The organism is Cohnella yongneupensis (assembly GCF_042655785.1).
GTDB lineage: Bacteria > Bacillota > Bacilli > Paenibacillales > Paenibacillaceae > Cohnella > Cohnella yongneupensis.
The window spans coordinates 1-57,671 of record NZ_JBHSNC010000055.1; the positions used below are offsets into that span (position 1 = coordinate 1).

Genomic DNA, 57,671 nt, shown 5'->3' on the forward strand with positions numbered 1-57,671 from the left:
TATGAGGGAAAACCTCACGTACGGTTTGATGAGGAGGGGCTGATAATCTCAGCCCTTTACTCTAGTCCAAAAAGCTCGTAATCCGTGGATACATTGGCGCTTGACAAAGATACAGATTGTATCTTATTGTGAGAGTATGTTAGATACAATTTGTATCTTTACTTCGGTACGGAATGGAGAGAAACCACTACATGCGAATATCGATTTCTGCTAATCATTCCTTATTTGTACGGGGGCACTTATGATCGATACCCATTGTCATTTGCTGCCGCTATGCGATGACGGGCCCGAGAACTGGGCGCAATCTTTGGAAATAGCTGCGGAGGCCGTAAGGCAAGGCATTAAGACGGTGTTCGCAACCCCGCATCATATGAAAGGACAATACAAGAACGACGCCGATAAGATCGCGTTTCTAGTGCGTAAGATGAACAACGAGCTCGCGAATGCGAATATACCGTTGCAAGTGTTACCGGGACAAGAGTTCCATCTCGGTCCCCAATTCCATAAAAACTTTGGGAATCATGGCGTGCAACTGTTGGGCAATAGCAAATATTTGTTGGTCGAATTGCCTACCCGGGATACGCCTCAAGCCATGATCGCTTTTATCCGCGATTGCAGAGCCGAAGGAATCGTTCCCATTATCGCTCATCCGGAAAGACACGCGCCGTTCATACGCGATCCAGACAAGCTGTACGAGATGATTGCCTCCGGCGCGTTAGCTCAATTAACGGCGCCTTCGCTTGTCGGCCAGCATGGATACGAAGTGCAACAAGCCGCGATCCAAATGGCGAAGAAGCGTTGGGTCCATCTGCTGGCGTCGGATGCGCATGACATGGTCAAACGAGGGATTCGTTTGCGGGAAGCCTATTGGGTATTCGAATCGCTTATAGGTAAACCATCGGCCGAGCAATTAAGAGAAAACGCGGAGTCGTTGCTCGCGGGAAGGGAATTATCGATAGGGGATCCGGTCGTCCCTCGCCATATGAAAAGCTGGTGGGCATTAACGTTCAGGAAATAGAGATGAATAGGAACAGCTCGAAAGGCGGTTAATAATGAATAAACCCGGACTAACGTTCCGACAACGGTCCATTAAACGGTCGCTCGATCTCGTAGTGTCGGTCACGCTTCTGGCGCTGACATTTTGGCTCATTCTATTGGCGTTCGCGATAGCGTCGCTGGAGACGAAGAGCAACGGTTTTTTTACTCAAGCACGCGTAGGACGTAACGGGAAACTTTTCAAGATCATTAAAATTCGCACGATGCATCCGAAAGCAGCGTTCAGCATGAGGGTGACAGCCAGCAACGATCCCCGAATTACGAGATTCGGAAGGCTGTTTCGCAAGTCGAAAATAGACGAGCTGCCCCAACTAATTAACGTTTTGCTAGGGCACATGAGCTTAGTCGGGCCGCGGCCGGATACTCCGGGAATGGTAGATCGACTGGAAGGAAGAGCACGCGATATTTTACTGCTGCGCCCTGGCATTACGGGGCCGTCGACGATCAAGTACCGCAAGGAAGAACTCATCCTGGCCGAAGTAGACGATCCGGTGTCCTATCACAGGGAAGTGCTGTTCCCGGATAAATGCCGCATCAACTTACTCTACTTAGAGCAGTACTCCTTGATTAAGGATTTGAAGTACATGTTGTGGACGGTGTTTCCTTTGTTACAAAAGGAGGAAGCGATCATCGCGGCAGCGAGTAGCCTCCATGATATTAATAGCTACTTTCTGTAACATTTTCTATTGACTAAGTACACACTGTATCATAGAATGAATTCATTGATACAATTTGTATCACAAAGCCGAAATAAACGAGAGGATTGAACTTATGAAGGCAGAGGAAATGGAGTTCAAGGATGTTTTGAAAATCCTTATGAAAAGGTTTTGGATCATCGCTATTGTCACGATCGTAATCACGCTGTCGAGCGCGGCCTATACCCTCTACATGATAACGCCGATCTACGAAGCCCAGACGGATTTGCTGGTTAACCACTCCAGCGCGGACAGCTCGGTTACGACCGTGCGAACGTCCGAGGAAATCGACAGCAGCATTAAAGTAATCGACACCTATCGCATCGTCATCAAGAGTCCGAGAATTCTTGATCTCGTCGTTCAGAAGCTGGATGGCACATATACGACCGACGATTTGATGAACAAGGTCAAGGTCAGTCCAATCGATAAATCCCAAGTCATATCCATAGTCGTGAACGATCCGAAAGAAGCCAATGCCGTCAAGATTTCCAATGCCTTAGCGACCACTTTCCAAGAGGAAATCGTCAAAATCATGAAAGTGGATAACGTGCAAGTTCTCGCTCCGGCTAAGTCGAGCGCCAATCCGGTTCCGGTCTCGCCGAGCTTAACGATGAACGTCGCGATTGCCATGTTGCTGGGCATCGTCGTATCGGCCGGTATCGTTCTCGCATACGAAGCCTTCGATACCCGGTTCAAGACGGTTCAAGATATCGAGAACCTATTGGGAGTAGCCGTGCTCGGCAAAGTGCCCAGAATCGAAAAATCTACGATCAAGAAAGGGGAGAGGTTGTTTGAGAGCCAAACAAGCGTATCCGTATAACCGAATTATCGCCGACCAACCTAGGTCGTCCGTCTCCGAGGCTTATCGTACGATTCGGGCCAACATTCAATATTCGAACATTGACGAGGATATCAAAACGATTTTAGTTACGAGCTCGACCCCCGGCGAGGGGAAAACGGTAACGTCCACCAACCTGGCTTGCGCCATGGCGCAAAACGAGATGAGGACTTTATACATCGACGCGGATTTGCGCAAACCGACGGGCCACCAAGTATTCGGACTCGGTAACCGCCACGGATTAACAAGCTGGTTATTGGGGCGCAGCCAGTTGAACGAAGTGATCCAGAGCACGGCGTATCCCGGATTGTCCGTCATTACGAGCGGGCCGATCCCGCCGAATCCCGCTGAATTGCTCGGGTCCAATCGAATTAGGAGCATGCTTCAACAATTGAAAGAGTTATTCGACATTATCATCATCGACAGTCCGCCGGTCATGGCCGTGGCCGATCCGATCATCCTAGGAGCTCAAGTAGACGGCTGCGTGCTCGTACTCGATACGACGATGACGAAGCGCGACCTTGCCCTGACGGCCAAGTTGAAGCTCGATAAAGTGAACACGCGAATGTTGGGCGTCATTATCAACAACAAGAAAGAAAAGGGAAAATCTTACAATTACTACTATGAAGATTGATAGGTTGGTGTAGATATGAACGTACTCTTTCTTACGATCGGATATCCGGAAGGCAACGAAACGAATTTATATACGGATTTAATTCAAGAGTTCGAAGCGAGGGGGGACAACGTATACGTCGTTTGTCCTCGGGAACGCCGGGTAGGCAAACAGACGGAGCTGCAAGAGAAAGGCCGATCCCGTATTTTACGCGTGAAGACGTACAATCTTACGAAAACGAACGTGATCGAAAAAACGGTAGCGATGTTGATGCTCGAAAGTCAATTCGTGAAGGCGATCAAAAAGTATTTTAGCGACATAACCTTCGATCTCGTAATCTATTCAACCCCTCCGATTACCTTCGCGAAAGTCGTCCAATACGTCAAAACGCGGGACGGAAGCAAATCTTATTTGCTCTTGAAGGACATCTTTCCGCAAAACGCCGTCGACATGGGCATGTTCAAGAAAAACGGACTCGTCTGGCGATATTTCAGGAAAAAAGAAGAGCGTCTCTACGCGGTCTCCGATCATATCGGCTGCATGTCCAAAGGAAACGTGGAATATTTGCTCCGCCACAACCCGGAAATCGATCGCAGCAAGGTCGAAGAATGTCCGAACAGCATCAAAGTCCGGTATTTTTCCGAGACCCGGCTTACTCACAAACAAACGGTTCGCGCCCAATTGCAAATTCCCGAGGATGCCGTCGTTTTCGTCTACGGCGGAAACTTGGGTCGCCCGCAAGGGTTGGATTTCTTCCTGGACGTGCTGGACGAGCTGAGAGATAGACAAGATCTCTTCTTCTTGATCAGCGGCTCCGGAACCGAATACGAGAAAATCCGCAAGCGAATTGATGAGGCCGCCTTTACGAACGTGAAGCTGTTCAAGGCGTTTCCGAAGGAGCAATACAATCAGATTTTGGAATGCTGCGACGTAGGCCTTATTTTTCTCGATGCTAGGTTTACGATCCCGAATATTCCTTCTAGGTTAAACAGCTATTTGGAATACGGCGTGCCGATCGCGGCCGCGACCGACGATTGTACCGATCTCATGACGATCTTGGAAGAAGCGGATTGCGGAGTTTGGGCGAAGAGCGGAGATAAACGCCAGTTCATCAAGCAGCTGGAGGTTCTCGCCCGGGACGAAAATCTTCGCAAACGGCTAGGTCGCAACGGCCGCATTTACCTCGAGAGAAACTACACGGTTGCCAGAAGCTATGAAATCATTAAAGCCCATACGGTATAAAAGGGGACGGTAACCTTGTTTCACGATAAATGCCTTCTCATTACAGGCGGCAGCGGATCGTTCGGGAACGCGGTGCTAAAGAGGTTCCTGGACACGGACATCGGAGAAATCAGGATCCTGTCCAGAGACGAAAAAAAACAAGACGATATGCGCAAGCAATTCAAAAGCGATAAAGTGAAATATTTCATCGGCGACGTGCGCGATTACCATAGCGTAGCGACGGCGATGGGCGGCGTAGATTACGTGTTTCACGCCGCCGCGCTCAAGCAAGTGCCTTCTTGCGAGTTTTTCCCGATGGAAGCGGTCAAAACGAACGTGTTGGGCACGGAAAACGTATTGAACGCCGCGATCAACTTCGGGGTGAAGAAGGTCGTATGCTTGTCGACGGATAAAGCCGTCTATCCGATCAACGCGATGGGCATTTCGAAAGCGATGATGGAAAAGGTAATGATCGCGAAATCGAGAACCGTCAGCCCCGATAAGACGCTCATTTGCGGGACGAGATACGGTAACGTGATGTACTCGCGCGGGTCCGTCATTCCCCTGTTCATCAATCAGATTATGAACGACGAACCGATGACGGTAACGGACCCCGATATGACGCGATATCTCATGTCGCTGGACGACGCCGTCGAGCTGGTGCTGCATGCTTTCGTGCATGCGAATCAAGGAGACATCTTCGTTCAGAAGGCTCCGGCATCTACGATCGGGGACTTGGCCATCGCGCTCGGCGAGTTGTTCGATGCGCGCAAAGGCGTGAAAACGATCGGAACGCGACATGGGGAGAAGCTGTACGAAACGTTATTGACGAGGGAAGAGATGGCTCACGCGGAAGATTTGGAAAACTACTTCCGGATCCCCGCCGACACGAGAGATTTGAACTACGACAAATATTTCGTGGAAGGCGACCGGAGAGTGAGCAAGGAGTGGGAGTACAATTCCCACAATACGGAGCGTTTGGACATTCCGGCAATCAAAAGATTGCTGCTTCGGCTCGAGCCGGTCGCTGAGGAGCTGCTTCAAAGGAGGAGAAATTTTGAAGAGTATTCTTATCACCGGGGCTGAAGGCTTTATTGGCAGAAACCTGATCGCGACGCTCGAAAGGCTGGAGCAGTTCGAGATGTTAAGGATCGGCAGCGCAAGCACCCGCGAGCAGCTGGAGCAGTATGCGCGCCAAGCCGATTTCGTCTTCCATTTGGCCGGGGTCAATCGCTCCGCCGACGAAGGGGATTTCGAGAAAGGCAACGTCGATTTGACCGAGAGACTGCTGCAAGCGCTGCGCCGCGCGAACAAGCAAACGCCCGTCGTGTTCTCGTCCTCTACGCAAGCGGGCAATCGAACGCCATACGGTCAAAGCAAACAACGAGCGGAAGAGGCGCTGTTTACTTACTCGGAGCAAAGCGGCGCGGACGTATTCGTCTTTCGTTTGCCGAACGTGTTCGGCAAATGGTGCAAACCGAACTATAATTCCGTAATCGCGACTTGGTGCCACAATACGGCTAGAGGGATTCCGATTCGAATCGATAATCCGGAGACGGAGCTTACATTGACGTACGTCGACGACGTGATCCGATCGTTCGTCGAAGTCGTACAGGGCAAAGAACAGGCGAAGGAATACGGATTTTGCGAGGTTTCTCCGGTGTATCGCGTAAAGCTCGGGGCGGTAGCCGACAAGCTGACGGCGTTCCGGGATAGCAGGGAGACGTTGGAGTCGTTCCGTACGGACGATCTATTCAGCCGCTACTTGTATTCGACTTATCTTTCTTATATGCCGAACGACGGCTTCGCTTACGAATTGCAGATGAAACATGATCACAGGGGATGGCTGGCGGAGTTCATCAAGTCCCAGCAGTTCGGCCAAATTTTCATTTCCCGCACGAAGCCCGGCATTACGCGCGGCAACCATTGGCATCACACGAAGGTGGAGAAGTTTCTCGTTATCGAAGGGGATGCCACCATCAAATTCCGCCATATCGACAGCGACAATCAGTTGGAATACCGGGTATCCGGTCAGGAGCTGAAGGTGCTCGACATACCGCCGGGGTACACCCATTCGATCACGAATACGGGAGACGGCGACGTGATTACGCTGTTCTGGGCGAACGAAATCTTTAACGCGGAGAGACCCGATACTTATTTCCTTGAGGTGTAAACGTGGACAAGCTAAAAGTAATGACGATCGTCGGCACTCGCCCGGAAATTATCAGACTTTCCGAATGCATTAAAGCGTGCGACAAATACTTCGATCACGTTCTCGTTCACACGGGACAAAACTGGGATTTTACGCTTAACGAAGTATTCTTCCAGGAGCTGGACATCCGAACGCCGGACCATTTCCTGAATGCGGTCGGAAGCCATCTAGGCGAGACGATCGGAAACATTATCTCGAAGTCGTTCGAAGTCATCGAACGGGAGCGTCCGGATGCTCTATTGATCTTGGGGGACACCAACTCCGCCTTGTCGGCTTTGGCTGCCAAACGCCTTAAAGTCCCGATTTTCCACATGGAAGCCGGCAACCGCTGCTTCGATCAGAACGTACCGGAGGAAATTAACCGGAGGCTCGTGGATCATATCAGCGATATTAACCTCCCTTATACGGAACATAGCCGCAAATATTTGCTCTCCGAAGGGATTCGCAAAGATCATATTTTCGTAACGGGATCTCCGATGACGGAAGTGCTCAGCAAACAGTACGCCAATATCGAACGTAGCCGCGTCCTCAAAGAGTTGGGCTTGGAAGCGGACAACTATATGCTCGTATCCGCACATCGGGAAGAGAACATCGACCAGGAATCCAACTTCCTTTCCTTGATGAACTCATTGAACGAAATTGCGGAAAAATATCAGATGCCTATCGTTTATTCCACTCATCCGAGAAGCTGGAAGCGGATCGAAAAGTCGGGCTTTCGTTTTCACCCCTTAATCCGTCAGCTGAAACCGTTCGGCTTCTTCGACTACAACAAGCTGCAGATGAACGCTTATTGCACGCTATCCGATAGCGGTACGTTGTCCGAAGAATCCGCTATTCTGAACTTCCCGGCCGTGCTCATCCGGACGTCGACGGAAAGACCAGAAGTGCTAGACAAAGGGAGTATCGTGATCGGCGGAATCTCTTCACAAGAAATGCTCCAAGCGATCGCCATGTGCCGGAACCTTGGAGAATCGGACACGGGCCATAACCGGGCTCACGATTACGTGGACGATAATATTTCGATTAAAGTCGTTAAAATCATTCAAAGCTATACGAAAATCGTAAACCAATTCATATGGCGAAAAGACGCGTTATGAAAGGGGGAGCGGGTATGAAAGTGCTATATCTTACGAATATCCCTTCGCCCTATCGCGTCGATTTCTTCAACGAGCTGGGGAAATACTGCGAGCTTACCGTTTTGTACGAACGAAGCAACGCATCGGATCGAGATAAAAGCTGGACGTCGAACAAAGCCTCGCATTTTACTCCCGTTTTCATGAAGGGCTTTAAGATTACGCAAGACTCCGCGATTTGCCCCTCCGTCATCCGATGGCTACGCCGGGACAAGTATGACGCCATCGTCGTCGGCGGTTACAGCACGCCTACGGGAATGCTGGCCATCCGAACGCTTCGTGCCCGGAAAATCCCGTTCTTTCTGAATATCGACGGCGGTTTTATTAAGCAAGACGGCTTCCTGAGCTCGAAAATCAAAAAATATTTTATCGGCTCCGCGACTTGGTGGCTCAGCTCCGGGTTGGAAACGAACAAATACCTTCGGCATTACGGAGCCGATCCGGATCATATCCACGTCTATCCGTTCACTTCCCTAATGGAGTCCGACATTTATCCGTCCGGCGCGACGGACGAAGAACGTGCGCGGCTCCGCAGCCAGTTAGGGATCGCCAATGAGAAAGTCGTATTGGCGGTCGGTCAATTCATTCCTCGCAAGGGCTTCGATCTTCTGATCGACGCATGGTCCTCCATGCCTCCCGACTACCGGCTGATTTTGGTCGGCAGCGGGCCGGACGAGAACGAATACAAGAAACGAATCGCCGAACTGGGTCTGAGCAATATTCGAATAGAAGGGTTCAAATCCAAAGAAGAGCTGAGATCATACTATCGATCCGCGGATCTGTTCGTAATGCCGACCCGGGAAGATATATGGGGACTCGTAGTCAACGAAGCTTTGTCTTGCGGACTGCCCGTCGTATCGACCGACAAATGCATTGCCGCATTGGAATTCGCAAGGAAGTCCGAGGGGATTCATATCGTCCCGGCGGACGATCAGGCTGCTTTGGCGCGAACGATCAGGTATGCCTGCGAGGACGACCGGCTAAGGCACGAATTTTCCTCCGCCGCGCTTCGAGTCATGGACGAGCATACAATCGAGGCCATGGCGCAAAAACACGTTAGCATTTTCAAGGAGTGTGTGTCATGAGGGTAGCGCCAGCAATTAGCATCATCGTCCCCGTATACAACATGGAAAAATATTTGGTGCAGGCGCTGGACTCGTTGATTTCCCAATCGATTAGAGAACTCGAGATTATTATCGTAAATGACGGTTCAGTCGATGCTAGCGGGGAAATAATCGATCGATATGCTCGAATGGATAACCGGATCATCGTGGTTAATCAAGATAATGCCGGTTTATCTGCCGCGCGTAATTCCGCGCTAGCGGTAGCTACCGGCAAATACGTCGCTTTTTTCGATTCGGACGATTGGGTCGAACCCGATATGTACGACACGCTCTATCGCGCTGCCGAATTAGAAGATTGCGATTACGTGTTTTGCAATCACTTTAAGGATTTCGAGCAATCAGGCGAAGTTAGGCGATCGGCTTCTCGTTACGAGACCGGGTTATATGCAACGAGAGAAGAGTTTAGAAATCAAATCCTTTTTCATTTGATTATCCGAGGCGAAGGGGAAGCCGTCGTCTGGAACGGTTTATACAAGAGGGAATTGATCGAGTCGCATTCGCTTCGCTTCGGCCAACACTTGATTCTGGAAGATTACGTATTCAACATGCAATATTTGCACTTGGTTCGTTCCGCTAGATTCGTAGACGCTCCGTTGTATCATTATCGGATACGTGCCCATAGCCTAAGCCGCACGCTGCACGACGGTTTATTCGCTAATTTAGTCGAAGTTCACGAGATGAAGGAAAAGTTGATCGATCAGTCGGAGCTTAAAGGCAAATCAGACCACATCGAGGACGCCAAGTGGTTCATTTCACTCGCGCGAAATTACATCTATCTCGAATATATGTTCAATGATCCTAAGAGGCCGAAGCGAAAGCTTCGCAAAATTTCGGAAACGGTCCATCACGAGAAGACGCGGAAGTTACTTCGGCGTGTGTTGCAGGCAAAGCAGAGAAACTTCTTTAACGTGGCAGCTTACATAAAGGCCGTTCCGCTCATTGCGGCTGCTGCCGCCGCAATCGGATTAGCCTATCGAACGAAAAAGAGATTGCGCTTCTAGACGTGGGAGGGAAGCTAAATGTTCCAGGTCTCAGTCATTGTACCGGTGTACAACGTGCAAAAGTTTTTAAACGAATGCGTGGACAGCTTGGTCGCACAGTCGTTGCCTTCTAAAGAAATTATTCTCGTAGACGACGGCTCCATCGATGAAAGTCCCTTAATCGCGCAACAATACGCAGACCAATATCCATTCGTAAAGCTCATTCATCAGCCTAATTCGGGCGTGGCGGCAGCCAGAAATAACGGGCTAAGTTATGCATTAGGGGAATACGTCATCTTCGTCGACAGCGACGATTTCTTGGAGCTTAATGCTCTGGAATTGTTGTATACGACGGCCAAACGACACGATCTCGATATCGTTAGAGGCAGAAGTCGCTATTGTTATGAAGACGGAAAGCCCAAACCGATCGCCGAAAGCGGAATGGTCGAACCGGGGATCGTTATGGACGGGACGACTTACCTTTCAAAAGCGTTGCAAGTAAAAGGGTATGATATTATTTCCGTCATTAATCTTACTAAGCGGGAGTATATAGAAGCCGTGCGGTTGAGGTTTACGGAAGGAGCTAATTATTCGGATCAAGAATTTACGTTAAAGTTGCTGACGTCAGGAGCTTCGCGAGTGATGCAACTGGATTACGGTTTTTATTGGTACCGGCAGTGGACGGGCAACCAAACCTCGCGCCCGGATTACAAGAAGGCTATCGGACTTTCGATCATTATTCAGAAAATGGCCAGCTACGTCGATGCTTCTAACCTGGAAGCAACAACGAAAAAATTCGCGTACATGACGGTTTCGATCGCAGGTTATCATTTGAGCCAGATATACGTCAAGTTGTCGAACGCGGACCAGAAGCAATTGCTAAAGGATATCAATAAGGGATCGTTTAAACGAAATTTTAGGCATCGGACGTTCTGGTGGCGGATAAATCTTCAAAATTTATTATTCGCGTATACTCCGTCGATTCTTAAGTTCATTCACAAAACAAAAGCCTATTCACTTCGCGGTTAGAAGGGACATTATGCATAGAACAAAAAAAAGCGTCTATAACATCGTGTCGATGCTGTCCAGTACTGTAATCAATAGCGTAATGGGACTCATCGTCGTCAATTTGACAATACGAACGTACGGCTCGGATATGAACGGTTTTTCGGCTACGGTAGCGCAGTTCATGGTGTTCTTGACCATTATCGAAGGCGGCTTCGGGATGGCCACCAACGTTGCGCTCTACAAGCCGTTCGTCGAAAGCGATAGGCAAAAAATAAATGCGATCCTATCCGCTTCAAGAATCGTATACCTAATTTTATCCGGCGTATTTACGGTAATCGCCCTTGGCATCGCGATTTTTTACCCGTATTTCGTCAAGAGCGACTTGAATGTCGGGTTGATGACGACCTTTTTCTTAATGGCGATATTTCCAGCAGCCATAAGTTTTCTGACGGAAAAGTATAGGGTGCTGTTCGAGGTTTCCCAGAGGGAATATATTTTGTATTCGGTAAGCGCGGTGGTGACGTTTTTAACCCATTTGTCCAGCATTCTGATCATGCTGTCCGGGGGCGGGATTTTGTGGGTTCGCTTCTCGATCATGTGTTTCGGCTTAAGCATGAGCCTCATTTTGATCCTATTATTCCGAAAGTATTTCTCTCGCGTGTCGTTTCGAGCCAAGCCGGATTTCAGCGGATTGAAGAGCACACCCAACGTAATGGTGCAAAAACTGGCCAACGCGCTCTACATCTCGCTTCCAACCTTGGTCATATCCAGCTTCGTAGGCACGGTTTACGCCAGCGTCTTCATGATCTACAATTCGATCTTCGCGGTCGTTAAGAACGTCATAACCTCTTTCGTCAGCGCTCCTATTAACGGATTCGGGCAGCTGTTGGCGGAAAAGGGACCGGAGGGCGTCCGTTCGATCTTTCGAACTTTCGAGTTCATTACGGTACTGGTGCTCAACACATTGATTACGACCACGATCGTGTTTATCGTTCCTTTTATCCGCATTTATACGCACGGAGTTAACGATATCAATTACGTGGATTGGAATATGGCGGTCTTATTCATGATCGTCGTAATATTCGAGGTCATTTTTCTGCCGAGCAGCATCATCCTCAACGTATCCGGACGCTTCAAAGCGAGCAGGGACATTCATGTCGTATCGTGCGCGATCCTATGCGTCTCGAGCTTGACGTTAGTTCATTTCTACGGTGTGTACGGGGTGCTTATAGGCAATTTATTGTGCAATATCGTACGAGCTCAACTCGCCATTCAATATACGCACCATCGAATTTTGCAAATGGACAGCGGCGCTTATTATCGGGTTCTTTTCTTCAACAGCGCGTTATCGTTCCTCATATCGTTCGCGGGTTACCGGCTCGATTTGAATTTCGGGGGTTACGTTCCGTTGTTACTCGCCGGAGCGGCGGGCTTTGTAGCGATCGGGGCCATAGTGGCCGTAATGAATTATTTATTTTTCAAGCGGGAAATGGTCGAGGCGTTCGATAGATTCGCGGGCATAACGTTCAGAAAATTGAGACGAGCCATATGATCGGGATAGGAGGAATCGTATGATGCATCCGATGGTAACCTTTATTAGCGACGACGGTAAACATGAGGATTGGACGGTGCTCAAACCCGCTTTCGAGAACGCCGGAGCTCCATGTGTGATAGCGGTAACGAGCGGCCTAATCGGATCCCCGGGCTATATGAACGACGAACAAATCGGGTTTCTGCAAAATTCGCTAGGATGGGAAGTGACTTCGCACCTGGATTCCCACGTCGCGTTAACCGAGTTGTCCGAACAGGAAATCGATCGTCAATTCCGAGTGTCGAAGGATAAGCTGCAAGCGCTAGGATATCGAGTGACTAGCGTCGTCTATCCCTACGGTGCGAACAATGCGGTCGTACGCGAGATCGCAAGGAAATATTACCAGTCCGGGTTCCAATCCGTAGGTGGAATCAATGCTAAGAGAGTCAAGCGATATCATATCAATCGGGTAGCGATAGGTTCCTATTTCGATTTTGGGAATGACGTCGATACAGGCAGTTTTACCTATTACAAAGCGAGAGTAGATGAAGCTCTGCATTCCCGCGCGTGGCTCGTATTCATGATTCATCCCGCCGCATCCGAGCATGACGACAAACAACAACAGGCGTTAATCGAGACTCTGGATTATATTAGATCTCGAAAAATTCCGATCGTGACGGTAGAGCAAGGGCTACGATCGTTAGCCGACGGAACCGGTAAAATAACCATAGATCGCGACACGTGGCTCCGAAAAATAGCGGATAAGTTACGACATCGGCTTAAACTCATATACTTTTTCATAGCGAACGATTCTTGAGCCAAGCCGCCTTTTGAGGCGGTTTTTTAAATGCTTTCAGAAACTTAATAATTCGATACAAAATGTAACAAAAACGTTGACGATATGTATCGCGTGACTTAGAATGAAAAGTATACAAAACGTATCATTTTGCCGGAAAAGCTGTAGATATCGCGTCCAAGGGGTTGAATTCAGATTAAAGCGCTGCTTACCAACACCATTGCGTACTCCGAGATCGAAATTCAAAAAATAAGCAAGCTCGGATACGAAGTTTCGACATGCGATAACGAATCCGGCCCTCTCGAAGCGATGCTCTACGATTCCGAAGTCGTCGTGTGCAATTCGCTTTTGCTGCATCACTCCTTAAGTCGGTTTCCGAGACTGAAATTCATCCAATTGACGAGTTCCGGATTGGACAGAATTCCTCTACCGGAAGTTGAAACGCGGAATATAACGATCGCCAACGCAAAAGGCGTATACAGCGTACCCATTGCCGAATGGGTCGTACTTAAAACGCTGGAGATTTATAAAAACACCCGGTTTTTCGAACGCAATCAAAGGCGTTCGGAGTGGACGAAGAACCGCGAATTAATCGAGCTCCATGGCAAAACGGTAGGGATTATCGGAACGGGTAGCATCGGAACCGAGGTCGCCAAAAGAATGAAGGCGTTCGGATGTGCTCTCCTGGGCTTGAATTCGACAGGAACGTCCGTACAATGTTTCGATGAATGCGTCCCGTCCAGCCGGCTAGACGCGTTCTTATGCCGCTGCGATGTCATCGTGATTGCGTTGCCTCTAACGAAGGAAACCCGAGGCTTGCTTAACGGGAGCCGTTTAGATAAGACGAAACCCGGCGTTGTCGTCATTAACGTATCGCGGGGCGGAATCGTTAACGAAGCCGATTTGCTGGAGCGGTTAAATAACGGGCATATACGCGGAGCCGCGCTCGACGTGTTCGAGCAAGAGCCCTTATCCCCCGAGCATCCTTATTGGAAACATCCGAACCTCTTGGTTACTCCCCACAATTCGTTCGTTTCCGATCAGAACCATTCCCGAATGTTCGATCTCGTTATTCGAAACCTCGAAGCTTTTATATCCAACGGGATCTTGAGCAATCAAATCGAATTGCGTGGCGGGGGTGCGGTCAGTTGACCATTCAACTTATGTTTATTACGAACGACGCGGATATTGCGAAGGAGGCGGAAGCTTCCGGCGTTGACAGAATATTCATAGATTTAGAGAAAATCGGGAAATGGGAGCGGCAGGGTCATTTGGATACCGTCTTGTCCTCCCATTCGATGAGCGATATTTCGACCGTTCGCGCGAAAATCGAGAAGTGCGAGCTTCTTGTGAGAATCAACCCTGTTCACGAGCATACGGCTAGCGAAATAGACGAAGCGATCGACAGGGGAGCGGACGTCCTGATGCTGCCGATGTTTACGACGGCGGAGGAGGTCGCCTACTTCGTTGCCCGGGTCGGCGGAAGAGCGAAAACCTGCCTGCTGTTGGAAACCCCGCAGGCGTTAGTGAGAATAAACGAAATTCTCGATATTAAGGGCATCGATGAAGTACACCTAGGCTTGAACGATTTGTATTTAGGCATGAAGCTCGATTTCATGTTCGAGCTCATAAGCTGCGGCGTCGTGGACTTCGCGTGTCGAATGCTGAAAGCCAGAGGCATCAAGTACGGATTCGGAGGCATTGCCAAAATCGGCAAAGGCGTCGTTCCCGCGGAAATGATTTTGGCCGAGCATTACAGACTAGGGTCGGAGATGGTTATTTTATCTAGAAGCTTCCATAATCGGGCGGTCAATTTGGAAGAGCTGAGGCAGCGAGTAGACTTCGGCCAAGAAGTCCGCAAGATCAGAGAACGCGAGAATGCGATACGACAATGGAGCTCTAGCGAGATGAACTCGAATTTCAATAAAATCAAAAGCTTGGTCCAAGAACACTGCCGCTGCTTGCGGCGCGAAAAGTGGGAACTCAATGAATATATTAATTTATAATCCGGCTGCGTTGTACGGCGGGGCGATGAGCATCTTGAACCGTTGCATCGAGGATATCGCGCAAGATACGGTCAACCGGTACTGGATCGTAGTCGCCAAAGAGGCGGAGCAAGCGGTTCGGATCGATGCGCCTCATATCCGCTATATCGAAATCAGCAGATCCTATCGGAAACGGTTCAAATGGCTTTATGCGAATTTGCCGTCTACGATTCGGGACAACGGCATAGATGCCGTCGTGTCTCTGGAAAATACGTGCAACCTGATTTTGAAATCGACGCCGCAATACGTGTACCTGCACCAATCGCTTCAATTCGCGCCTAGAAGCATTCTTACGTTTAAGCTGGTGTTGAAAATCAAATGGCTGAACGGCTTCTTGATCGAACGGTCTTGCAAGAAGGCGGCCGGCGTGTTCGTTCAGACGGGATGGATGCGGGACGCCGTCATCGGCGAGTATCGGGTAAATCCGAACCGGGTATTCGTACTTCCTCCGAAGCAGGCACGATTCGAAGGCGGCAAAGTAGACGACGTCCTACTGGACAGGCTGTCGGAATTGAAGAGGCAGGGAGATTATCTCGGCGTTTGCGTCGCTTCTCCGGATAGCTACAAAAGAATAGAGACGCTCATCCGGTTCGTTGCCGACCATAACCGGACTAACGCGGACAGGCCCGTAAGCATGCTGCTTACCTTTTCCCCCGGTGCGAACGGTTACGCGAAGAAGATCGAAAAGCTCGCGGCCGACTTGTTAATATCGGAATTTATTTTGTTCGCCGGTAGATTGAGCCCCGTTACCATGGATAAAGTGTACGAGCTGGCCGATGGCGCGTTCTGCTCCTCCGGCGTGGAGTCGTTAGGCCTACCGTTGGTGGAGGCGATGTCGCGAGGATTGAAGCTGTTCGCGCCGGATTTGCCTTACGTTCGGGACGTATGCGGGAATTACGCGGTAACTTATCGGTTCGATGACGAGAAATCGCTGCTTGCGCGCTTTAAGGAACATCGTCTCGAGCCGTCCCCGGCGCAGTCAACTTACAGCGGGGAATCGTTCATCAAACTCATGGAGAAGATTCAAAAAAACGAAACGGGAAGTGTTGAATGTGCCGAACTCGTTTAGCCGGAAAATAGTCACTACCGGGTTGATTTTATGCATCGTCTTGTCCGTCTGCTCTCAATTTCCGGGGCTGCAAGGGAACGGTTCGTTCAAAGGCTTGCTGCTATTGTCGTGGTTCGTTCTCTTCGCCGCTTTATTGATCGGCAGCAGGGTGTATTTCAGTCAAACGTTGCTCGTCTATCTCACGCTGACTTTGTTATTCGATTGTTATTGCATGGTGATGGACATTTTCAGCAACGGCGAGTATTTAGCGACGAACCATGTCCGAAATCTCAATATTTCCATGTTCATTATGGTTATCGGGTACATGGTGCCTAGCTACGTCGATGTCGGAAAGATGAAGAAAGTATTGCTCGTCTATATAGCCTTCGTAATCGTGCTCATGATCAGCGTCTATCAAAAGTCGTTCAGCTCTACGGGAATGATGGACATTAACGGTTACGTCTACGGATCGAAAAATTCGCTCGGCCCCATTCTCCTCTCGGCCATGATTATTATCGCCAAGCTCTACGAAACGGCTTTACGACCGCAAGCTCTGATCAAGTATTCGGTTCTTGCGTTGATGGGGGTGTTCATCACGATGATGATGAACAGGGCGTCCATGGTTGCCGGGATTATGGTTCTTTTATTCAATTTGATGTTCATGAACATCTCCTTAAAAAGAAAGTTTTTCGCGATATTGTCGATCGTCGCGGCATCCGTGTACGCGCTGCAAAACAATCAAATCCAGCAATACTTGAAGCAAGTAACGGGAATCGCTTCCTTTCAAAACAGCGGAAATTTGGATGGGTTGTCGGCCGGCAGGGTATCGATCATGGAACAGGGGTGGGCGATCTTTAAAGCGCATCCGATCTTCGGAATCGGCGCGACCTACGTGGAAAATTTCCAACTATCCGCGCTCGTACATTACGGGTTGGCCGGAGGGACGATCTTATTGTTGTTATCCTTGATTCCTTTGTACAAGTTTACGATCAGATACCGATTAAATCCCGACAAATTCGTTCAGACCCTCTCGCTATTAATGTTAAGTCTATGGATTAACTCGTTATTCGAGGAAGAGTCGCCGTTCGGCCCAGGTGTGCGGGCGTTCATAATTTGGTTTCTGGTCGGATACGGCATTCGCATGCTAAGCTCGGTTCCCGCGATGAACAGGCGGATCAGCCTGCCGACCCTGCATTCGGCCGGCGGAGCGAAGTCCAGGGTGTTAGGCCGGTCCAATATTCATCCGGCAGGAGGCTCGAAATGATAACCGAAGTAGGCAGCGAATATTGGCTACAGGAACGGCCTTTGGATAGGCGCGCGGACATTCCTGGTTGGCTTAAAGCTTGGGGGAATGTCGCGCTCACCGCTTCGGGTAGGGGAGCTTTCTCGCTTCTATTAGACCGCGTAGAGAATGAAGTGTTAACCAAAGTCGTGCTCATGCCCGCCTACACGTGCGATTCCGTCATCGATCCATTTAGAAATAAAGGCTATGAATGCCTCTTCTATAATTGCGACGGAAGCCTCGGACCCGATCTAAGCGACATCGAAGCCTACGCAAGTAAGGACATCGGAATATTCGTCCATATGGGGTATTACGGCGAGTTCACCAACGCGAGCTTGCGGGACACGATCAAGCGGTTCAACAGAAGCGGGACGCTCGTCGTCGAGGACGTGACCCATACTTTGTTCTCCCGAAACCGAATGCTAGACGAGAGCGATTATTACGTCTGCAGCCTACGAAAGTGGACGGGAATAGCGAGCGGAGGCTTTCTGGCTTCGTCCGCTAGAGCGATCGAGGAACGCTTGCCGGAATTTCCGCGATTTTACGGCATAAGGCGAGAAGCTCTCTTATTGAAGGGCGAATATATCCGTTCCCGGGATCCGGAAACAAAAGAAGCGTATTTAGCGAAATTTAACGAGAGCGAAGAGCTATTGTTTCGGGACTCGAACGCCTATCGCATGGATGACGAATCCCGAAGTCTCTTGCATCGGCTTGACCCTTCTCGATTGAAGGAAATACGCCGACAAAACTCGGCATACTTGCTGAACGGAATGAAAGACATACCAGGAGTAACCCCGGTTTTCCGCTCCTATGACGAGGATAGTTGCCCGTTCTTTGTGCCTATATTCATCGACGATTATCGCCAAGGCTGGAGGGAGAAGCTGATCGGCGAGAAAATCTACTGTCCCGTCCATTGGCCGATTCCGGCAGCTATTCATAACGAGAGATTCGCTTCGACGATTTCGGTGATGAACCGGATCTTATCCATTCCGAGCGACCAAAGATACGACATATCCGATATGAAGAGAGTAATCGAAGTCCTTAAGAAGATTAGCGAGGAGATGCAGGCATGAAACGAACGATGGATTTACTAGGCGCATGCGTCTTGCTTGTGCTCCTGTCTTGGCTCATTGCGATCGTAGCCCTGCTCATACGGGCGTATCTCGGGCCGCGCGTTATTTTCAAACAACAAAGGGCGGGGCTGCGCGGCAAGCCTTTTAACATTTACAAGTTCAGATCGCTTACGGACGAGAAGGACGGCAATGGTCAAATGTTGACCGATGAACAGAGGCTAACCCGATTCGGCAGCTTCATACGCAAATATAGCTTGGACGAGCTGCCACAGTTGATCAACGTCATTAAAGGAGATATTAGCCTAGTAGGTCCAAGGCCGCTTCCTACGATCTATTTGCCTCTATACAGCCCGGTCCAGGCAAGGCGGCACGAAGTCATGCCCGGCATCACCGGTTGGGCGCAAGTGAACGGGAGAAACGCGATTTCCTGGGAGACGAAATTCGAGTTGGACGTCTGGTACGTCGATCATAGGTCCTTGTGGTTGGATATTAAAATACTAGGCTTAACCGCATGGGGCGTAATCGGAAAAAAGGGGATCAGTGCCGAAGGGTATATTAACGCGCCGGTCTTCAGAGGGAATAAAGCGGTGGAATAGGCCAAAGCTCGCTTTGGGTGAATTAATCACGCCCATAATGATACATTTAGTATCATAATAGCGAATAAACACTAAACATGGCGAATCATTTTGCTACAAATAGAATCATTTTCTCATTGACTAGATACCTAATGTAACATAAAATAGGGATTAATTAGATACAAAATGTATCATTATAGTTTTGGAACCGTCGTTATTCTACGTAGGGGGAAAGTTTATGAATAAAGTCGTTCGTCTTCCTCATTGGATTGCCGTCGATGCTGGAATTACGATTGTCGGATTCGCGATCGCCGCGCTAGTTTTTTTACACGGGTATGTGTCGTCTATGTCTTTGATTTTGTCGGCTCTATGCATTTTCGCGGGAATCGCGGCGGCTAGAGTTGCCTCGGACCTATGGATAAATCGCGCGAACAACGTAACCGTGAAGGCTTCCGCTTCAACCATACAGGCGAAGGACGAAAAACCGGTCTTCAAAATCGGTGAAATTTCGATTAACGACTTACTAGGAAGAGACCCTATCATTACCGATATGAACCGCGTATGCGATTACATCAAGAACCGTGTCGTTTTGATAACCGGAGCGGGAGGATCCATCGGATCGGAGCTGTGCAGGCAAGTTGCCGGCCTTTCTCCCCAAATGCTCTTGTTGCTCGGCCACGGGGAAAACAGCATTTACCTGATTGAACAAGAGCTGAAGGAACGATACGCAAACGTCAAAACTTATCCGATCATCGCGGATATCCAAGATGCTGCGAGGCTGGAAGAAATCTTCTCCGAATATCGTCCGGAAATCGTGTTTCATGCCGCAGCGCACAAGCATGTTCCGCTAATGGAAGTGAATCCGTTAGAAGCCGTTAAGAACAACGTTCTAGGGACTCAGAACGTAGCGGAAGCGAGTCTGCACTTCGGCGTGCGAAAGTTCGTGCTCATCTCGTCGGACAAAGCCGTCAATCCCACGAGCATCATGGGGGCGACGAAGAGAGCGGCGGAAATGATCATTCAGCAGATGAACGGCAAAGGAATAACCGTGTTCACGACGGTTCGTTTCGGCAACGTGCTCGGGAGCAGAGGCAGCGTACTCCCGTTGTTTCAGAGACAAATTTCGCAAGGCGGACCTGTTACGGTCACCCACCGAGACATGGTTCGTTATTTCATGACGATACCGGAAGCCGTCCAATTGGTTTTGCAAGCCGGCGGACTGGCTCAGGGAGGGGAAATTTTCATTTTGGATATGGGACAGCCTGTCAAAATTTTGGACTTGGCGACGGCTCTTATTCGGTTGTCCGGCTTTGAACCGGGCAAAGATATTCAGATCAAGTTCACGGGATTACGGGGCGGAGAGAAGATGTTCGAAGAGCTGCTAACGGCCGAGGAAGGGCTCGAGATGACGGTGCACGAGCGGATTTTCGTCGGTAAAGCGATGAATTTCAAAGAACAAGAGCTCAAACAAATCGTGAGCGAGTTCAAATGGATGTCCAGCGAAGGCGGTACGACGAGCGCGGCCAAAGTCAAAGGCTTGTTGAACGAATTGATTCCTACATACGCCTGCCCTGAATCGAAAGAAGAAAGCCACTTGGCATTGAAAGTGATTAGTTAAACCAACCGTCAATTGACAGTGAAACGAGAGGTGAAGGCGCATTGAACCCATTGACGGACAACGAAAGCGTCCATGTCGTCGATTATGATAGTCGCGAGGAATGGAGCGAATACATACGAATCGTCGGCGATAAAGATATTTTTTACGCTCCGGAGTACGGCCATCTTTACGAGAAACGGGGGGAAGGCAAAGCGTGCCTATTCGTATACCGGAATAACGGTGCTATGGTGTGCTACCCCTTTTTGATTCGTCGCATCGACTTCCCTCAAGGACTCGGAGAACTGGCTCCGGAAGGAGAATGGTTCGACATTACGACTTCGTACGGGTACGGCGGTCCTTTGTGCAATTTGGCTGCCGGCGAGGACAAGGACAGCTTGATCGCTAAGTTTGAACGTAGATTCGGAGAGTTTTGCCGAGAACGGCGGATCCTGACCGAATTCGTGAGGTTTCATCCCCTTCTCGATAACCATCGGAATTATCCAGGCGTTAAGCCGACTAACATACGCAGCACGATATGCGTCGATTTACGGGTTCCGGAAGCCGCGCTTACTTCGCACTATTGCAGCGACCATCGGAGAGCTTTAAGGAAAATCAACGAACACCCGGTCTCTTTCAGACAAGTCGATCCGTTAGACCGAGTCGATGTGTTCCTCCGGTTATATCGGGAAACGATGGGAGGACTTCAAGCCAACGACTACTACTATTTCAACGAGGAATTTTGCCTGGAGTCCTGTCGGTTGCTAGGCGATCAAGTAGCGATGTTCGAAGTGCTTTACGAGGACGAGCCCATTTGCTCCGCTACCGTATGGCTGCATAAACCCTATATGCACGGTTTTCTCTTAGGCTGGGACAAACAATACAAGAAGTTGAATCCGACTAAGTATTTGATCCATAACATTGCGCTCTGGGGACTAAGAAATGGCTACGACTTCTTGCATCTCGGGGGAGGGTATGCAGGAAACGACGACCCGCTCTACCACTTTAAAAAAGGGTTCGGGAGCAATAACGAATACGATTATTACGTCGGGAAAAAGGTTCATTTCCCCGAAATATACGATCGAATGAAGGAACGGCTGGCCAATCAGGCATTCGATGACTTCTTCCCGATCTATAGACATCCGCATTTCGATAACGTCTTATACGATTCACGCAAACGCGATGCCATCTAAAGATAGGATGTGAGGACTATTTGTTGCCTGCCCTGCGAAGAAAAATATATTTGTCGCCGCCGCATCTGGACGTAAATGAATTGAAAATGATACATGAAGCGCTTCAGTCCAATTGGATCGCTCCTCTTGGTCCCCACGTCGATCGGTTCGAACAAGAAATCGCCGCGAGCGTAGGAGCCAAGGGTGCCGTGGCACTGTCATCGGGGACAGCCGCCATTCATTTGGCGTTGCGCCTTGCCGGCGTTCAACCGAATGACAAAGTGCTGTGCTCTACGCTAACGTTCGTCGCCAGCGCGAATCCGATTTTGTACGAACGGGCGGTGCCCGTCTTCATCGACTCCGAGCCGGATTCCTGGAACATGTGCCCGAGCGCGCTTGCGAGAGCTTGCGCCGATCTTGAGCGAAGAGGGGAGCTGCCGAAGGCGGCGGTCGTCGTCGACTTATACGGTCAGAGCGCCAACATGACGGAAATAACCCGAATTTGTTCGCATTACGGGATCGTTGTCATTGAAGACGCCGCCGAAGCGTTAGGCGCGCTTCATTCGGGCAAAGCATGCGGAACGTTGGGCGATTTCGGAATCTACTCGTTCAACGGGAACAAGATCATTACGACGTCCGGCGGCGGAATGCTCGTCTCGGACGATACGGAAGCTTTGGAACGCGCCAGGTTCTGGGCGTTGCAAGCACGCGACCCTGCCCGCCATTACGAGCATTCGCAATTGGGTTTTAATTACCGTCTGAGCAATTTGCTCGCTTCGGTCGGCAGAGGGCAGCTCGTAAACCTCGATCGGAAGGTCATGTTGCGGAGACAAATTTTTCAAAGATACGTCGACCGGTTATCGCACCTTCCCGGCGTAAGCTTCATGCCGGAGACGATCGGAGACAGAAGCACCCGATGGCTGACCGCGCTTACCGTTGACCAAGCAGAGGCGAACGTTTCCAATATCGACTTGCTTAACGCGCTTGAACGAGTCGATATTGAAGCCCGTCCGGTATGGAAGCCGCTTCACCGACAACCGTTATTCGACGGGTATGCATACTATCCATATAGCGAAGAGCAGAGCGTGTCGGATGAATTATTTTCGCAGGGCATCTGTTTACCGTCGGGTTCCGGACTTACGGAAGAGGAGCAGAATGAAGTGATAGATACGATTTTGGAAGTTTTCGAAAAAGGCAATCAGGCATTCAGGCAGAAGGGGGACTGGCGATGAAAAAGGTGAGGAAAGCGATTATTCCCGCTGCCGGCATGGGAACCCGGTTCCTTCCGGCGACGAAAGCCATGCCGAAAGAGATGCTTCCGATCGTCGACAAACCTACGATCCAGTATATCGTCGAAGAAGCCGTCGCGTCGGGAATAGAAGATATCATTATCGTAACCGGTAAAGGTAAGAGAGCCATAGAAGACCATTTTGACAATGCTTACGAGCTTGAACATGCGTTAGAGCAACAAGGCAAGCTAGCATTGCTCGGGGAAGTGCGTAAATCGGCTAACGTGGAAATCCATTATATTCGCCAAAAAGAAGCGAGAGGGCTGGGGCATGCCGTATGGTGCGCCCGCAAATTTATCGGCGACGAGCCGTTCGCGGTATTGCTCGGCGACGATATCGTCCAGGCCGACGTCCCTTGTACCATGCAATTGATCGAGCGTTTCGAACAAATGGGACGGTCCATCGTCGGCGTTCAGCCCGTATCGGCGGATCAGACTCATCGGTACGGAATCGTGGACCCTATGGAGTCGGAAGGCAGATTATTTTCGGTCAACCGGTTCATCGAGAAGCCCGAGCGCGGAACGGCACCTTCCAATCTAGCTATTATGGGCCGATACATACTGACGCCCGAAATTTTCGACTATCTCGAACGGCAAGAGATCGGCGCCGGCGGCGAGATTCAATTGACGGACGCCATCCAGAAGCTGAATCGGGACCAAGGCGTGTATGCTTACGATTTCGAAGGAACCCGTTACGATGTAGGCGAAAAATTAGGTTTTATTCTGACGACGCTCGACTTCGCGATGCGAAACGGCGAGCTCCGCCAGCCTCTCCTGAACGCCATGGAGACGTTGCTGGCCCGCGAGCGGGCAGCGAGCGTGTAAACGCAAGAAGGTTATAGCCACCGATCGAAACTCTCTCATACTTTATGGGAGGGTTATTTATTTTGTTCGTAAGACTAGCGGAATGGTTGCACCCCTCAAATTAGCAAGAATATATTATCGAAGCAATCTACTAAATCAGGGCCTTAATTGGCCTCGCATCGGGGGAATGTGAGTGGCTGAGTTACCTATTGATCGTTCGAATCTAGAGGATGCTCAAAAATACGCGGATGCTAGCATGAAAGCGCTCGAAGAAGTCTACGATACGATAGATTTGTTGTATAGCGAAATGCCCGTGCCTGCAACGACGATGCCTTTGCCGGACGGGAAGGCGACGCCCGGAACTTCCGAGGCTTACGCTCGGGCGGACCATGTGCATCCTGCTTCCGGGGGCGGCAGCGGCGGGGGGGATATGCTAAAGTCCGTATACGATAAAAATAATAACGGCATTGTCGACCAAGCAGAGAAGCTTCAGTTCGCAAAAACGATCTCGCTTACCGGCGACGCTTCGGGTTCGGTTGCTTTCGACGGTTCCGCGAACGTCGCGATTCAAACCACGCTGGCAAGCGCCGGCGTCGTTCCCGGGACTTACAAATCCGTAACCGTCGACACGAAGGGACGCGTGACCGCGGGTACGAATCCGACTACGTTGGCAGGCTTCGGGATCACGGACGCAGCACCTTCTTCTCACGTAGGCGCGGGGGGCTCCGCTCATGCGATCGTCTCGACCAATGCGGCGGGATTCATGAGCGTTGCTGACAAAATCAAGTTGGACAATCTATCGGGCGGCGGAGGCGGAGGAGGCGGCGCAACGAATACGGGCACCGTCAACGTCAAAGATTACGGCGCCAAAGGCGACGGCGTCGCGGACGATACGGTTGCCATCCGAAACGCGATAGCCTACGCGGAATCCAGCGGCAATCTGAACGTTTTGTTTCCCGGAGGCACCTATAAAATAACCGACACGATCAAGCTGGCGGGCACGACCGGTCTTCATTTGTCCGGATACGGCGCGATCGTTAAAGGTTATATTTCGGACGTTAAGTCCGTCTTCGAATTGGCGACGACGAGCGCGAACTGGTGGAAGGGCAGACGCACCGTCATCGAAGGCATAAGAATCAGCAGCAATTCGAACGGCACGGGCATCGGAATATTCGTGAACCAAGCGCAAGAATGGTACTTACACAACGTGCATATCGAGTACTTCAGAGTCGGTCTTCAATTATCGCAAACGTGGTACGGCGGCGTCGGCGGGGTAAGCTCGTTGATGGGCAACATTATAGGCGTTAACGTTATCGGGGAAGAGACGAACACGATCGATTTTCATAATCTGAAAATCAGCTCGGACGGCGTGGCGGCGGGGGTCGTGTCCACCGCGGTATCGATTGAAGCGATCGCGCGCTGCCTCAAGTATCAAGGCTGTACGATCGAAGGTTACGCTTACGGCTTCGTTTACAAAAACCAAACGCCAGGCGATTCCGCGTTATTGCACCTTATGGATTGTTATTTCGAAGCGATTAAAACGTGCGCGATCGACTTCTCCCAGAAGTCGGAACAAACTTACGTCTACGTGGATATCGACAACTGTTACTTCGCGGAAGACAATAAAGACGCATGGATTAAAATTTATTCGGGCAACTACAGGATCTTCGGCAATGGCCTGAAGGACAATAAAATTTACATCCGTAACGATACGATCTACAGGGTCAATCTGAATACGGATGTGAAATATGACAACCTAATGTTCGCGGAAGCGATCGGCAACGGCGACGCGACCGATGGGTTGATGCAACTGAACGGCGACACCAATGTGTTTATTAACGGTAACGTCTATCTTTACAATCCTAAAGGCGATTACAACAACTATCCGACCTCTGCCAACCACTTGCCTTCGGTTATCGATCAACAACCGCTTGTTGCCATCTCCCCGTACAACCCGAACGAACTGGGCAAGGTATATAACGTCTATACGGTTAACTACAAAGATTTAGTATTCGAAAAGAACGGCGTCGTTCTCAAAAGTCCGAACGGCAGGTACTTCCGTCTAACGGTAAGCGATACGGGCGTTATAAGCACGAAGGACGTTACTGACATCAAGGAAACGTTCGCTCCGTCCATCTCGTCCGTTCCTATTCTGGAAGTCGGAAGAAGAGAGGTGCGCAGGGGAGAATATGCCTATCCAGACGGAACGATTATCCTTATTTCGGAGATCAACCGCAAATTTAGAAAAGTTACCGGAAAGTTCGAGGACACGGCTTTCCCAGGGAAAACAGCCCTCGGTACCGGCGTGGTCGCTTCGACTACGACTTTCGCCGCCTCGAATATCGCTTACTTCTACAATACGGATATCGAGTATTTCTACGTGTGGAGCGGCAGCGTCTGGGCTTGGTCCGGAACGGGAGCCAACGAGCGTACGACGATCCGAAGCTTGGGCACGCTGGCTCAAAGACCTTCGACGCCGCAAGTCGGCTTTATGAAATATTACGGAACGGATACGAAAGTTTATTATACGTGGAACGGTTCGGCTTGGTCGTAAGTCGACCGAAACCGTCCATTTACGAGACCGTCCTCATTTCGAGGCGGTCTCTTGTTTGTGTAGCGTCGTCATTAAGGGGATAATTAACCTATCTGTTCTCGAAGACCGACGGAGGTTCTCATGCTTTTACTTATTCTCATCCTGCTCGTTATCTTCATCTTCCAAGCCGCCACCATTTTGCTGCTCGAATTCCGCAGACCGGCGAACGCCCAAGCGTGGTTGTTCATTTTGTTCTTGTTTCCGCTCATCGGATTTACCTTGTATTACTTCCTCGCGACCGAATACCGGCGGAGAAGAACGACGAGGAAGAGAGGAAGTCTCGACGTGCGCCGGCGCGAGCTATTGCTCGATAGGAGCACTTTATTGACGGATCCGACCGCGCTGCCCGATCCCGTGTTTGCGGACCGCCAACGCTTATTCAAAGCGTTGGTCAAAAACGGGCATATGCCCATCACGGGGCGCAACTATACGGAGATTTACAATAACGGCCACGATACGTACGAAGCGATGTTGGCAGCGATCCGGGATGCCAAGCATCATATCCATATGTCGACTTATATTCTGCGCGGCGACGATGTCGGGCGATTGTTCCAGAAGGCGTTGCTTGCCAAAGCTTGCGAAGGCGTGACGGTACGCGTACTGTTCGACGGCATCGGCAGCATTAAGCTTAGCGACAGCTTCGTTCGCGAATTGCGGTACGGCGGCGTGCAATGCGCATGCTTCTTTCCGCTTCGGCCTTCCTTTCTCAAGAAGCGGATGAATTATCGCAACCATCGGAAAATTCTCGTCGTGGACGGTCTAGTCGGGTTCGTCGGCGGGATTAACTTCGGAGACGAATATGTCGGCAAACATCCGCGTTTAGGCTATTGGCGGGATACGCATATGCGGATAGAAGGGGATGCCGTCTATCGGCTGCAGGAAGTTTTCCTTAAAGATTGGGAAGTGGCGACGCGCGAAAAACCCGATCATCCGCACTTCCTTCCCGAGCATGCTTGCGAAGTGGAAGAAGCCGTGCAGATCGTTCATTCGGGCCCTAGCATCATAGGGGAGGCGATACACGATTCCGTATATGCGATTATTACGGCTGCGCGACATCGCATTTGGATTACGACGCCGTATTTCATTCCAAGCACCGCGCTCGCGATGGCGTTAAGAGACGCGGCGATGAACGGATTGGACGTACGCATCATCGTGCCCTACGTACCGGATACATGGCTTGTGTACTGGGCGACGTTGTCCTACGTCGAAACGATGATGCAAAGCGGCGTGCGCGTATGGCAATATCGCAAAGGCTTCGTCCATGCGAAGACGATCGTCGTCGACGAGATGGTCGGTATCGTAGGCTCGGCGAACATGGACTTGCGCAGTTATTTCAGCAATTTCGAGATCAACGCGCACTTATTCGATCCGAAGACGATCCGCAAGCTGGAGAACGATTTTCTTGACGATCTGGAAGGAAGCACGGAGATCGACTTGCGCGTATTTTTGGATCGTCCCCGCGTGCAGAAGATTAAGGAGGCGCTGGCGCGTCTATTGTCGCCTTTGTTGTAAAGGATTACTGCTTAGGCAGCCCCGAGATAATCGGCGCGAGCCGTTGCTTTGGCGCAGTCGCCAACAAGTCCCCCTGAGCGAGCAGCCGGTCGCCGATATTAAGCAGATGATAATCGGTCGGCTTAACGTCGCGTCCGACTTCTTCCCACGAGATTGGCGTAGATACCGTGGCGCCTGGACGGGCGCGCGGGGAATAAGCGGCGGGAAGCGTCCTTCCGGCATAATACTGAATATAGTCCAGATAGATGAGGTTTCCGCGGTCCTTCTTCATCCGCTCGACGGTGAACAGCTTCGGATGCTTCGCGGTCAAGTATTCCGATACGAACTTGCCGAAGCGGCGCAGGTCGTCGAAGCTCGGACCGCGCTCGATCGGCATAACGATCTGAACGCCTGTAGCCCCGGACGTCTTCGGGACGGCGGACAACCCGAGCGAAGAGAGCAGCTCGCCGACAAGGGCGGTTGCTTCCATGAGCCTCGGCTCGACGTCCAGCGAAGGGTCGATGTCGAGCATCCATGCGCTCGGAAGCGGTTTGTCGATTTCGTCGGAAGAGACGTGAAATTCGAGGCTGTATAAGCTACCCAACCACAGCAACGCGGGAATCGAATCGAGAACGACGTAGCGGATGCTGCCGTCCTGCGCCGTACGAATGAAATCCGGCTTCGGCTCAGGGCAGTTTTTCTGATAGAAGGACGTGCCGTGAATGCCTTCGGGGTAACGGATCGTCGTTAAGTAACGTCCCGTCGCGTACGGAAGCAAGAAGGGGCCGATCCTTGCAAGCCGCTCCACGTATCCTAGCTTAGTCAGTCCGACATCGGGCCAAATCAGCTTGTCCGGGTGCGAAATAAACAATTCGAAGTCGCCAAGCTTAATCATCGTTCGCGGTGCCGTTGCTTTGATCGTTCCCACCTCCGTTACGCTTGCCCGAACGTGCAAGCTCCTGGCTCCATCGCTGTCAGTGCTTGAATGACGGGTTGGCGCAACGTTCGATGCGTCGTCCACTCCAAATACGCCACTTTGACCGTCAATTGCGGCTGAATCCACTTTATATCCAAGCTCCGCGAAGGCGCGGCGCTAAACGGACATTTCGGAGTGCCTATCTCATTCGTTCTCTCCGTGAAGTCCCGCCAATCCTGTTGCGTCCATTTTCCCGTTCCCGCATTCCCGATATAATGCAACCGGCCTGCTTCGTCATACAGCCCGAGCAATAGGGAGTTCACGATATTCCCGCGAAAAGTAACGCCTCCCACGACGGCGATGAGATCGCGGTAATGTTTGAATTTCTGCCATCGCTTGTCTTTGCCGCCAACCGCGTAGCCGCTTTCCAAATCTTTAGCGACGATCCCCTCCAAGCGATGCTCCCGCGTAACGGCGAGCAGACCGGGGATATCGGGGAAGTTCGTCACGAGCTGAACCGAATCGTTAGGCTCCAAATGTCGCTCCAGTAATCTTTGCCTCTCCGCGAGCGGTTCGTGCATGACCGATTGCCCGTTCAAGTGCAGTACGTCGAAGACCATATAAGAGATAGCCGGCAGATTTCGTAGCCTTCCGCTGCTCGTACCGTCCCGCCGCATCACTTGCTGAAAGGAAGGCTTGCCGTCCAAGAAGGCGACGATCTCGCCGTCGAGAATAGCGGAGCTCGCGGAGCAATAAGTCCGCGCGTCGGCCAACTCGGGATATCTTGCCGTGCGCTCGTGCAGCCTTCGGTTAACGAGACGCGTCATGGCGCCGTCGTAATAGGAAAGCATGCGGACGCCGTCCCACTTCAGCTGCGCGATCCAGCGATCGCCTTCCGGCAACCGAACTCCGGCGATCGGTTCAAACGGGGCAACCGGCTGTAACAACATGCGTCCGTCGTCCTCCTCGGCGCTTATGCGTTATTAAGGCGTAGTTTCTTTTTTGCGTGTGCGCGGAGCACGCGGCTTCGGGGAGGGTCCCGAGGCTTCGGCGCCCGCGGCTTTCGCGATGCGCGTGCCGCCGCGGGTGCGATTGCTGCCGGACGCCTTCGCTACGGCGTCGCCTGCTTCTTCGACAGCTGCCGGCTGCGCCGCTGCGGCATTCGCGCCAGCCTTCGAAGCCTCCAAGCTGGCTTGCAACGCGGCCATAAGATCGATGACGTTCGTCCGTTCCGCGGCCGGCGCCGTAACGAGATCCGTCCCTTCGCCGGCGATTTTGCGCTGAATCGCATCCATGAGCGCAATCCGATAGTCGTCGGTATACTTATTCGGATCGAACGGGGCGGATAGCTGTTCGATAAGCATTTTCGCCATCGTGAGCTCGCGGTCGTTGACTTTGGACTCCTCGGGCAAGTTAGGCACTTGCGACAGCGCGCGAATTTCGTCCGGATAATGCATCGTTTCCATGCAAATGCAATTATCTACGGCGCGAATGGCCGCCAAGCTGCTTTTCGAGCGAATGGCTACTTTGGCGATGCCGATCTTGCCCGACTGCCGCATCGCTTCCAGCAGCAAGCTGTAAGCGCCGGCTCCGGCTTGATCGGGGGACAAGTAATAAGCTTTCTGGAAATAGATCGGATCGATTTCCGTTAAGTCGACGAAATCCAAAATCTGAATCGTCTTGGACGTCTCCGGCTTGATCGCGTCCAGCTCGTTCTCGTCGAAGAGGACGAAGCTTCCTTTTTCGTATTCGTAGCCCTTCGAGAGATCATCCCAACCGACCTCCTGCTCGCAATGCGGGCAGGTGCGGACGTTCGTGATCGGGGTACCGCACGCTTTGTGGATCATGCGCAGATGAACATCTTTATCTTCGGTCGAGGTGAACATTTTGACGGGGACGTGCACTAAGCCGAAGCTGATCGCGCCTTTCCAGACGGTATGCATGTTGGCATCTCCTCCGACGTGTGAAGTGAATCGTTAGTTAACAGAGTGCCCGAATCGTATGGAAATCAATCGGGCAGGGAATATTGGTATCGATTCCACTATGGATTGAGGAGGAGAATGCGCGATGTCGACGGAAGAACCTCTGAAAGACTCGATTCATGAAGGCAAAGACGTGTACGACATGGATATCGACAGGATGATTAACGAAGGGCTCGGCGGCGGGAACGTAACGCTCCAGAACGGTCTGATTACCGAATCGTCCACCGACTGGATGGAGGCGGACACGCCATGAATGCGCAACGAGCGCAGCAAATTTACGATTCGCAAGATACGATCGCGGTTCAATTGGACGGAGAGCAATCGGTCTGGATCGAGAATGTCGACGTGGCGAACGGGATGGCCACCGTTCAGATCGGAGCCAGTCCGACGAATACGCAGACCGTGTCCGTGGAGCGGCTTCACGAGAAAGTACATTGATCACGCTCACGCATGGTACGGCGGCTTACTTTTTGTAAGTGGATTAGGGATGTGCTAAAATAAGGAAAGACCTTAATTAACTTCATGAGGAGTGAGCAGCAATGCCTGATATCGTCATTATTGGCGGGGGACCGGCGGGAGCAAGCGCCGCGATTTATACCGCGAAGGCAGGTAAATCGACGCTTGTTATCGACAACGAGATGAGCGTGACGAAACGCGCATGGATCGCCAATCATTATGGAGCTCCGGATATTTCGGGACCCGATCTCGTAGAGACAGGGAAGCAGCAAGCGATTAAACATGGCGCGCAGTTCGTAACGGCGAAGGCGACGAAGCTGACCGTCGGCGATGGCGTCGTCAAAGTCGAGACGGACAGTGAAGCTTACGAGGCGACGCATGTCATCGTGGCGACGGGGTTATTCCTCGACATAGCGGAAGCGAGCGGTATACGCACGAAGCCGGGAACCGAACCGCGCATTAAGACGATTGTAGATTGCTCGCCGGACGGCAAGACGAACCTCGATAACGTATGGGTAGCCGGCACCGCTGCGGGCGTAAGCATGCACACGATCATTACCGCGGGCGACGGAGCGAAAGTGGCGATTAACGTCATCAGCGAGCTGAACGGGGAACGTTACGTAGATCACGACGTGCTGAAAAGCTAATTCGAATAACAACGGATACGCCAAAAAGCGGCACGCAATGTGCCGCTTTTTGTTATGGTTGCGCTAATTTGCCGCGATTATCCGATGAACTCTTGTACCCATACACCGTTGTAATAAGCGACTCCGATCGTCGTGAAGCTTGCGTTAAGGATGTTGGCGCGGTGTCCCTGGCTGTTCATCCATGCGGTCATCACTTCTTGCGGCGAACGCTGGCCTTTGGCGATATTTTCGCCGGCGGAACGGAAAGTAACGCCGTATTGCTTCATCATATCGAACGGGGAGCCGAATGTCGGCGAATTGTGATCGAAGTAATTGTTGTTGTACATGTCTTTGGCTTTATCCAGCGCTACGAGCTTAAGCGTGGAATTCGTCGTCGCGAGCGGCTTCAAGCCGGCTTTGGCGCGCTCTTGGTTGACTAACGTAACGACTTGCGTCGCATATTCGGAAGTCGCGACCGTACCGCTGTTAGCACCTTGGCTTGGTTGCGCCGGTTTTGCCGGTTGCGCAGGCGTCGTCACGGGTTTAGAAGGCGTCGTAGTTACAGGCTTAGAAGGTGTAGTTACTGGCTTAGAAGGCGTCGTAGTTACAGGCTTAGAAGGCGTCGTAACAGGTTTGCTCGGTTGCGTGTAGAAGCCTTGCATATATTGTTGAAGGAATGCGTTCAGATCGAAGTTAAAAAGAATGGTCGATGGAGCCGAAGTAGTAATGGTGTTGTTATTGCTTGCCGCGAACGCCCCGGCTGCTCCAATCGGCAAGGAAAGCGTTAATGCCATCGCGCCCAGCAGTAGTGTTTTGGTAACCTTGTTTGGTTGCTTGTTCATGAATGTTTCCTCCTCATAGTCGCCATTGGCGTGGAATGACTCAAAGTCTATCAGCAATGACGAGGTATATCACCCCATAAAAATTGACATTCATAGATCGCGACCGTCGAAAGCACACGGGCACATAGGCATTTCATTCGATTTCCAATTCCTACTTGCATATGGGAATGCGGTTCTCTATCGTACATCGTAGATAGATTGGAGGCATTTTGGGCTAATGCGAGGCCGTTCGAACGGATGCTCAAAGCGATCGAAGGCTCGCGCTGCTGTGGAGTGCACAAAACCTACATGTGGCAGCCTGAGGCGTAATGAAAATATGCGGTCTATCTTTGCATGTTCTACCGAGCCTCTATATAATTAAGGACAAAATAACGTCGTAAAGGGGATTCCTCCGTGCCGCCACTTGACGAGTTCGGGCTCATTCGCGTCTGGACGGAAGGTCGTCAGTCCGATTCGTTCCTGACAGCGGCAGGCGTTACGGTCGGCATCGGCGACGATGCGGCCGTCGTGTCCGCGAGCGCGGGCATGGAGTGGGTGCTCGCCGTCGACACGATGGTGGAGGAAATCCACTTCAAGCCGGAGACGATGGACGACGCGGATATCGGGTTCAAGGCGCTTGCCGCTAACGTGAGCGACATCGCCGCCATGGGCGGCATGCCCAAGCATGCGCTTGTGTCGGTCAGCGTGCCTGCTCGCTGGGACGCTAAGCGGATGGAGCGGCTGTACGAAGGGCTTTATGCGTGCGCGGACAAATACGGAATAGCCATTATTGGAGGAGACACGACGTCGGCGCCGCAGCACTTGGTCGTTGCGGTTACGGTTGTCGGTTGCGTGGAATCCGGAAGGGCCATTCGTCGGAGCGGTGCCAAGCCGGGGCAGATCGTGTTTCTCACCGGCCCGACGGGTTTGTCCGCGGGAGGTCTCCACGGTATGCTTGGCCAACCGGGCAAGGCTGGCAAGCGCGTTGCGCCGTCGCCCCCGAAGCGACTTATCGACGCGCATAGAAGACCGCAGCCCTCGGTGAAAGCCGGCAGAATTTTGCTCGAAGGCGGCTTAGCGACGTCCCTCAACGACGTAAGCGACGGTTTGGCGAGCGAGGCGTGGGAAATCGCCGAGGCGTCGGGCGTAAAGCTCGCGCTGAGGGAGACCGATCTTCCTATATCGGGCGAATTGGCGGGATATGCGGGACTTTGCGGCATCGCCGCGTTGGATTGGGTGCTCTACGGCGGAGAGGACTACGTGTTGCTAGGAACGGCGGATCCAGGCGCGGAAGTCGCGCTAAGAGAGAAGTTCCGCGAAGCAAGCTTGCCGTTATTCATTATCGGATCCGTGGAAGAGGGACCTCCCGGCGTGGAGCTGGCGCTAGCGAGCGGCAAGAGCAAGCCGCTGCTTAAACGGGGATATAATCATTTTGCGAAAGGATAAGTCGGACGTATGCAACGGAACGAATGGACGGATAGTACGAAGCGATATGTCCTTCGGGCACCCTCGGAGGCGGATACGGTCGCTTTCGCGACGGCGTTGGCGGCGCTGGCCGATCCCGGCGCCGTATTGGCGCTGGACGGAGATCTAGGCGCCGGCAAAACAAGGTTCGCGCAAGCGTTCGCCGCCGCATTGGGCGTACCTGGTATCGTAAACAGCCCTACTTTTACCATAATTAAAGAATACGAGGGCGGCAAGCTGCCTTTCTATCATATGGACGTGTACAGGCTCTCGTTGGAAGAAGCGGACGAGCTCGGGTTGGACGAATATTTTCATGGCAGGGGCGTGTCGTTGGTAGAGTGGGCTTCGATTATCGGGCCGATTTTGCCGGAGGAGCGTTTGCACGTGTATTTGGAGTCGACGGGACCGACTTCGCGCACGATAGTATGCGAGCCGATCGGCGATCGGTATGACGCATGGTGCCGGGCGATTCCGCAGTTGGAAGCCGAGGAGGGACGGATAAGATGAACACACCGATGCAAGGAACACCTTCCGTCACTTTGTTGGCGCTTGATTGCTCGACGGCTTCGATGTCCGTCGCGATCGTAAGAGACGGCGAAGTCTTGGATACGATGACGACGTTCACCGAACGGAACCACTCGGTGCGCATTGTCTCCGACATTAAGCTTATGCTATCTCGTAACGGCATTAGAGGCGAACAGCTGGACGGAATCGCGGTTGGACAGGGACCCGGATCCTACACGGGCGTGAGGATCGGAGTAACCGCAGCCAAAACGCTCGCCTGGGCATGGAGCAAGCCGCTGATCGGCGTGTCCAGTCTGGAAGCTTTGGCATATAGCGCGTGGCGCAATATTCAAGCGGAAGCGGGGATCGCGAGCGGTCAATCCGCGTGGCTCGTACCGCTTATGGATGCCCGTCGCGGACAAGTGTATACGTCGCGATACGAAGCGAGTGCTGCCGACGGTTCTTGGCAACAAGTTAACCGGGACGGGATCAGATTGATCGCGGATTGGACCCCGAGATTGCAACCATTGGCGGGGGACGGCACAGTGCCGGAAGCCGTCTGGCTCGTCGGGGATGTGACGTCGCACGAGGCGGTTATCGCGCAGGCGCAAGCTTCTTTCCCGCGGATGAGGACGTTCGCGTGCGATTTGGACGCGGGCGCCTTGGGATTGCTCGCGGAGCGCAAATACCGGAGCGGCGAAAGGGACGACGTCCATTCGTTCGTTCCGAATTATACGCAATTGGCGGAAGCGGAAGCGAAGCTGTTGTCGTCATCGCGGGGAGAGTGAAAGCATGCGGGACGTTGATGGGGATGATTTGATTTTCAGAAGCATGACGTTGAACGACATCGGCTCGATCGTGGCGATCGAGCAGGAAGCGTTCGCTGCGCCGTGGTCGGAAGAGGCTTTCCGCAACGAGTTGCAGAACAATATGTTCGCGAAATATATGGTCATGGAACACGAAGGAGATATTCTCGGCTACGGAGGCATGTGGTTAATCGTAGACGAGGCGCACGTGACGAATATTGCGATTCGTGCATCCCATAGGGGCCAAGGATTCGGCAAAAGACTGCTGCGAGAAATGATGAGAACCGCGAATTGGCTCGGCGCGCTTCGGATGACGCTTGAGGTGCGCGTGACGAACGAACCGGCTAAATCTCTTTATCAGCGCATGGGGTTCTATCCGTCGGGCATTCGCCCCGCGTATTATTCCGATAATATGGAGGATGCCCTCATCATGTGGGCGGAGCTCGAACCGGAAGGTGCGAACGAGGAGACGGCCGGGACGACGGAAGGGGAAGGCAGATGAACGAGACGGATAATCAAGCGGCGAGTCCAGGCTCGGATAAGCCGTATTATATACTTGCCTTAGAGACGAGCTGCGACGAGACATCGGTCGCGGTCGTCAGGGGCGGACGCGAGGTGTTGTCCAACGTCGTGTCCAGCCAGATCGACACGCATCGCCAATTCGGTGGCGTCGTGCCCGAGATCGCTTCCCGCAAGCACGTCGAAGTGATGACGATCATCGTGGAGGAAGCGCTGAGCCAAGCGGGCGTATCGCTAACGGATATCGACGCGATCGCCGTCACGCAAGGGCCGGGGCTAGTGGGCGCATTGCTCGTCGGCGTCGTCGCGGCAAAAAGCTTGGCGATGGCGCTCGAATTGCCATTGATCGGGACGCATCATATTGCCGGACACATATATGCTAATGCACTAGTGGGAGACATCGAATATCCCGCATTGGCGCTGGTCGTCTCGGGCGGACATACGGAGATCGTCTTGCTGGAATCGGAAGGGAAGTTCCGCATTCTCGGCCGAACGCGCGACGATGCGGTCGGCGAGGCGTACGATAAAGTCGCGCGGGCGCTTCAGTTCCCGTACCCTGGCGGACCGTACGTGGATAAGCTTGCGCAATCGGCGGAAGACGAAATCGTGCTTCCTCGTTCGTGGCTCGAGCCGGATTCTTACGACTTTAGCTTCAGCGGCTTGAAATCCGCGGTGCTCGCGGAGATCAACCGGTCTCGGATGAAGGGCGAGTCGCCGGATTTTTCGGCGCTTGCGCGAGGCTTTCAACAATCCGTCATCGACGTTGTCACGACGAAGGCGATGAGGGCTGCAGCGGCGTTCAGCGCGCGGCAAGTGCTGCTGTGCGGAGGCGTCGCCGCCAATCGCGGCTTGCGCGAGCGACTTGCTGCGCTATGCGAGGAAGCGAGCTTGCCGCTGCTCATTCCGCCGCATAAGCTATGCACGGACAATGCGGCGATGATTGCTGCCGCCGCCGATCTGAAGTGGCGCCGCGGGGAATTTTCTTCGCTCGATTTGAAGGCGGAACCGGTATTCTCGCTGGAAGACTGGTCGGTACAAGGGTAATTGCAGGCAGCTCGGATGCGTTTCGCGCCGGGCTGCTTTTTTTATTGCTTTTTAACGTTATCCCCTTAGCTCAGGTTCCCGCCTGAGCATCGAAATAGAGGCATATATGCCTCTATTTCGAACTATCCCCGCCGGAGCGCCGAAATAGAGGCACATATGCCTCTGCATCGCGCGATTTCCGAACGAACGCCGAAATAGAGGCACATATGCCTCTGCATCGCACGATCCCCGCCCGAGCGCCGAACTATTTTCCAAAAATACGCTTTTTCCGAATTGACAGACGATTTGCTGGTGAATATAATAAGACCAATCCCCAAGCGGGAGCATATCGAATTAAACGCGATGATCAGGAACAGTAAGGATTACCCGGCATTCAGAGAGCTGCGGGACGGTGCGACGCAGCGGATGGGGACCTGAAGCTCACCTGTGAGCGGATCGATGGAACGGCGGTGCGCAATTGCTCCAATGCGTACATCGATACGGCTAACCCACGTGATCGGGATTCAAGCGGACGCCTCCATCCTACGGGATCAGGTCGCGTCAACAAGAGTGGTACCGCGGAAGGCTATCAAGCCCACCGTCTCTTATTCCAAGAGACTGGTGGGCTTTTATATTTGTACATCGCAATGAACGGGAGCAGTAGGAATTCCTTAGGTGCAGAGAGCTGCGGGTCGGTGCGACGCAGCCGAAGAGGAATCCGAAACTCGCCCGGGAGCGAACCGGCGGAACGAATCACGACGGGACATGAAATTCCTATCGTCCTTCGCGTACGCCGTAACGGCTGGCCCCCGATATCGGGCGCTCGCGGTGATTTCGACCGACCGAACGGTGGAAGTCGCGGCGACACAAGTGGGAGGACCCGTCTGTCATTCGGAAGACAGACCCCTCCAAGCGGAGTGGTACCGCGGCGGTCTTAACGGCCCGTCGTCTCTGAGTAGTAAGAGACGACGGGCTTTTTGTCGTTCTCTTGGATGGTTCAGCCTTACTCGACTCAAACCCAAACCAAATCCAATGGAGGTTTTACCAATGACGACAACGACCCCGAAAAGACAAATCCACATTTTCGATACGACGCTGAGAGACGGCGAGCAAGCACCCGGCGCTTCCATGAGCCCCGAGCAAAAAATAGTCATCGCCCGCCAACTGGCGCGGCTTGGCGTAGATATCATCGAGCCGGGCTTCGCGATCTCCAGCCCGGGCGAATTCCAAGCGATCCAACAAATTTCCCGCGAGCTGCAAGGTACTGAAATATGCGGGTTTGCCCGCTGCGTTCCGATCGATATCGACGCGGCAGTCCAAGCGACGCAAGACGCGGCGCGACGCCGGCTTCACCTGTTCATCTCCTCGTCGCAAATCCATCTGGACTTCCAACTGCGCAAGACGCAAGACCAAGTCATCGAGATGGTGCGCAGCATGGTCGCCTACGGCAAGCGGTTCGTGAATGAGCTGGAGTTCTCGCCGATGGATGCGTCCCGGGCGACCGAGGAATTTCTGTTCCGCGTCGTCGAGACGGCGATCGAAGAAGGCGCGACGATCATCAATCTTCCGGATACGATGGGCTATGCTTTGCCCGAGGAGTTCGGCCCGATGTTCACTCGCGTTCGGAACGGCGTGCGGGGCGGAGATAAAGTCGTCTACAGCACGCACTGTCACAACGATCTGGGGCTTGCGGTCGCGAACAGCTTGGCGGCGATCCGCCATGGCGTAACGCAAGTGGAGGTCAGCGTGAACGGCGTCGGCGAGCGCGCGGGCAACTGTTCTTTGGAGGAGCTGGTCATGGCGATCCAGACGCGCGGCGAATCGATGGGCGTCACGACGAATATCGCCACCGATCAAATTTACGAAACTTCGCGCATGGTCAGCCGGGCGATGCATTTTCCTATCGCGTACAATAAGCCGATCGTCGGCCGTAACGCCTTCCAGCACGAATCCGGCATCCACCAGGACGGCTTGCTCAAAAACCGCAACACCTACGAGATCATGGATCCGGAAGCGATGGGCATTCCGCGCAGCATGATCATTCTCGGCAAGCATTCCGGCCGCCATGCGATTAAGCACCGGGTGTCGGAATTCGGTATCCAACTTGGCGACGATGAGATGGAGGATCTGTACAACCGCTTCAAAGCGAAAGCCGACGAGCAAAAAATCATAACCGACGACGTTCTGATGCAGCTGGTCGGTGAATCGACGGATTCCATCGTTCAACCGTACGCGCTCGTCGATCTGCAAGTGTTGGCGGGTTCGCAGCGTTCGCGCATCGCATCCGTAACGATTCATCGCTCCGAAGACGGTACCGAGCAGACGTTCACGGGGGCAGGCGAAGGACCGCTTGAGGCGGTCATCCAATGCATTCGAGAAGCTATGCCGGTAGACGCGACGTTCGAGGATTTGGAACTGCATTCTCTGTCTACCGGGGAAGATGCTTCGGGTGAAGCTGTCGTGTCTGTTATTAGCAACGGAGTCAGATACCGCGGTACCGCGATCCATAGGGACATCATTCTCGCATCGGCGAGAGCTTACGTGGCCGCGTGCAACGGAGTCGTCATGGCTCGCCGTCAAGCCGATAAGCGGAAAGAGGCAGTGGGCGAGTAGGTGCTATGTCACCTCGCAAAGGGGGAGAGCCGGATGGATTGTTTTATTTGCCGCAAACATCTTGGAGAGACGGTCGTGCCGGGAGGACTGGTATACGAGGATGATCACGTCTACATCGGTCATAGGGCGTTCGGTGAAGAGCCCGGTTATCTCGGGTATTTCATGATCGATGCGAAGCGACATGCCGAGGGACTAGGGGCATTGACGGACGAGGAATCCGCGGCGGTAGGCATGTGGACCAATCGGATAAGCCAAGCGCTAAAGACGATGACCTCCGCGGAGCACGTATACGCGTTTGTACATGGAGAAGCCGTCGCGCATTTTCACATGCATATCGTTCCGAGATATCCGGGGACCCCGGATACCTACCGCAACCCGATGATGGCAGCGTTGTCGCCGGAAGCCCCGCGAGGTGATTCCGAGCAGATCGAAGCGCTTTGCGCACGAATTCGCGGATATGTGGCACGGTATTTCTTATGAACGAGACGATGTACATGTGGTCGGGAAGCTCCGAGCCGCATTTGGATCAGCCTCATATCGAGCGGTTCGGAGCTATCTCTATCGGAAGGTACGGGGGCAACATCCGCGCAGGCGCGGATAAAAATGAAGATGGGCTGCTTGTCCTCAATTCGCCGGAGGGAAGCTGGGAGTTCGCAATGGTCGTCGACGCGCATACGTCCAGTGAGAGCGCAGAGCAAGTCCTGCGGGCGATAGCGGATATTCGTCACGAGATAGAAGCCGTCTTGCGCGGCGGTATAGCGGATACTTTTACCGGGCTTGAAGCTAAGGTCGATGCGATGTTTCGCTCGCAATCGTTCTTGGAACGGTCCCAAAGTATACGCGGCGAATGTTCCTGCTTGATCGTCTGCCGCAAAGGGCGTTACGTATGGTGGTATTCGGTCGGGGATTGCATGCTGTTCGTCCTTCATCCAGATTTTACGGCGTTCGGACAGACGATGCTGAACCAACGTCATTTTTACGAATGGATCGGGCGCGAGAATACGTTCAATGACGCGGTACCTTGTTATTCGAAGGGGACAACGAGGCTGAGGCCAGGGAACAATGTAATCCTGATGGCCACTGACGGGTTCGTGGAACCCGGTATTGCCTATATAGACGCCATAAAAGAATGGACGAGAATCGGCACGCCGCAAGCGTTGGAGCAACGTATGGATGATTTTCTGCGCCATCTTCATGAAGTCGGTACGAAAGACAGTACGACGTTGCTGGCATGGAGCGTAACGGATGCCTAATTACCAAATCAACAGGTGTGGACAAAGTTATCCACACCTGTTGTGCATAACGGGGATAAACTCCCAAACCCGTTGCGGGCGAAGGGGTTGGCGATTCATGAAAACGGGATGAGTTTTTCACAGTGGCTGTGTGGATAATGTGGACAATGTGGATAAAACGGTGGAAAACTATTCAAGTCACTGCATTTGTCGACAAAAAAGCTTGCGCATCAACATTTTCAGGGAGTCCGTTCGACAAAATCCCTGATCCTAGTTACGCGCAAGCTGTGGACAATGCTGTGTATAAGTTGTTACCCATTTATTTTGAAACGTTCCGAATCGTTACTCTTCCATTAAGGCTTCCCAGACGGCATACGTTTCATCCAACGTCGCCCTCGTTCGATCCACTTCAGCTTGCTTCTCCCGAAGCTTCATATAATCCGTCACTAGCTCGGGGGAAGCCATCTCCAGCTCCAACGCTTCGAGCGTCTCCTCCAGCTTGGCGATGTCGGCTTCGGCTTGTTCGCGTTTGCGTTGCTTCGCCCGTTCCTCGCGTTTCTGTTGCTTCTCCGCTTCGTAGTCGTTAGCTGATTGCGAAGATTGACCGGATGAAGTTGCCGTAGACCCAGAGGAGGGGGCGGACGTTGCATTAGTTGTTTCCCACGCCAGCATTTCCTGTTTCTTCGTGACCATTTCGTCATAATTTCCCAGGAAATGACGAACTCCGTCAGCGTTCAACTCGACGATCCGATCCGCGATCCGATTAAGGAAGTAGCGGTCATGGGAGACGAACAGAAGCGTGCCGTCGTACTCGTCCAACGCGGCTTCCAGTACTTCGCGGCTCATAAGGTCGAGATGGTTCGTCGGTTCGTCCATGACCATGACGTTCGCTTTGCGCAGCATCAGCTTTGATAAAGCAACCCGTGCTTTTTCTCCGCCGCTTAACGAGCTTACTTTCTTGCGCACGTCTTCTCCGCTGAAAAGGAAGTTGCCGAGCACGGTCCGAATTTCGGCTTCTGGCTGCATCGGGAACGCGCTCCACAGCTCTTCGAGCACCGTATTGTCCGGATTGAGCTCGCGTTGTTCTTGATCGTAATACCCGATCGATACGCCCGCGCCCCACTCGACGGCTCCCGAACGCAGCGGCAGCTTATCGATCAACGCGCGAAGCAGCGTCGTCTTGCCTACGCCGTTCGGTCCGAGCAGCGCAAGCCTTTCTCCGCGTTTGGCGTCGAAAGTCACGTTGCGGAACAACGGAGTCATATCGGGCTTCGGCGCGGCGGAAGCGTTGATGACGCGCAGCACTTCCTTGCCGCTCCGCCGTTCGGTAGAGAACGAGAAGCTTGCTTGTCTTAGGCTTCCCGGCTTCTCGAGCCGCTCGATGCGCTCCAGCGCATTGCGCCTGCTCTGCGCGCGGCGCGTCGTCGTTGCGCGCGCCAGATTGCGCTGCACGAAGTCTTCCATGCGCGCGATCTCTTTGCGCTGCGCTTCATAGAGCTTCATTTGCTGGGCGAAGCCGGCCGCTTTCAATTCCATGTAACGGCTGTAGTTGCCGGTATATCTCGTCGCCGCGTTCCGTTCGATTTCCACGATCGACGTTACGATCGCATCCAGGAAATAGCGGTCATGGGAAACGATGACCATCGCGCCGTTGTACGATCGCAAATATTGCTCCAACCAAGTTAACGTATCGATGTCCAGATGATTGGTCGGCTCGTCGAGAAGCAGCAGCTCCGGCTGCACGAGCAGCAATCTGGCTAACGCAAGCCGCGTGCGCTGGCCGCCGCTGAGCGAGGCGACCTCGGTGTCCGGCGCGAAATCGCCGAAGCCCATCCCGTGCAAGACGCTACGCGTCCGGTTGCCCATCTCGTAGCCGCCAGCTTCGCGGAATTTTTCGCTTGCGTCGGCGTACTGGGACAACAGAGATTCGTAGCGCGTCGCGTTTTCGAGCTCGGCCGGATCGGCGATGCGGGACTCCATGTCGCGCAGGTTCTTTTCCTGCTCCAGCAACGGCCCGAACGCGGACGTCATTTCCTCCATAATCGTCCGGTGCCCTTGCAGTCCGCCGTTCTGCGCGAGATAGCCGATCCGCAAATCCTTCGCTTTGGACACCGAGCCGTGATCAGCGCGCAGTTCGCCCGCGAGCACCTTGAGCAGCGTCGACTTGCCAGCGCCGTTCACGCCGACGAGCCCGATCCGATCGCGTTCGTTAATGAGCAGCGTAATCCCTTCCAGGATAGGGGTAATGCCATAATGCTTCGAAATGCCGTTCGCTTGTAAGAGCAAGAGGAATCCCTCCGAGTGATGATGTCGAAATAAATTTAAGTCATCGTTTAGGTTATATATCCATCCAAGTGTACCTTAAATGAAGAAGATCGTCCAAGCGATCGCCGTTTGGCGAAAAAAGGTGAAAAATGCTAAGATATAAGGAGCTTTTATTGTGAAAATTCCGAAGGTGGCGTGCGGCCTATGGACGATTGTTCCGAGCTGTGGAATAAATCCGAGTGGCGCAAGCGGATGCGGGCGATCCGGGATTCCCTGTCGCCAGGCGAGCGGGAGCAACGTTCCCGGCTATTATGCGAGCGGACGGATACGAGCATCCTGAATCCGTTGCGCGAGAAGCTGCGCCGCCCTCTCAGCGTATGCGTCTACGCTGCTTTTCGCTCGGAAGCCGACCCGGCCGAGCTTATCGCAAGCTGCTTGGCGAACGGCGATCGGCTCGTCGCTCCAAGAATTTTGCCAAACGGAGAAGGAATGGAGTTAAGGCAAGTCGAAGCATTGTCTAGCTGGATTTCCGGACGCTGGGGCGTACCCGAGCCGGATCCCGCGAGTACGGCCTTATACGATATGGCGAATTCGCCGGATCTCGTACTTGTGCCGGGGCTAGCCTTCAACGAACAAGGCGGCAGACTCGGCTATGGCGGCGGTTATTATGACCGCTTATACGAGAGGCTGCACGAGTATGGCTCATCGCCCGTCCTTTGGGTCGGATTTGCCTACGAGAACCAGGTGATCGAGGCGGTGCTTCCGTCTGAACCGCACGATTTGCGGTTGAACGCGCTGGCGACGGAGGCAACGATCCGTTGGTTTGGCGACAAGGACGGCTGACGGAAGGAGATTAGAGGCATGACGCAATCGAACGGGAACGATCGTTTGACGCATTTTAACGAGCAGGGCAGGGCGATCATGGTAGACGTGACGGATAAACCCGTTACCGCCAGAGTCGCGGTCGCGCAAGGCCAGGTGACGATGGCGCCGGATACGCTGAACAGAATTCGGGAAGGCACGGTCGCCAAAGGCGACGTGCTGGCGGTCGCGCAGATCGCGGGCATCCAAGCCGCCAAGCGGACGTCGGATTGGATTCCGATGTGCCATCCGTTGCCGCTTACCGGGGTTAACCTAACGTTCTCCGACAATGGCACGGATACGCTCTACATACAGGCAGAGGTGAAGACGACCGGCAAGACGGGCGTGGAGATGGAGGCTTTGACCGCCGTATCCGCCGCAGCTTTGACGGTCTACGATATGTGTAAAGCGCTGCAGAAAGATATGGTCATCGGTCCTATCGCGCTGCTGGTCAAAACCGGCGGCAAGAGCGGGGATTACGCCGCGAACGCGGTAAGACAAGGCCAATAGGAAGCCGTATTCAGGGGAGCGGGGGTAGAAATATGCGTTGGAAAGTCGCCCTACTTACAGCAAGCGACAAAGGCTCGCGCGGGGAACGGGAAGATACGAGCGCCCAGGTGGTTCGGGAGCTGGTGGAGGAAGAGATCGGCGGCGATATCGTCGATTATCGGATCGTGCCCGACGATCAGGACGAAATTCGCGCCGCGCTAATCGAGATGGCGGATTATTTCCAGGCCGATCTGGTATTGACTACGGGCGGTACGGGACTGGGACTGCGGGACGTAACGCCGGAAGCTACCTTGATGATCGCCGAGCGCGTCGTTCCCGGCATGGCGGAAGCGATGCGCGCCGCGGAGATGCAACGTTCCCGCAAAGGGATGCTGTTCCGGGGCGTATGCGCGATCCGCGGCAATACGTTGATCTTGAATTTGCCCGGCGATCCTAAAGGCGTAAGCGAGCATCTTATGGCCGTGATGGATATGCTGCCCGAAGCCTTGGAACTGGTCAAGGGCATGCGAAAGGACAAAGCCTGATGGCGGACGCTTTCGATCCTTCGCCGCAGTCGGAGTCGCGGACGACTCGCATCAGCGATTCGTTCGTTCGCGAGGTCAGAACGGAAGACGCGATCGGCATGGTGCTTGCGCATGACCTGACGCAGATCTTGCCCGGGCAGTTCAAAGGCAGGTTGTTCCGCAAAGGGCATGTGGTCGCGCCGGAGGACATTTCGAGGCTGAAAGATATCGGCAAAGAAAATTTGTACGTCATCGAGCTTGCGGCGACCGATCTTCACGAGGACGACGCGGCGCATCGTATGGCGATCGCTTTAGGCGGCGAACATACGGTATATGGGGAACCGCATGAAGGCAAAGTCGCGCTTAAGTCGAGTATCCAAGGGCTGGCTTGCATAGACCGCGAAGTCGTGGACGAGATTAACCGGCTAAGCGACATCGCGCTGGCGTCGGTAACGACTCATCGAGTCGTGCAACCTGGCGATACGGTCGCGGCAACGCGCGCGATTCCGCTGATCGTTCCGGAGCTCAAGGTGCAAGCGGTAGAACGGATCGCGGAGCGCTACCGCGAGCGGCACGGCGCGTACCCGATCCGCGTGCGTCCGCTCCGTCCGATGAAAGCGGGCTTGCTGACGACGGGTACGGAAGTATTCACCGGGCGCATCGTCGACAAGTTCGGACCCGCCGTGCGCGCGAAGCTAGAAGCGCTCGGTTCCGAAGTCGCCGAGCAACGTTTCGTCCCTGACGATAGACAAACAATTGTCAAGGATATTCACTATTTCCTGCATCAAGGGTATGATATGATACTTGTGACGGGCGGGATGTCGGTCGATCCGGACGATCGTACGCCGGGGGCCATCGCGGCCGCGGGTACGGATATCGTCAGCTACGGAACGCCGATGCTGCCAGGATCCATGCTGCTGATAGGCTATTTGCGCGGCGTGCCGATTTTCGGCTTGCCCGGATGCGTCATGCACGATCCTTATACGTCATTCGATGTGTTGTTGCCGCGTATATTGGCAGGAGATACGATCGTTAAAGAAGATATCGTCGGTATGGGCTATGGTGGACTGTATCGTTAACTGAATACGCGCCATTCAATGGAGTACAACGAGATTATGAACGGAGGTAAGGGATATGTCCGGTATTGGAGCTTCAGGTATTATTTTGCTCGTGTTGATCGCCCTGTTGTTGTTCGGACCGAATAAGCTGCCTGAATTGGGTCGCGCGTTCGGCAAGACGCTTCGCGAATTCAAGAAGGGCGCCAACGATCTCATGGAAGAGCCTAAGGAGCAACGCACGGCTAACGCTAGCCGCGTGGATGTCACCCCGCAGGTAGACGAACTGCCGAAAGTCGAACGCCGTCTTCCGGAGTAACCGATATTTCAAGCATACGAGCAGGGGCTGTCTCTCAAGCAGTAAATCTACTGCGAACGGGGCAGCCCTCTTGTCGCATGGAGGAAGCCAGACATGAATCAAACCCCAGAAGCCCAGCGCGATGACGAATGGATGCCGATAACGGACCATCTGGGCGAGCTGCGCAAAAGGATAATCTACATACTCGTCGTTTTCGTCCTCGGGCTCGTCGGGGGATTGTTCGGCGCTAAGCCGGCTTTCGATTATTTCGTCGCGGCGGCGCCGGTCGACAATCTCGATCTGCACGTGTTCTCCCCATGGGATGCGATCGGGCTATATATGAAGTTCGCCATTCTGATCTCTCTGATCGTCGCTCTCCCGTTCGCTATCTTCCAATTATGGTCGTTCGTTAAACCAGCGCTTGGCAGACAAGAACAGAAGGCGACGCTTCGATACGTGCCCGGGGCGTTGTTCATGTTCCTGCTCGGATTGTCGTTCGCCTATTACGTCGTCTTTCCGATGGCTTATTTATTTACCGCCAAAGTTACGAAAAGCATGGGCCTGAGCGAGACGTACGGCGTGACGCAGTATTTCGACTTCTTGTTCAATATCTTGTTGCCGATCTCGCTGTTGTTCGAATTGCCGCTCGTCATCTTGTTCCTGACGCGAATCGGGATATTGAATCCGTTCCTGTTAGTCAAAATGCGCCGCGTAGCTTGGTTCATTATGGCCTTTATCGGGGTGACGATCACGCCCCCTGACGCGATCTCGGATTTGCTGGTGGCGATCCCGCTTATTCTGCTGTACGAACTAAGCGTACTATTGTCCAGAGCGGCTTATCGCAAGCGTATCGCGGCCCGCGAGGCTAGAGAAGCCAAGCTTTCCGAGTCCTGATTCGGAGTATGAACCATCGTTCGGACTCCGCCCTGATTAACAACAGAATGTGCCAAATTTCGATATGCCAATAGGCAAATTTATGATACAATCTATCCAAGAAAGGGCTTTCAGGAGCTAATCAGGAGGAATGGGCACATGCGCAATATGACAATAGGTCGTAAATTGGCGATCGGCTACGCGGGTATCGTATTGTTGTTGGTTATCGGGTTCATCTTGATCGTGTCGGGCGTGAAAATGTCGGAACACGGCGCGTTGTTCACTGAGCTCATTATTATTTTCGTCGCGATCGCAGGGCTTAGCGGTTTCGGAACTCTGTGGCTTACGCGCAATTTGTCCGGATCGATCGGCCACGTTACGTCCGCGCTTCGTAATATCGCTTCTTCGGGCGGTGATTTGACCCGGAGAATTCACGTTAACGCTTCGGACGAGATCGGCGATCTCGCGAACGCGGCAAACCAGATGCTCGACGGGCTGCAGAAGACGATGAAAGAGTTCCGGGAGAGCACGGCAGAGCTTGCGGCCTCCGCGCTGCAGCTTCAACAAGGGGCCAACGAGAACGCTCGCGTGAGCAGCCAAGTATCGAAAGCGGTAGAGAAAGTAGCTGCCGGCTCCGAGACGCAAGTAGCCCAATCGCAGGAAATTACGGCCGTCATGCAGGAAACGCTAGACGGGCTGAATCAAGTCGCTTCGACGACGACGGGCGTATCCGACGCGGCGCAGACGACGGTAAGCAACGCGGAAGCGGGCTCGGAGCTGCTCAGGACGACATCGGCCGAAATTTCCGAAGTAGAGACGGCGTTCCGTTCGCTTCAGGAAATCGTCAGAGGGCTGAATCACAAATCCGAGCAAGTACGCGAAGTTATCGGTTACATATCCGAAGTATCGAACCAGACGAACTTGCTTGCGCTTAACGCGGCAATCGAAGCGGCGCGCGCCGGCGAACACGGTCGCGGTTTCGCGGTCGTCGCAGGCGAGATTCGCAAGCTCGCGGATCAGACGCAACAGTCGGCCGTTCAAATCGGCGATACGATCGGCACGATGTCCGGCGATATCGGCAAAGTAACCGCCATGTTCGAGCAAAGCGCGGGTCAAGTGTTCTCCGCGGTGTCCGGCATGCGCAATGCGGAAGAGACTTTCCGCAACATCGTCGGCAAAGTCGGCCAGTTGACCAGCAACATCGTCGACGTTGCCGCCTCCGTCGAGCAAATGACGGCAGGCAGCGCCTCCGTCGTCCAATCGATCCAAGACATTGCTCGCATCACGGAAGAGACGGCTTCGTTCACGGAGCAAGTATCCGCGATGACCGAGCAGCAGCTATCGTCCACGGAAGAGATGGCTCGCACGGCTGAACGCCTTAGCAACATGGCTACCAGACTGAAAGGCTTGGTAGGAAACTTCAAGACGTAACGATCGTCTCGAACGCAACTAATTGAATGAGCCGGCTACGATTGGGATACAATGGAAATTGTACCAGCTTGGTGCGGGTCCGCAGCAGATGCGGATCCGCATTTTTTTATTTCGGATTAACGTAAAGGGACTTGAAAACAGCACCTAAAATAAGTATCATAGAAAATGGTTATTAGCACTTAACACAATCGAGTGCTAACGGTGAAGAACACCATCTCAACACCTATTTAAGAAGGAGGCTATTTTCATGATCAAACCTTTGGGTGACCGCGTACTTGTAGAAGCAAGCGCGAAAGAAGAAAAGACGCTTAGCGGAATCGTATTGCCGGATACGGCGAAAGAGAAGCCGCAAGAAGGAACGATTATCGCTGTAGGCGTTGGCGCGTTGAACAAAGACGGCGGACGGATCGCATTGGAAGTTAAAGTCGGCGACCGCGTTTTGTTCTCCAAATATGCAGGAACAGAAATCAAGTACGAGGGTAAAGAATACTTGATTATGAAAGAAAGCGACATCCACGCGATCGTAGGCTAATTTTCCTGTGGATCGGATCGTTCATACAGCCGTATAACGGCACATAAGCTCAGAATTTAAGGGAGGGTACTTATAACGATGGCTAAGGAAATCAGATTTAGCGAAGATGCTCGCCGCGCGATGCTTCGCGGCGTAGACGCTCTTGCGAACGTTGTTAAAGTGACGCTTGGACCGAAAGGCCGTAACGTCGTATTGGAGAAAAAATTCGGATCCCCGCTGATCACGAATGACGGCGTAACGATCGCCAAAGAAATCGAGCTCGAAGATTCGTTCGAGAACATGGGCGCTCAACTCGTTAAAGAAGTAGCGACCAAGACGAACGACATCGCCGGCGACGGCACGACGACGGCTACCGTACTTGCCCAAGCGATGATTCGCGAAGGCTTGAAGAACGTAACGGCAGGCGCTAACCCTATGGTTATCCGCAAAGGGATCGACAAAGCGGTTAGAGCAGCGGTAGAGAAATTGCAAGAGATCTCCAAACAAGTAGAAGGCCGTAACGACATCGCGCAAGTTGCCGCGATTTCCGCCGCGGACGACGAAGTCGGTCAATTGATCGCCGACGCGATGGAGAAAGTCGGCAAAGACGGCGTTATTACCGTCGAAGAATCGAAAGGCTTCCAAACCGACCTTGAAGTGGTCGAAGGGATGCAATTCGATCGCGGCTACATTTCCCCGTACATGATCACGGACACGGACAAGATGATCGCTGTTCTCGACAACCCGTACATCTTGATTACGGATAAGAAAATCACGAACATCCAAGAGATTTTGCCTGTGCTTGAGAAAGTCGTTCAATCCGGCAAGCAGCTCTTGATCATCGCGGAAGACGTCGAAGGCGAAGCGCAAGCTACGCTGATCGTGAACCGTCTGCGCGGCACGTTCACTTGCGTTGCGGTTAAAGCGCCTGGCTTCGGCGATCGTCGCAAAGCGATGCTGCAAGATATCGCTGCTCTTACCGGCGGCCAAGTGATCACGGAAGAGCTCGGTCTCGAGCTCAAATCAACGAGCGTACAACAACTCGGTACCGCTCGCCAAATTCGCGTATCCAAAGAAAACACGATCATCGTTGACGGCGCTGGCGATCCGGCTGATATCAAAGCTCGCGTTAGCCAAATCAGATCGCAAATCGAAGAAACGACTTCGGACTTCGACCGCGAGAAGCTGCAAGAGCGTCTGGCTAAATTGTCCGGCGGCGTAGCGGTAATCAAAGTCGGCGCAGCGACCGAAACCGAGCTCAAAGAGCGTAAGCTTCGCATCGAGGATGCGCTTAACGCAACTCGCGCGGCCGTTGAAGAAGGTATCGTATCCGGCGGCGGAACGGCGCTCGTTAACGTATACAGCGCTGTTGCGGCAGTCAAAGCAGAAGGCGACGAGAAGACTGGCGTCAACATCATTCTTCGCGCGCTGGAAGAGCCGATCCGTACGATCGCGGCTAACGCGGGCCAAGAGGGCTCCGTTATCGTCGAGCGTCTGAAGAAAGAAGCGGTCGGCACCGGCTACAACGCGGCAACCGGCGAATGGGTCAACATGTTCGAAGCGGGCATCATCGATCCGGTTAAAGTTACGCGCTCCGCGTTGCAAAACGCAGCATCCGTAGCGGCCGTATTCTTGACGACCGAAGCGGTTATCGCCGACAAGCCTGAGAAGGACAAAGGCGCCGGCGGAATGCCTGGCGGCATGGGCGGCATGGGCGGCATGGACATGATGTAATCGGCAACGATTGAAGAAAGCTTTCCCGGAGTGCACCCGGGAAAGCTTTTTTTCTATTATTTACTGTTATGTTCAAGGGGCTCGGCTGGGTGTATAATTTGCCAATCTACATAACTCGGCTTTATCATTATGATCGAACACCGGAGATGAGCACCTATGAACCGAATGCGATTGTTGCAAGCGTATCATCCGATCGTCCTTACGTTAATCGTCGGCCATGGTTTATCGAGAATCGCTTCTTCGATGAGCTTGCCGTTCCTAGCGTTGTATTTGGCGAACACGACGGATATGAGCCCGATGATGATCGGCGTCGTAGCGGGAGCCGGTCCGCTCGCTGGCACGGTCGGCGGATTTTTCGGAGGCGCCTTGTCCGACAGGTTCGGTAGACGAACGATCATGTTCACCGCTTTAGTGCTGTGGAGCTTCGTGTTTTTCGGCTTCTCGATTGCTAACCAGCCCGTCTTGTTTTTACTTCTGAACCTTACGAACGGATTGTGCCGCTCCTGGTTCGAGCCGGTCGCGCAAGCGCTGATGGCTGACTTGACCGAGCCCGAGAAACGTTTTCGCGTCTTCTCGATGCGGTATATGGCGGCGAATATCGGCGTAGCCGTAGGGCCGATGCTTGGCGCATGGTTGGGGGTAGGAAACGGTTCGTTGCCGTTTTTAGTGACCGGTTCGATCTACGTACTCTATGGTATCATTCTGTATTCGTTGTTCCTGTCGTTCGGCATTCGTAAAATCGAAGGCGCGAAAAAAGCGAGCGTAACGATTGCTTCGGCATGGGATGTCATTCGCCGGGATCGCGTGTTGAGACTGTTCCTGCTCGGCGCGATCGTCGTCGGAATCGCCTACTGTCAAATGACCGTCACATTGTCCCAGTTCGTGGAGGGCAACTTCAAGCAGGGCGTCCACCTGTTCGCGATGCTCATGAGCGCGAACGCGTTAACCGTCGTCACGTTGCAAATTCCGTTGTCTTCGTGGGCTGAGAAGTATGCGCCGATCAAATCCATTCATGTAGGCAACGTGTTATTCGCGGCCGGATTGATAGGTTTCGCTATATCGGGAAGCTGGGTAGCTCTTGTCGTCTCGATGATCGTGTTCACGATGGGCGAGATTTTGAACTATCCGGCGGGGACGTTGCTGATGGACAAGCTTGCGCCGGAAGGGCTAAGGGGGACGTATTACGGGGCACAGTCACTCGGTAACTTCGGTCAATTCATCGGTCCTATGCTAGGCGGGTTTTTGTTGGACGCTTACGGGGGAACGACGTTATTCCTCTTTATGGGCTGCATCGTCTTGAGCGCGTCGTATTTCTACCAGGCAGGGCAACGAAGATTAGAAACTAGACCGGTATAAAATATAACCCGCGCTCCGGATTACGGAAGCGCGGGTTTTTGTATTATTTGCGGCTCGCGGCGAACTCCTCCCGAATGCGGGCGAGCAATGCTGCGTCGATAAGCACCTCGAGCGCCGTTAACGCCAGCATCTTCGCGCCAAACGCCATCGCGTCGTACGCGGGCGCCAGTTGGGCGGCATCGCGGAACTCTACCGTATGCAGGTTGTATGGCTGATCGACGACCTGTATGAACGGATGGATCGCCGGACATCTAAGCGATACGTTACCGAGATCGAGCGAGCCATGATCTTCGGCATCGTGGATATGTTCCGGAGCGATGCCTGCTTCGAGCAAATTAGCGGTGAAGACGGCGGATAACGCTTCGTTCGTGCGCAGCTCGTCGTACGAGTATTCGTAATTGCTGACGGTAACCGTGCAGCCGGTCGATAGCGCGGCGGCGTCCGCGCAAGCTTTCACTTTGCGGGACAGCTTGTCGGTGTAGGCGCGCGATGCCGAACGGACGTAAAATTGCGCGGACGTATAATCCGGAATAATGTTCGGTGCCTGTCCGCCGGCGTTGATAATGCCGTGAATGCGCGTATCGCTGCGCGTCTGCTGACGTAGCGCGGCAACGCCGTTGAACAGCTGAATGACGGCATCGAGCGCATTGACGCCTAGATCGGGATTGGCTGCGGCATGGGCTGCTTTGCCGTGGAATTCGAATTGCAAAGCGTCCATGGACAGCGAGCTGCCCGAACGCTCGTGGCGGTGATAGGGATGCGCCATGAGGGCGACATCGCAATCGTCGAACAGCCCGGCTGCGGCCATATCCACTTTCGCGCCTTTCGTCTCCTCCGCGGGCGTGCCGTAGACGCGAATCGTTCCTCCGGCTTCATCGGCTACCGCCCGCAATCCGGCTGCCGCGCCGAGCGTCATCGTGCAAATGAGGTGGTGACCGCAAGCATGTCCGAGCTCCGGCAACGCGTCGTATTCGGCGAGCAAGGCGACGATCGGTCCAGGCTTGGCGGAGCGGTATTCCGCGATGAATGCGGTATGTAAGCCTAGTGTGCCGCGCTCGACCGTATAGCCGAGCGATTCAAGCTCGGCCGTAAGCATGGCGGAAGCTTGGACTTCCTCGTGTCCGAGCTCCGGATGCGCGCCTATGAAGCCGGCGATCTCCTTCAGCTTCGGCGCGTAGGCGCTAATCTTCTCTTGAATCGTATTCTTCAGGTCGTGCATCGAGCCATCTCCTTCGGCGTGGTCGGCCTATATCTTCTTATCCATCGTATCGCGTCCTCAACATGCAAGCAAGTTGTCGTAATTTCATAGTCAGAATGACACGATTTCGCATTAAAAATGATTAAAGCGCTGTGTTATGTTGTCCTTGTGTCGTATATTTAAAGATGAGGTGAGCGCTTTGATTCGGATAGGCATGTTGAGCTATTGGCACGTGCACGCGGAGGATTATACTCGTCAAGTGCTAGGCAATCCCGATACGGAAATCGCGGCGATCTGGGATGAAGACGCGGCGCGCGGCGCTGCTAAGGCGGACAAATACGGCGTGCCGTTCATCGCGTCGCTCGACGACTTGCTCGCGCGCGAAGATATAGACGCGGTCGTAGTCGACGCACCGACCAACATTCACCGCGAGGTGATGGTCAAGGCGGCTCGGGCGGGCAAACACATTTTCACGGAGAAGGTCGTGGCTCCTACGTACGCGGAAGTACGCGACATCGTGAGCGCGGTTAAGGAAGCAGGCGTTAAGCTGACGGTATCGTTGCCGTGGCTCTACAAAAATATGACAAAGGCGATTCAAGAGGTCGTTAACGGGGGAGCGCTAGGCCAATTGACGTTGGCGCGCGTGAGATTGTCTCATAACGGCGGTATCGCGAACTGGTTGCCGGAACATTTTTACTCGCTGGAACAATGCGCCGGAGGCGCGCTCATCGATTTGGGCTGTCATCCGATGTATCTTGTCCGTCGGTTTCTGGGCATGCCGGAATCGGTTAGCGCGACTTTCGGCTATGTTACGGGACGCGAAGTCGAAGACAACGCGGTATCCATTCTGAAATACGCGAGCGGCGCGGTCGGCATTGTCGAAGCGGGCTTCGTAAACAGCCACTCTCCATTCTCGATCGAGCTTCACGGTACGGAGGGGACGTTGCTGTACGGCTTCTCGGACGGCAAGCTGCACGTGCGGAGCAACAGAGACGGAGGCTGGAGCCAGATCGAATTGCCGAGCGAGGATCCGTCGGCGTTAGACCAATGGGTACAGCACGTTCAGAACGATACGGAAGCGACCGACAATATCGAGATCGCCGTAGATTTGACGAGGCTGATGGAAGCTTCGAATTTGTCTAACCGCTCCGGACGCGCGATAGAGATCAGCGAGCTGCAATAGAGAACTACCCGGCGCATAGAATTCGAGAAGGAGCGAAGCCCATGGACAACGAGCTGGATAACGCCAAGAAGAAGGACCGGAAGCCGGCAAGCAGCGCCAGCCCGTTTCCCTACGCGCGAATGGACAAGAAGCCCTACGCGTTGGATCGGCTGGATTTGCAGTTCCGCTGGGGCGGTTATCGCATTCGGGTGCTCCGCTGCCATCTCGTTCATTTTAGCCCGGGTCATATCGTTAATTTCCATAAGCATTCGGAGTTCGAGTTCCACTTCATCCCGAAAGGGAAGGGCAAAGTCATTATCCGCGATCAGACGTACGACTTGCACGAGGGGCTGTTCTATCTAACAGGGCCGGATGTCGTCCACTACCAGGAATCGGATCCCGACGACCCGATGGACGAGTTATGCCTGCATTGCGATTTTGCCCTGATAGATGACAATCCCGAAACGGGGCTGAACTGGGGAGACGCGCTGGAAGTCGAGGAAGCGAAGGAGTGCATAGCCGCGATACGGGCCATGCCCGGTATGCCCATGGCTGACCGGTTCAACGCGATGAACGGGTTTCTGGAAGCTTATCGTGCTTGGGAAGAGCAACCGCTCGGCTACTATACGCAGATCAAGCAGGCGATCGTTCAGATTTTGCTTCGCTCGGTGCGGGTGTTCGACAATCGTTCCGTTCAGCGCGGCATACCGGAGCGGGATATGAACTTCCACCGTTACCAGATGGCGACGCAATACATTCGCGATAACGAGAGCATGCCGATCAGCTTGGAGCAAGTCGCGGACAGAATTAACGTCAGCCCTAGGCAGCTTCAGCGTATTTTCCGCAGCGAAGGACAGACGACGTTCCGGGATTACCTCGAGCATGTGAGGTTGACTCTAATTTGCTCCGAGTTGATTCAGACCGATAAGGCGATCGAGGAGATCGCGGTAGAGCACGGTTACGCGAATCCGAACTACTTATATCCGGTGTTCAAAAATAAATTCGAGGTTACGCCGTCCGTCTACCGCCGCATGCATGCGGCATCGGCCGAGACGGAAAGGGAGAGGGAGAGAGCACATGAGTAAACAGTTGAGAATCGGCATTATCGGGAGCGGAGGCATTGCCAGAGCGCACGTCTCGGCTTATCGTAAGCTTCCTTTTGTAGAGATCGTCGCCGTAGCGGACGTCATTCCGGGCAAAGCGCAGCAATTCGTAGAAGCCGAGAAGCTTACGGGCGCCGCAGCCTACGACGGACACAAGCTGCTGCTTGAACAAGAGCTGGACGCGGTAAGTATTTGTACGCCTAACGTCTCCCACCACGTCACAACCGTCGACGCGCTTCGCGCGGGCAAGCAAGTGCTGCTCGAGAAGCCGATGTCCGTTACGTTCCAAGAAGCGCTGGAGATGACCCAGGTCGCTCGCGATACGGGCAACATGCTGACGATCGGTTTCCAGCCTCGTTACGATCCGAACATGAAGCTGCTGCAACAGATCGTTCAATCCGGACGCCTCGGCAAAGTGTACTACGCGGAGACGGGCGGCGGACGCCGTCGCGGGATGCCGGGCGGCACGTTCATCAGCAAGCAGCTGGCCGGGGCGGGCGCGATGGCCGATATCGGTTGTTATTCGCTCGACATGGCGCTTAATGCAATGGGGTATCCGAGACCGATCACCGTATCGTCGTTCACGTCGAATCATTTCGGCACGAACCCGCTCTATCATCGCGAGGCGAGCAAGTTCGAGGTCGAGGACTTCGGCGTGGCGATGGTCCGCTTCGAGAACGATCTCGTGCTCCAATTCAAAATTTCGTGGGCGATGCACATGGATACGCTCGGCGCGACGATGTTCCTCGGCACGGACGCGGGGCTTAAAGTAACGCCGGCAGGCAGCGGTCCTTGGTCCGGCGTATGGGACGGCTCGGTCGGATCGATCACGCTGTTCCACGACGAATACGGCGGACATACGAATACGCCGATCCCGCTTATCGGGCATCAGCTTAATTTGTTCGACGAGAAAGTAAGAGACTTCGCCGAAGCGGTGAGAGACGGACGTCCGGCACCGATTCCAGGCGAGCAAATTCTTATCCAGCAAGCGATTATCGACGGCGTGCTACGCTCGGCGGAAGCCCGTCGCGAAGTGGCGATCGAGCTGCCTTAACGGTCGACAGAGCCGCATGAATCGTTCTCTATTTGATTTGACTTACAGAATGAAACAGGGCTCGCCGCTTACGCGGCGGGCTTCTTTTATGTGTGTTTCGATTAAGCTGACTAAACTGTAAAGACAAGAAGAGAGGCCTTGGATAGGCCTCTCTTCGGCGATGCGTCTAATCGGTTATTGAGCAACTTGCTCCGTAGTTTTCTGCTCCGGCAAGTGCGAGGCGACGACTTGATAGATCGTCACCTTGTTGCCGACGATCGGTCCGTTGGCGGCTTCGCCAGCAGCCGCCGCTCCGTGACCATGCCCATGTCCGTGACCGTGACCGTGGTTTGGCTTAGCAGACTGTTCCGACTCTTGCACGGACGCTTCCGCGCGGCGCGCGTGGGCATGACGGAACGAATCGCTGTTCGCCCAAGCTTGGAAATGTTCTTCCTTCTCCCAAGTCGTGCATACCCGAATTTCTTCGGTTCCTTCGGAAGTCGCGGCGTGCAGGACGTCCATCCGGACGAATCCAGGGAACGTGTGCACGCTCTTCGGCGTCCGGAAACGTTCCATTACGGCTTCGGCGAAGCCGGTGCGTACCTCGATGCGGTTTTCGACTACGATCATGTTCGAACTTCCTT

56 protein-coding genes and 1 other annotated feature are annotated in these 57,671 nt (G+C 53.2%); of the genes, 49 read left to right on the plus strand and 7 right to left on the minus strand.

The annotated features are described in order from the left end of the window. Window positions 1-241: 241 nt before the first annotated feature. The 25 genes from ACFPQ4_RS19095 to cls all read left to right on the plus strand — a co-directional run bounded on the left by ACFPQ4_RS19095 (window position 242) and on the right by cls (window position 28,193). Entirely contained in the window at window positions 242-1,018 is a 777-nt protein-coding gene (locus ACFPQ4_RS19095; RefSeq protein WP_378113495.1) for a tyrosine-protein phosphatase, read from the plus strand. Between the two features lie 34 nt (window positions 1,019-1,052). Continuing rightward, window positions 1,053-1,733 carry a sugar transferase gene (locus ACFPQ4_RS19100; protein WP_378113496.1) on the plus strand — a complete coding sequence of 227 codons (681 nt, stop codon included), beginning with the start codon at window positions 1,053-1,055 and terminating at the stop codon, window positions 1,731-1,733. 94 nt (window positions 1,734-1,827) lie between these two features. Then, a complete protein-coding gene (locus tag ACFPQ4_RS19105; RefSeq protein WP_378113497.1) occupies window positions 1,828-2,571 on the plus strand; it encodes a YveK family protein in 744 nt (247 codons plus the stop codon). Then, a complete protein-coding gene (locus ACFPQ4_RS19110) occupies window positions 2,543-3,223 on the plus strand; it encodes a CpsD/CapB family tyrosine-protein kinase (RefSeq protein WP_378113498.1) in 681 nt (226 codons plus the stop codon). Before ACFPQ4_RS19105 ends, ACFPQ4_RS19110 begins: the two co-directional genes overlap by 29 nt. A 15-nt stretch (window positions 3,224-3,238) precedes the next feature. After that, the gene (locus tag ACFPQ4_RS19115) at window positions 3,239-4,444 is read left to right on the plus strand and encodes a glycosyltransferase family 4 protein (protein WP_378113499.1); all 1,206 of its coding nucleotides are present in this window, start codon (window positions 3,239-3,241) and stop codon (window positions 4,442-4,444) included. Between the two features lie 15 nt (window positions 4,445-4,459). Next, window positions 4,460-5,509, plus strand: coding sequence for a polysaccharide biosynthesis protein (locus ACFPQ4_RS19120; protein ID WP_378113500.1), 1,050 nt, complete (start codon window positions 4,460-4,462; stop codon window positions 5,507-5,509). Continuing rightward, window positions 5,481-6,596 carry a polysaccharide biosynthesis C-terminal domain-containing protein gene (locus ACFPQ4_RS19125; protein WP_378113501.1) on the plus strand — a complete coding sequence of 372 codons (1,116 nt, stop codon included), beginning with the start codon at window positions 5,481-5,483 and terminating at the stop codon, window positions 6,594-6,596. The genes ACFPQ4_RS19120 and ACFPQ4_RS19125 overlap by 29 nt, the downstream gene beginning before the upstream one ends. A 2-nt stretch (window positions 6,597-6,598) precedes the next feature. After that, window positions 6,599-7,732, plus strand: coding sequence for a non-hydrolyzing UDP-N-acetylglucosamine 2-epimerase (wecB, locus tag ACFPQ4_RS19130; RefSeq protein WP_378113502.1), 1,134 nt, complete (start codon window positions 6,599-6,601; stop codon window positions 7,730-7,732). A gap of 14 nt (window positions 7,733-7,746) precedes the next feature. Continuing rightward, window positions 7,747-8,853 carry a glycosyltransferase family 4 protein gene (locus ACFPQ4_RS19135; RefSeq protein ID WP_378113503.1) on the plus strand — a complete coding sequence of 369 codons (1,107 nt, stop codon included), beginning with the start codon at window positions 7,747-7,749 and terminating at the stop codon, window positions 8,851-8,853. Further along, entirely contained in the window at window positions 8,850-9,893 is a 1,044-nt protein-coding gene (locus tag ACFPQ4_RS19140; RefSeq protein ID WP_378113504.1) for a glycosyltransferase, read from the plus strand. The genes ACFPQ4_RS19135 and ACFPQ4_RS19140 overlap by 4 nt, the downstream gene beginning before the upstream one ends. A gap of 18 nt (window positions 9,894-9,911) precedes the next feature. Further along, on the plus strand, window positions 9,912-10,901 hold the full coding sequence (locus ACFPQ4_RS19145; RefSeq protein ID WP_378113505.1) for a glycosyltransferase: 990 nt from the start codon (window positions 9,912-9,914) through the stop codon (window positions 10,899-10,901). Window positions 10,902-10,911: 10 nt separating this feature from the next. Next, window positions 10,912-12,432 (plus strand): lipopolysaccharide biosynthesis protein, encoded by a 1,521-nt coding sequence (locus tag ACFPQ4_RS19150; RefSeq protein WP_378113506.1) that lies wholly within the window; start codon window positions 10,912-10,914, stop codon window positions 12,430-12,432. 19 nt (window positions 12,433-12,451) lie between these two features. Further along, window positions 12,452-13,228, plus strand: coding sequence for a polysaccharide deacetylase family protein (locus tag ACFPQ4_RS19155; RefSeq protein ID WP_378113507.1), 777 nt, complete (start codon window positions 12,452-12,454; stop codon window positions 13,226-13,228). A 219-nt stretch (window positions 13,229-13,447) separates the two neighbouring features. Further along, window positions 13,448-14,359, plus strand: a complete 912-nt coding sequence (locus ACFPQ4_RS19160; protein ID WP_378113603.1) for an NAD(P)-dependent oxidoreductase — start codon at window positions 13,448-13,450, stop codon at window positions 14,357-14,359. Then, the gene (locus ACFPQ4_RS19165) at window positions 14,356-15,213 is read left to right on the plus strand and encodes an aldolase/citrate lyase family protein (protein WP_378113508.1); all 858 of its coding nucleotides are present in this window, start codon (window positions 14,356-14,358) and stop codon (window positions 15,211-15,213) included. Before ACFPQ4_RS19160 ends, ACFPQ4_RS19165 begins: the two co-directional genes overlap by 4 nt. Beyond that, complete coding sequence (locus tag ACFPQ4_RS19170; RefSeq protein WP_378113509.1) at window positions 15,194-16,321, plus strand: glycosyltransferase; 1,128 nt, start codon at window positions 15,194-15,196, stop codon at window positions 16,319-16,321. The genes ACFPQ4_RS19165 and ACFPQ4_RS19170 overlap by 20 nt, the downstream gene beginning before the upstream one ends. After that, on the plus strand, window positions 16,305-17,564 hold the full coding sequence (locus tag ACFPQ4_RS19175) for an O-antigen ligase family protein (protein ID WP_378113510.1): 1,260 nt from the start codon (window positions 16,305-16,307) through the stop codon (window positions 17,562-17,564). Before ACFPQ4_RS19170 ends, ACFPQ4_RS19175 begins: the two co-directional genes overlap by 17 nt. Beyond that, window positions 17,561-18,655 (plus strand): aspartate aminotransferase family protein, encoded by a 1,095-nt coding sequence (locus ACFPQ4_RS19180; RefSeq protein ID WP_378113511.1) that lies wholly within the window; start codon window positions 17,561-17,563, stop codon window positions 18,653-18,655. The genes ACFPQ4_RS19175 and ACFPQ4_RS19180 overlap by 4 nt, the downstream gene beginning before the upstream one ends. Next, the gene (locus tag ACFPQ4_RS19185; RefSeq protein ID WP_378113512.1) at window positions 18,652-19,251 is read left to right on the plus strand and encodes a sugar transferase; all 600 of its coding nucleotides are present in this window, start codon (window positions 18,652-18,654) and stop codon (window positions 19,249-19,251) included. The genes ACFPQ4_RS19180 and ACFPQ4_RS19185 overlap by 4 nt, the downstream gene beginning before the upstream one ends. 217 nt (window positions 19,252-19,468) lie before the next feature. Beyond that, the gene (locus ACFPQ4_RS19190) at window positions 19,469-20,848 is read left to right on the plus strand and encodes a UDP-N-acetylglucosamine 4,6-dehydratase family protein (protein WP_378113513.1); all 1,380 of its coding nucleotides are present in this window, start codon (window positions 19,469-19,471) and stop codon (window positions 20,846-20,848) included. Window positions 20,849-20,889: 41 nt separating this feature from the next. Continuing rightward, window positions 20,890-22,017, plus strand: a complete 1,128-nt coding sequence (locus tag ACFPQ4_RS19195) for a GNAT family N-acetyltransferase (RefSeq protein ID WP_378113514.1) — start codon at window positions 20,890-20,892, stop codon at window positions 22,015-22,017. 23 nt (window positions 22,018-22,040) lie between these two features. Then, complete coding sequence (locus ACFPQ4_RS19200; protein WP_378113604.1) at window positions 22,041-23,228, plus strand: DegT/DnrJ/EryC1/StrS family aminotransferase; 1,188 nt, start codon at window positions 22,041-22,043, stop codon at window positions 23,226-23,228. Next, window positions 23,225-24,109: a UTP--glucose-1-phosphate uridylyltransferase GalU gene (gene galU / locus ACFPQ4_RS19205; protein WP_378113515.1), complete on the plus strand. Its 885-nt coding sequence runs from the start codon at window positions 23,225-23,227 to the stop codon at window positions 24,107-24,109. The genes ACFPQ4_RS19200 and galU overlap by 4 nt, the downstream gene beginning before the upstream one ends. A gap of 172 nt (window positions 24,110-24,281) precedes the next feature. Further along, on the plus strand, window positions 24,282-26,642 hold the full coding sequence (locus ACFPQ4_RS19210; protein ID WP_378113516.1) for a glycosyl hydrolase family 28-related protein: 2,361 nt from the start codon (window positions 24,282-24,284) through the stop codon (window positions 26,640-26,642). Window positions 26,643-26,762: 120 nt separating this feature from the next. Next, a complete protein-coding gene (gene cls / locus ACFPQ4_RS19215; RefSeq protein WP_378113517.1) occupies window positions 26,763-28,193 on the plus strand; it encodes a cardiolipin synthase in 1,431 nt (476 codons plus the stop codon). Between the two features lie 4 nt (window positions 28,194-28,197). On the opposite strand, the gene ligD is transcribed toward cls, so the two are convergent. From ligD to ku, 3 genes are read right to left on the minus strand one after another with little or no spacing between them, the layout of a single operon-like run. Continuing rightward, entirely contained in the window at window positions 28,198-29,067 is an 870-nt protein-coding gene (gene ligD, locus ACFPQ4_RS19220; protein WP_378113605.1) for a non-homologous end-joining DNA ligase, read from the minus strand. A 38-nt stretch (window positions 29,068-29,105) separates the two neighbouring features. After that, on the minus strand, window positions 29,106-30,038 hold the full coding sequence (locus tag ACFPQ4_RS19225; RefSeq protein ID WP_378113518.1) for an ATP-dependent DNA ligase: 933 nt from the start codon (window positions 30,036-30,038) through the stop codon (window positions 29,106-29,108). A gap of 33 nt (window positions 30,039-30,071) precedes the next feature. Next, a complete protein-coding gene (gene ku, locus ACFPQ4_RS19230) occupies window positions 30,072-31,031 on the minus strand; it encodes a non-homologous end joining protein Ku (protein WP_378113519.1) in 960 nt (319 codons plus the stop codon). A 124-nt stretch (window positions 31,032-31,155) separates the two neighbouring features. On the opposite strand from ku, the gene ACFPQ4_RS19235 reads away from it, so the two are divergent. The 3 genes from ACFPQ4_RS19235 to ACFPQ4_RS19245 all read left to right on the plus strand — a co-directional run bounded on the left by ACFPQ4_RS19235 (window position 31,156) and on the right by ACFPQ4_RS19245 (window position 32,173). Continuing rightward, a complete protein-coding gene (locus ACFPQ4_RS19235) occupies window positions 31,156-31,323 on the plus strand; it encodes a hypothetical protein (RefSeq protein ID WP_378113520.1) in 168 nt (55 codons plus the stop codon). Continuing rightward, window positions 31,320-31,508: an H-type small acid-soluble spore protein gene (locus tag ACFPQ4_RS19240; RefSeq protein WP_378113521.1), complete on the plus strand. Its 189-nt coding sequence runs from the start codon at window positions 31,320-31,322 to the stop codon at window positions 31,506-31,508. The genes ACFPQ4_RS19235 and ACFPQ4_RS19240 overlap by 4 nt, the downstream gene beginning before the upstream one ends. Window positions 31,509-31,609: 101 nt before the next feature. After that, complete coding sequence (locus ACFPQ4_RS19245) at window positions 31,610-32,173, plus strand: FAD-dependent oxidoreductase (protein WP_378113522.1); 564 nt, start codon at window positions 31,610-31,612, stop codon at window positions 32,171-32,173. Window positions 32,174-32,250: 77 nt separating this feature from the next. Here ACFPQ4_RS19245 and ACFPQ4_RS19250 read toward each other — a convergent pair whose 3' ends face one another. Further along, window positions 32,251-32,994, minus strand: coding sequence for a CAP domain-containing protein (locus tag ACFPQ4_RS19250; protein WP_378113523.1), 744 nt, complete (start codon window positions 32,992-32,994; stop codon window positions 32,251-32,253). 393 nt (window positions 32,995-33,387) lie between these two features. On the opposite strand from ACFPQ4_RS19250, the gene thiL reads away from it, so the two are divergent. The 8 genes from thiL (at window position 33,388) to ACFPQ4_RS19290 (ending at window position 41,155) form a co-directional block, all read left to right on the plus strand. Continuing rightward, entirely contained in the window at window positions 33,388-34,419 is a 1,032-nt protein-coding gene (thiL, locus tag ACFPQ4_RS19255) for a thiamine-phosphate kinase (RefSeq protein WP_378113524.1), read from the plus strand. Between the two features lie 9 nt (window positions 34,420-34,428). After that, complete coding sequence (gene tsaE, locus ACFPQ4_RS19260; RefSeq protein WP_378113525.1) at window positions 34,429-34,944, plus strand: tRNA (adenosine(37)-N6)-threonylcarbamoyltransferase complex ATPase subunit type 1 TsaE; 516 nt, start codon at window positions 34,429-34,431, stop codon at window positions 34,942-34,944. Continuing rightward, a complete protein-coding gene (gene tsaB / locus ACFPQ4_RS19265) occupies window positions 34,941-35,729 on the plus strand; it encodes a tRNA (adenosine(37)-N6)-threonylcarbamoyltransferase complex dimerization subunit type 1 TsaB (RefSeq protein WP_378113526.1) in 789 nt (262 codons plus the stop codon). The genes tsaE and tsaB overlap by 4 nt, the downstream gene beginning before the upstream one ends. A 4-nt stretch (window positions 35,730-35,733) precedes the next feature. Continuing rightward, window positions 35,734-36,249, plus strand: coding sequence for a ribosomal protein S18-alanine N-acetyltransferase (gene rimI / locus ACFPQ4_RS19270; protein ID WP_378113527.1), 516 nt, complete (start codon window positions 35,734-35,736; stop codon window positions 36,247-36,249). Beyond that, window positions 36,246-37,310, plus strand: coding sequence for a tRNA (adenosine(37)-N6)-threonylcarbamoyltransferase complex transferase subunit TsaD (tsaD, locus tag ACFPQ4_RS19275; protein ID WP_378113528.1), 1,065 nt, complete (start codon window positions 36,246-36,248; stop codon window positions 37,308-37,310). The genes rimI and tsaD overlap by 4 nt, the downstream gene beginning before the upstream one ends. 333 nt (window positions 37,311-37,643) lie before the next feature. After that, window positions 37,644-37,898: a binding site (T-box leader), on the plus strand. 438 nt (window positions 37,899-38,336) lie between these two features. Continuing rightward, window positions 38,337-39,902, plus strand: coding sequence for a 2-isopropylmalate synthase (locus ACFPQ4_RS19280; protein ID WP_378113529.1), 1,566 nt, complete (start codon window positions 38,337-38,339; stop codon window positions 39,900-39,902). A gap of 33 nt (window positions 39,903-39,935) precedes the next feature. Next, window positions 39,936-40,382 (plus strand): HIT family protein, encoded by a 447-nt coding sequence (locus tag ACFPQ4_RS19285; RefSeq protein WP_378113530.1) that lies wholly within the window; start codon window positions 39,936-39,938, stop codon window positions 40,380-40,382. A 14-nt stretch (window positions 40,383-40,396) separates the two neighbouring features. After that, on the plus strand, window positions 40,397-41,155 hold the full coding sequence (locus ACFPQ4_RS19290) for a PP2C family serine/threonine-protein phosphatase (protein ID WP_378113531.1): 759 nt from the start codon (window positions 40,397-40,399) through the stop codon (window positions 41,153-41,155). 321 nt (window positions 41,156-41,476) lie between these two features. Here ACFPQ4_RS19290 and ACFPQ4_RS19295 read toward each other — a convergent pair whose 3' ends face one another. Then, a complete protein-coding gene (locus tag ACFPQ4_RS19295; RefSeq protein WP_378113532.1) occupies window positions 41,477-43,420 on the minus strand; it encodes an ABC-F family ATP-binding cassette domain-containing protein in 1,944 nt (647 codons plus the stop codon). Window positions 43,421-43,603: 183 nt separating this feature from the next. Between ACFPQ4_RS19295 and ACFPQ4_RS19300 the strand changes: the two genes are divergently transcribed. The 10 genes from ACFPQ4_RS19300 to ACFPQ4_RS19345 all read left to right on the plus strand — a co-directional run bounded on the left by ACFPQ4_RS19300 (window position 43,604) and on the right by ACFPQ4_RS19345 (window position 52,531). After that, window positions 43,604-44,242 (plus strand): 5-formyltetrahydrofolate cyclo-ligase, encoded by a 639-nt coding sequence (locus ACFPQ4_RS19300; protein WP_378113533.1) that lies wholly within the window; start codon window positions 43,604-43,606, stop codon window positions 44,240-44,242. Window positions 44,243-44,260: 18 nt separating this feature from the next. Beyond that, window positions 44,261-44,770 (plus strand): cyclic pyranopterin monophosphate synthase MoaC, encoded by a 510-nt coding sequence (moaC, locus tag ACFPQ4_RS19305; RefSeq protein WP_378113534.1) that lies wholly within the window; start codon window positions 44,261-44,263, stop codon window positions 44,768-44,770. 32 nt (window positions 44,771-44,802) lie between these two features. Next, the gene (locus tag ACFPQ4_RS19310; protein ID WP_378113535.1) at window positions 44,803-45,294 is read left to right on the plus strand and encodes a MogA/MoaB family molybdenum cofactor biosynthesis protein; all 492 of its coding nucleotides are present in this window, start codon (window positions 44,803-44,805) and stop codon (window positions 45,292-45,294) included. Then, window positions 45,294-46,352, plus strand: coding sequence for a molybdopterin-binding protein (locus ACFPQ4_RS19315; RefSeq protein ID WP_378113536.1), 1,059 nt, complete (start codon window positions 45,294-45,296; stop codon window positions 46,350-46,352). Before ACFPQ4_RS19310 ends, ACFPQ4_RS19315 begins: the two co-directional genes overlap by 1 nt. Before the next feature lie 55 nt (window positions 46,353-46,407). After that, entirely contained in the window at window positions 46,408-46,647 is a 240-nt protein-coding gene (tatA, locus tag ACFPQ4_RS19320) for a twin-arginine translocase TatA/TatE family subunit (protein ID WP_378113537.1), read from the plus strand. Window positions 46,648-46,740: 93 nt separating this feature from the next. Continuing rightward, a complete protein-coding gene (tatC, locus tag ACFPQ4_RS19325) occupies window positions 46,741-47,520 on the plus strand; it encodes a twin-arginine translocase subunit TatC (RefSeq protein WP_378113538.1) in 780 nt (259 codons plus the stop codon). A 138-nt stretch (window positions 47,521-47,658) separates the two neighbouring features. Continuing rightward, window positions 47,659-48,930 (plus strand): methyl-accepting chemotaxis protein, encoded by a 1,272-nt coding sequence (locus ACFPQ4_RS19330; protein WP_378113539.1) that lies wholly within the window; start codon window positions 47,659-47,661, stop codon window positions 48,928-48,930. 247 nt (window positions 48,931-49,177) lie between these two features. After that, window positions 49,178-49,462 carry a co-chaperone GroES gene (gene groES / locus ACFPQ4_RS19335; RefSeq protein WP_378113540.1) on the plus strand — a complete coding sequence of 95 codons (285 nt, stop codon included), beginning with the start codon at window positions 49,178-49,180 and terminating at the stop codon, window positions 49,460-49,462. Window positions 49,463-49,540: 78 nt separating this feature from the next. Next, window positions 49,541-51,175, plus strand: a complete 1,635-nt coding sequence (gene groL, locus ACFPQ4_RS19340) for a chaperonin GroEL (protein WP_378113541.1) — start codon at window positions 49,541-49,543, stop codon at window positions 51,173-51,175. Between the two features lie 156 nt (window positions 51,176-51,331). Beyond that, the gene (locus ACFPQ4_RS19345) at window positions 51,332-52,531 is read left to right on the plus strand and encodes an MDR family MFS transporter (protein WP_378113542.1); all 1,200 of its coding nucleotides are present in this window, start codon (window positions 51,332-51,334) and stop codon (window positions 52,529-52,531) included. A gap of 43 nt (window positions 52,532-52,574) precedes the next feature. On the opposite strand, the gene ACFPQ4_RS19350 is transcribed toward ACFPQ4_RS19345, so the two are convergent. After that, window positions 52,575-53,741 carry a M20 family metallopeptidase gene (locus ACFPQ4_RS19350; RefSeq protein WP_378113607.1) on the minus strand — a complete coding sequence of 389 codons (1,167 nt, stop codon included), beginning with the start codon at window positions 53,739-53,741 and terminating at the stop codon, window positions 52,575-52,577. A gap of 187 nt (window positions 53,742-53,928) precedes the next feature. On the opposite strand from ACFPQ4_RS19350, the gene ACFPQ4_RS19355 reads away from it, so the two are divergent. Genes ACFPQ4_RS19355 through ACFPQ4_RS19365 form a run of 3 tightly spaced genes read left to right on the plus strand, consistent with a single transcriptional unit; the run spans window position 53,929 to window position 57,048 of the window. Further along, complete coding sequence (locus tag ACFPQ4_RS19355) at window positions 53,929-54,912, plus strand: Gfo/Idh/MocA family protein (RefSeq protein ID WP_378113543.1); 984 nt, start codon at window positions 53,929-53,931, stop codon at window positions 54,910-54,912. Between the two features lie 41 nt (window positions 54,913-54,953). Beyond that, window positions 54,954-55,976 (plus strand): AraC family transcriptional regulator, encoded by a 1,023-nt coding sequence (locus ACFPQ4_RS19360; RefSeq protein ID WP_378113544.1) that lies wholly within the window; start codon window positions 54,954-54,956, stop codon window positions 55,974-55,976. Then, window positions 55,969-57,048, plus strand: a complete 1,080-nt coding sequence (locus ACFPQ4_RS19365; protein ID WP_378113545.1) for a Gfo/Idh/MocA family protein — start codon at window positions 55,969-55,971, stop codon at window positions 57,046-57,048. The genes ACFPQ4_RS19360 and ACFPQ4_RS19365 overlap by 8 nt, the downstream gene beginning before the upstream one ends. 174 nt (window positions 57,049-57,222) lie before the next feature. Here ACFPQ4_RS19365 and ACFPQ4_RS19370 read toward each other — a convergent pair whose 3' ends face one another. Then, the gene (locus ACFPQ4_RS19370; RefSeq protein WP_378113608.1) at window positions 57,223-57,657 is read right to left on the minus strand and encodes an antibiotic biosynthesis monooxygenase; all 435 of its coding nucleotides are present in this window, start codon (window positions 57,655-57,657) and stop codon (window positions 57,223-57,225) included. Window positions 57,658-57,671 lie beyond the last annotated feature (14 nt).

Coding starts and splice junctions, on each gene's coding strand:
- ACFPQ4_RS19135 (WP_378113503.1), top strand. CDS start 7,747: ATGAAAGTGCTATATCTTACGAATATCCCTTCGCCCTATCGCGTCGAT.
- ACFPQ4_RS19105 (WP_378113497.1), top strand. CDS start 1,828: ATGAAGGCAGAGGAAATGGAGTTCAAGGATGTTTTGAAAATCCTTATG.
- tatC (WP_378113538.1), top strand. CDS start 46,741: ATGAATCAAACCCCAGAAGCCCAGCGCGATGACGAATGGATGCCGATA.
- ACFPQ4_RS19360 (WP_378113544.1), top strand. CDS start 54,954: ATGGACAACGAGCTGGATAACGCCAAGAAGAAGGACCGGAAGCCGGCA.
- ACFPQ4_RS19290 (WP_378113531.1), top strand. CDS start 40,397: ATGTGGTCGGGAAGCTCCGAGCCGCATTTGGATCAGCCTCATATCGAG.
- ACFPQ4_RS19345 (WP_378113542.1), top strand. CDS start 51,332: ATGAACCGAATGCGATTGTTGCAAGCGTATCATCCGATCGTCCTTACG.
- ACFPQ4_RS19225 (WP_378113518.1), bottom strand. CDS start 30,038: ATGTTGTTACAGCCGGTTGCCCCGTTTGAACCGATCGCCGGAGTTCGG.
- ACFPQ4_RS19280 (WP_378113529.1), top strand. CDS start 38,337: ATGACGACAACGACCCCGAAAAGACAAATCCACATTTTCGATACGACG.
- ACFPQ4_RS19185 (WP_378113512.1), top strand. CDS start 18,652: ATGAAACGAACGATGGATTTACTAGGCGCATGCGTCTTGCTTGTGCTC.
- tsaE (WP_378113525.1), top strand. CDS start 34,429: ATGCAACGGAACGAATGGACGGATAGTACGAAGCGATATGTCCTTCGG.
- ligD (WP_378113605.1), bottom strand. CDS start 29,067: ATGATTAAGCTTGGCGACTTCGAATTGTTTATTTCGCACCCGGACAAG.
- ACFPQ4_RS19240 (WP_378113521.1), top strand. CDS start 31,320: ATGAATGCGCAACGAGCGCAGCAAATTTACGATTCGCAAGATACGATC.
- ACFPQ4_RS19300 (WP_378113533.1), top strand. CDS start 43,604: ATGGACGATTGTTCCGAGCTGTGGAATAAATCCGAGTGGCGCAAGCGG.
- ACFPQ4_RS19250 (WP_378113523.1), bottom strand. CDS start 32,994: ATGAACAAGCAACCAAACAAGGTTACCAAAACACTACTGCTGGGCGCG.
- ACFPQ4_RS19315 (WP_378113536.1), top strand. CDS start 45,294: ATGGCGGACGCTTTCGATCCTTCGCCGCAGTCGGAGTCGCGGACGACT.
- ACFPQ4_RS19150 (WP_378113506.1), top strand. CDS start 10,912: ATGCATAGAACAAAAAAAAGCGTCTATAACATCGTGTCGATGCTGTCC.
- ACFPQ4_RS19190 (WP_378113513.1), top strand. CDS start 19,469: ATGAATAAAGTCGTTCGTCTTCCTCATTGGATTGCCGTCGATGCTGGA.
- ACFPQ4_RS19145 (WP_378113505.1), top strand. CDS start 9,912: ATGTTCCAGGTCTCAGTCATTGTACCGGTGTACAACGTGCAAAAGTTT.
- ACFPQ4_RS19285 (WP_378113530.1), top strand. CDS start 39,936: ATGGATTGTTTTATTTGCCGCAAACATCTTGGAGAGACGGTCGTGCCG.
- tsaB (WP_378113526.1), top strand. CDS start 34,941: ATGAACACACCGATGCAAGGAACACCTTCCGTCACTTTGTTGGCGCTT.
- ku (WP_378113519.1), bottom strand. CDS start 31,031: ATGCATACCGTCTGGAAAGGCGCGATCAGCTTCGGCTTAGTGCACGTC.
- ACFPQ4_RS19330 (WP_378113539.1), top strand. CDS start 47,659: ATGCGCAATATGACAATAGGTCGTAAATTGGCGATCGGCTACGCGGGT.
- moaC (WP_378113534.1), top strand. CDS start 44,261: ATGACGCAATCGAACGGGAACGATCGTTTGACGCATTTTAACGAGCAG.
- ACFPQ4_RS19115 (WP_378113499.1), top strand. CDS start 3,239: ATGAACGTACTCTTTCTTACGATCGGATATCCGGAAGGCAACGAAACG.
- ACFPQ4_RS19245 (WP_378113522.1), top strand. CDS start 31,610: ATGCCTGATATCGTCATTATTGGCGGGGGACCGGCGGGAGCAAGCGCC.
- tatA (WP_378113537.1), top strand. CDS start 46,408: ATGTCCGGTATTGGAGCTTCAGGTATTATTTTGCTCGTGTTGATCGCC.
- tsaD (WP_378113528.1), top strand. CDS start 36,246: ATGAACGAGACGGATAATCAAGCGGCGAGTCCAGGCTCGGATAAGCCG.
- ACFPQ4_RS19365 (WP_378113545.1), top strand. CDS start 55,969: ATGAGTAAACAGTTGAGAATCGGCATTATCGGGAGCGGAGGCATTGCC.
- ACFPQ4_RS19155 (WP_378113507.1), top strand. CDS start 12,452: ATGATGCATCCGATGGTAACCTTTATTAGCGACGACGGTAAACATGAG.
- ACFPQ4_RS19095 (WP_378113495.1), top strand. CDS start 242: ATGATCGATACCCATTGTCATTTGCTGCCGCTATGCGATGACGGGCCC.
- ACFPQ4_RS19170 (WP_378113509.1), top strand. CDS start 15,194: ATGAATATATTAATTTATAATCCGGCTGCGTTGTACGGCGGGGCGATG.
- ACFPQ4_RS19370 (WP_378113608.1), bottom strand. CDS start 57,657: ATGATCGTAGTCGAAAACCGCATCGAGGTACGCACCGGCTTCGCCGAA.
- cls (WP_378113517.1), top strand. CDS start 26,763: ATGCTTTTACTTATTCTCATCCTGCTCGTTATCTTCATCTTCCAAGCC.
- groL (WP_378113541.1), top strand. CDS start 49,541: ATGGCTAAGGAAATCAGATTTAGCGAAGATGCTCGCCGCGCGATGCTT.
- ACFPQ4_RS19140 (WP_378113504.1), top strand. CDS start 8,850: ATGAGGGTAGCGCCAGCAATTAGCATCATCGTCCCCGTATACAACATG.
- ACFPQ4_RS19310 (WP_378113535.1), top strand. CDS start 44,803: ATGCGTTGGAAAGTCGCCCTACTTACAGCAAGCGACAAAGGCTCGCGC.
- ACFPQ4_RS19235 (WP_378113520.1), top strand. CDS start 31,156: ATGTCGACGGAAGAACCTCTGAAAGACTCGATTCATGAAGGCAAAGAC.
- groES (WP_378113540.1), top strand. CDS start 49,178: ATGATCAAACCTTTGGGTGACCGCGTACTTGTAGAAGCAAGCGCGAAA.
- rimI (WP_378113527.1), top strand. CDS start 35,734: ATGCGGGACGTTGATGGGGATGATTTGATTTTCAGAAGCATGACGTTG.
- ACFPQ4_RS19100 (WP_378113496.1), top strand. CDS start 1,053: ATGAATAAACCCGGACTAACGTTCCGACAACGGTCCATTAAACGGTCG.
- ACFPQ4_RS19180 (WP_378113511.1), top strand. CDS start 17,561: ATGATAACCGAAGTAGGCAGCGAATATTGGCTACAGGAACGGCCTTTG.
- galU (WP_378113515.1), top strand. CDS start 23,225: ATGAAAAAGGTGAGGAAAGCGATTATTCCCGCTGCCGGCATGGGAACC.